The organism is Enterobacter sp. T1-1 (assembly GCF_000710795.1).
GTDB lineage: Bacteria > Pseudomonadota > Gammaproteobacteria > Enterobacterales > Enterobacteriaceae > Enterobacter > Enterobacter cloacae.
Genome location: NZ_JALW01000026.1, coordinates 1 through 47,244 on the forward strand (window position 1 = coordinate 1; position 47,244 = coordinate 47,244).

Genomic DNA, 47,244 nt, shown 5'->3' on the forward strand with positions numbered 1-47,244 from the left:
CTTGGGGGGGGCGTTACCCCCGGTGCTGGCCGCCAGCCTGCGGGCAAACCGCGCCACCTCTGACCGCGACGTCAGCCAGTTAACCCCGCGCGAGCGCGATATTCTGAAGCTGATTGCCCAGGGTCTGCCGAACAAAATGATCGCCCGTCGTCTGGATATCACCGAAAGCACGGTCAAGGTGCATGTGAAACATATGCTGAAGAAGATGAAGTTAAAATCCCGCGTTGAAGCCGCCGTGTGGGTGCATCAGGAACGCATTTTCTGAGGATTATTCATCCGGGAGTAACTTCCAGCGCGGGTCGTCGTCAGGTAACGCGACAAGCGGCTGAATCACGGTAAGCGTGATCTCATTGGATGAGACGCGCTGTCCTTTTTCATCTTCAACCACCGCCGACAGGTGCCAGCGGTTCTTCGCCCCCTCACTGTCATCCCAGGCAGGCATAATCACACTCCAGCCATCGCTGCTGTGCGTGTTGGCCGGTGCGGTCAGGCTCAGTGCCTGGGTATCGCCCTGCCAGTGGATCTGCCGAATACCGTGAGTGCTGCGTACCTGAAGCTTGAGCATCACGGTCTCGCCCCCTTTCAGATCCCACGGCGGGGTCGCCAGCCAGACGGAGAGCGTTTTGCGCTGGCGGAACTCCATTACCGGCAGGTTATCCCGCTCCGGTGAATCATAGCGACTGCCGCGCAGGGAGCGCGTGGCGGCAACTTCGCTGGCGGAAAGCTGCTTGGCAAGGGGCACACCAAAGCGATAGTTGAGCTTAAGCCCGAGGTTGTTCTGACTCGCACCGCTCTCCCCCTGCTTATGCGCCGCCGTCAGGGTGACCAGCGGAACAGGCGTATAGTTAAGCCCCAGGTTGACCGCCACCGGGTTGTGATAGCCGGTTCCACTGTTGAACAGGTCAACGTTGTCACCAAAGTACTGCTCAAAGCTGACGCTGGTGTTGAAATGATGAAACCACGGCAGCCAGGCTTTAGCGGTCACGTCATAGCCACGCGCCATGCGCTGCTCCTGCACGTCCGAACTCTCGCGCCAGCTGGCCAGCGGTTGATAGTAATTGGCAGACAGACGCAGATTCTCGCCCCACGCCTCCGCGCCCAACCCGGCACGCTGCAGGTTTTCATCAAGCAGGTTATCGTAAAAGGTGTTGTAGCCGAGCAGCCATTTTCCGGCAACCCAGCGCTGACCGATGCCGGCATTGCTCACCAGGCCGTCACTCTGCTGCGTCAGCCCCAGCTGGCTCCAGCTCAGGTAACGGTTGTTATCATTCCAGGGGATGAACCAGCTCCCGCTGCTGCCGTTAAAGTTCCCCTCGTCATCCACCAGTAAATTGACGCTGGCGTTGCCCCAGGGCGAGAGCCAGGACTCAATCTGCTGATTCACCTCGCCGCTCACCGCGTCACGCACCTTACCAAACGCGAACTGACGCGCCTGCTCGCCGGTGGTGAGGCCGTTATCGGTCATACTGGCTTCGCCAAAGGCTTTTGCCATTTCGGCCAGGTGCTTTTCCCCCTCGTCTGTTGGCGTCGCCATGCCGAGATCGGGCAAACTGTCCCCGTTGTTATCAAAGGGGTTTTCTGCCTGATGCATAAAGGAATTCGGGGCACCGTGAACGGCACCCGCCGTAAGAAGTGGGAGTAATAACAGAAAGCGAATGCGGGACGATACAGCCATCAACGTCGTAAATAAGAACCTGTGTTTATGAGGCAACGCTTTTAATGTTAACGCGATAAGCTGTGAAATGCAGTCTTAGCGCAAATTTCAGGAATATCCTGAACATTATTGTCGCTTTACCCGACACTATTAGACCATTATCCAAACAGCCCTTTCAGCTCCGGCACGCAGGAGCCGCAGTTGGTGCCACACCGTAGTTTCGCCCCCAGCGCTGCAACGGAATCGCACCCGCCGACAATCGCCTCCCGTATCGCATTTTCCCCGACGCAGTAACAGCTGCAGATTATACGTCCCGGATCAACACACTCCCCCGCGCCCGCGCCGTTCAGGAGCGCATGCCGCTCCGCAAGCGTCTCTGGAGCCTGACGGAAAGCCTCTTCAATAGTCGCATGCGCCAGCGCTGGCAACGTAGTCCCTTCCCAGAATCCGAGCATCAGCTCGCCGTTATGCCATGCCAGTAGGCTGCTGCGCGCATCCGTTCGGGCAAGTTGCAGTTGCCAGCCGTGCTGTTCAGCATACTCTTTCACCCACGGCATCAACGGTTCGTCAGCCGCCACCGTCAGGCGTGAGGCTTTGCGCCACCAGTGTACCGAAGGCGGCAGTTCCGGCAGCACACGGGCATACAGCTCTCCCTGCCATTCAGGCTGCCATGGCATGATCCTGACGGCGGTCTGTTTACTCTCCGGCTGGCCAGACTGCGGATCGCAGCGCCCCTCCACCAGCGTATTGACCTTTCCCTGACGGGCAAACTGCGCATTCCAGTGCATGGGCGCGAATACTTCACCCTCCCTTTGTCCATCGTTGATACGTACTTTTGCCACCATCACTCCACGCGGAGAACTGATCCGTGCCAGTTGCCCGTCGCAAAGGGCGAAACGCGCGGCATCTGCAGCGCAGATCTCAACGCAGGGCTCAGAGATATGCTGCATCAGCCCGGGAACATATCCCGTACGGGTCATGGTATGCCATTGATCGCGGATGCGTCCGGTATTCAGCAGCAACGGATATAACGCATCTGGCGCCGCGCCGTGCGGACGCGGGTCAACGGGCACCACATTCCGGTGGGGAAAATCGCCCGCCGCCCACTGATAAGGCTCAAGCTGACCCCAGTCCTCACGGGTAAGCCCCGCCAGCGCATGCAGATTAAACGCCCGTGCCCCGTCATTCTCAAACGCCGACAGCGCCGCATGTTCACAAAAAATCTCCTGCGGATGTTCCCAGGCAAAGGCCTCACCATAGCCGAGCTGTTTCGCCACCTGGGCAACAATCCACCAGTCCGGTTTTGCCTGGCCCGGGGCAGCCAGAAAGGCGCGCTGGCGCGAGATCCGCCGTTCGGAGTTAGTGACCGTGCCATTTTTCTCTCCCCAGCCCAGCGCCGGGAAACGAATATGGGCGTAGCGGCTGGTGTCGGTCTCCTGCATCACCTCAGAAACAATGACCAGCGGACAGTTCGCCAGCGCCTGGCATACCGCGTGACTGTCCGGCAGCGAGACAGCCGGATTGGTGCCCATGACCCATACCGCCTTTACCTCACCGCGGGCAATGGCGTCAAACAGCTCAACGGCCATCAGGCCCGGCGTTTGCGCCAGCCGTTCTGTTCCCCAGAAACGCGCCACCCGCGAGAGATCGTCCGGCTCGAAGTTCATATGCGCCGCCAGCTGATTCGCGAGGCCACCCACTTCCCGTCCCCCCATCGCGTTTGGCTGGCCGGTCAGCGAAAACGGCCCGCAGCCCTGACGGGCAAATTTCCCGCTCGCAAGATGAACGTTAATGATGGCGTTGCACTTGTCGCTGCCGCTGGAAGACTGGTTGATCCCCATGGTGTAGAGCGTAATGGCACGCGGCGCCGTGAGGAACCAGTCGTAAAACGTGGCAATCTCCTGTGCATCAAGACCACAAAAACCGGCCACGCGGGCAATCGGCCAGTCGTCGGTACCCTGGATCAGATTGAGCAAACCGACAAACAGCCCGGCGTCACTGCCGGGCGCGAGTGCCAGATGCAGGTCGGCGATATCACAGGTGGCGGTTTTACGCGGATCGATCACCACCACTTTCATTTGCGGATTGTTTTGCCGCGCCTGAACCAGCCGCTGATAAAGCACCGGATGCGTCCATGCCGCGTTTGAACCCACCAGCACCACCAGATCGCTGTTCTCCACGTCCTCATAGCTGCACGGCACCACATCTTCGCCAAATGCGCGCTTATAGCCTGCTACTGCCGACGACATGCAGAGCCGCGAGTTGGTATCGATGTTCGCCGCGCCGATAAACCCTTTCATCAGCTTATTGGCAGCGTAGTAATCCTCGGTGAGTAGCTGGCCGGAGGCGTAAAACGCCACCGCCTGCGGCCCCCAGGTGTCGATAATCGCCCGCAGCCGCTCGCCGGCCGTGCTTAACGCCTGCGGCCAGTCCACCTCCAGCCCGTCCAGCACCGGGTGCAACAGCCGCCCCTGCAGGCCAGTGGTTTCACCTAACGCCGCACCTTTGACGCACAGCCGTCCAAAACTGGCGGGATGGTGTTCATCGCCGCGCACCGTGACCTTGTCGCCCTCAACCCGGGCCACCACGCCGCAACCGACGCCGCAGTACGGGCACGTTGTTCGGGTTTCATTCATGATGCCTCCGCACGCACCAGCAACGCGTCGTTCCCCACCCACACCTTGCCGTTTTCGATTTTCACCGGCCAGGCGCGCACCGCAGGCTCACCGTTATCCACCTGGCAGCCGTCGCGCAGGCGAATACGCTGTTTATAGAGCGGCGAGATAACCACCGGCTCACCCGCCGCATCGCCAAGAATACCGCGTGACAGCACGTTCGCATCGCTGCCTGGCTCCTGATCGTCAAGGGCATAGACCGATTTGCCAAAACGGAACAGCGCGATCGGCTTACGCCCCAGCCGGGCGCCGATCCCCGCCTGCTCCGGGATCTCATCCAGACCGCAAATTTCCTGCCAGCGTTTGCTCTCTTCCGTCGCCGGACCGTTCACCGCCGTGCGGAACAGCGCCAGACGGTTCGGATCGTTAAGCGTGGTCTGCCATTCACACTGATACGTTTCCACCACACGGGCCATCTCCTGCTCCAGCTCGTGCGCAATACCGAGGCTATCGTCGAGGATCACCTCCCGCAGATAGTCGAGACCGCCTTCAAGGTTGTCCATCCAGGTGCTGGTCCGCTGCAGGCGATCCGCCGTGCGAATGTAGAACATCAGAAAACGGTCGACGGTACGGATCAGCGTCTCTTCATCCAGATCGCTGGCGAAGAGATCCGCGTGTCGCGGCTTCATGCCGCCGTTGCCACAGAGATAGAGATTCCAGCCCTTGTCCGTGGCGATCACGCCAACATCCTTGCTTTGCGCTTCGGCACACTCGCGGGTACAGCCGGACACCGCCATTTTGATTTTGTGCGGCGCGCGCAGCCCCTTGTAACGGTGCTCCAGTTTGACCGCAAGGCCGGTGGAGTCCTGCACGCCATAGCGACACCAGGTTGACCCGACGCAGGATTTCACGGTACGCAGGGATTTACCGTACGCATGCCCGGTTTCAAATCCGGCCTCCACCAGCGCCTGCCAGATCTCCGGCAACTGCTCCAGCGTGGCACCAAACAGGTCAATACGCTGGCCGCCCGTGATCTTGCTGTACAGCCCGTAGCGCTTTGCGATCTGCCCGATAGCAATCAGCCCGTCGGCCGTTACTTCCCCGGCGGGCATGCGCGGCACGATGGAGTACGTTCCGTCCTTCTGAATATTGGCAAAGTAGCGGTCGTTGGTGTCCTGCAGCGGCAGATGCGCCGGTTTCAGCAGGTATTCGTTCCAGCAGGAGGCCAGCACTGACCCCACCAGCGGTTTACAGATCTCACAGCCGTGCCCTTGCCCGTAGCGGCTAATCAGCTGGTCGAAGGTACGAATATGGTTGACCCGCACCAGGTGATATATCTCCTGACGCGAGTACGGGAAGTGCTCACAGATATCTTTTTTCACCTCCACGCCCAGCTCAGCCAGCTGGAACTCCATCACCTGTTTCACCAGCGCGCTGCACCCACCGCAGCCGGTCGCCGCTTTGGTGCACTGCTTGATGGCACCGATCTCCGTCGCACCGGCGCTCACTGCCTGGCAGATATCGCCTTTGCTGACGTTATGACAGGAGCAGATCTGCGCGCTGTCCGGCAGCGCCGCCACCCCCAGCGCTTTTGGCGCGCTACCGGAGAAGGCTGGCAAGATGAGCGTTTCAGGCTCTTTTGGCAGGCTGATTCCGTTAAGCATCATCTGCACCAGCGTGGCGTATTCGCTGGCATCCCCCACCAGCACGCCGCCGAGCAGGGTTTTGTTGTCATGGCTGACGACAATTTTTTTATAGATTTGCTGCGGGCCGTGGGTCCACTGGTAGCTCAATGCCCCCGGCGTACGGCCATGGGCATCCCCAAACGAGGCCACGTCCACGCCCAGCAGCTTAAGTTTGGTGCTCATATCCGCGCCGGTGAAGGATTTCTCCTCACCCGCCAGCGTGGCCGCCGCCACGCGTGCCATCTGGTAACCCGGCGCCACCAGGCCGAAGATTTTACCTTCCCACAGCGCACATTCCCCGATGGCGAAGATCTCCTTATCTGAGGTCTGGCAGGCGGTATCAATGCAGATCCCGCCGCGCTCGCCGATCGCCAGGCCGCTGCTGCGCGCCAGCGCATCCTGCGGGCGGATCCCGGCAGAGAAGACCACCATATCGGTGTCCAGCTGTTCACCGTCGGCAAAACGCAGGACCAGTCCGTCGTCGGTGGCCGCAATTTCGGTGGTGGCTTTGCTGGTGTGAACCCCGACGCCGAGCGCTTCAATTTTTTTACGCAGCATCGCCGCGCCGTCGTTGTCGAGCTGTACCGCCATCAGGTTGGGGGCGAATTCCACCACGTGGGTTTCAAGCCCCAGCTGTTTGAGGGCGTTGGCCGCTTCCAGCCCGAGCAGGCCACCGCCAATGACTACGCCGCGTCGGGATCCCTTCGCATGCGAGGCAATGTTATCGAGATCGTCCAGCGTACGGTAGACAAAGCAGCCCGGCAGCGTGTTGCCCGGCACCGGCGGCACAAACGGATATGAGCCGGTCGCCAGCACCAGTTTGTCCCAGTGGGTTTCGTGACCGCTGGCGGTACGCACCACATGCGCGTCGCGATCGATGGCGACAATTTGCTGCGACAAACGCAACTCTATGCCGTGTCTGGCAAAGAAATCGCCCTCCACCAGCGAGAGGGACTCCGCGCTGCGGCCGCCAAAATACTCTGAGAGATGGACGCGGTCGTAAGCGGCATAACGCTCTTCGCCAAAGACGACAATCTGGTATTGCTGATGCAGATTGCGGTTTACGCAGTCTTCAAGAAAATGGTGGCCGACCATACCGTGCCCAACCACCACCAGAGTAGGTTTTGTCATAGCGTTCTGTCCTGCAACCTGCGGTTGCGTCGTAGTGAATCGATCGAACAGCCAGTCCACGTGTGCGGGCGCAGCCGTTGCCAGTAAATCGGTAAATGTTGCCGCGCTGCGGCAATCTCCCATCAGCAGTACGCCAGCCAGCGCACCGCGATGAATCAGTAAGCGACGGTAGTGACGGGTCAGCGGATCCCACGCGTCCCAGACCGTATCCTCCGGTTGCGCCGTTACGCGCCCGGCGCTGAAGAGCTCAACACCGGTGACCTTCAGGCGCATCCCGCTGTCGGTATGGGCAAAAGGCACAGGGGCGTCCCCTGCCAGCCGGGCGGCGAGAATGTCCGCCTGTGCCAGGCAGGGGGCAACCAGGCCAAACGTCTGACCGTCGATTTCGCAGCACTCCCCAATGGCGCTAATAGCCGGGACGGAGGTCTGCATCTGCTGGTCGACCACAATGCCACGGGCGCAGTGAATACCGCTGGCGCTTGCCAGGGCGATGTTGGGCAGTACGCCGGTAGCCAGCACCACGCGCGCGGCGCTAACCTGGCGTCCGTTGAGCAGCGTCACTGAATCCGGCGCGATTGCCGCGATCCCTGACGACAGCTCGCAGCGCACGCCGCGCTCCGCCAGCGCAGCCTCCAGCAGCAGCCCCGCCTGCCGATCCAGCTGTTGTTCCATCAACCACGGTCCGCGATGCACCAGCGTGACGTTGTCACAAGTTTGTGCCAGCGCCGCTGCCGTCTCAACGCCCAGCACGCCACCGCCCAACACCACCGCTGGCCCCGGGATCTGCGCAATGGCTCGCGTATCCTCAAGGCCGCGGAAGGTAAAGACGTGTGGCGCATCGCCCCCGGGGATCGGCGGCACGAACGGTATCGACCCGGTGGCGAAGACCAGTTCATCCCACGCCAGCGTGGTCTGCGCGGTACGGATTTCCCGTTTCGCCACGTCCACGGCGAGCACCTTTTGCCCCCTGAGCACCGTGACGCCGCGCTCGCGGTACCAGTCATCGTCCTGCAGGCGGATCTGTTCCGGACGTTTTTCCCCACCCAACACCGGCGAAAGCTGGATGCGGTTGTACGCATGCTCAGGCTCCTCACCCAACACGGTGATCGCGAAGCGGCCAGGCGCACGCCCGGTCAGCGAGGCAATCAGCCGTGTTGCTGCCATTCCATTGCCGATAATGACCAGTCGCATCGTGGTGCCCCCACTACGCCGCTTTGGGCTGTTTTTCATAGAGGAAATGGAGGATCTGCTGGCGCATGTGGTGGTAGCGGCTGTCGTCCGCCAGCTGCACCCGGTTACGCGGACGCGGCAGGTCAACCTCCAGGATTTCGCCGACGGTCGCCGCCGGGCCGTTGGTCATCATCAGCACGCGGTCAGAGAGCAGCACCGCTTCGTCCACGTCGTGGGTGATGAGCACAATGGTGGTGTTGAGCGCCTGCTGGATTTGCATCACCGAATCCTGCAGATGGGCACGCGTCAGGGCATCCAGCGCGCCAAACGGTTCATCCATCAGCAACACTTTCGGCTTCATCGCCAGCGCACGAGCAATGCCCACGCGCTGCTTCATGCCGCCTGAGATCTCCCCCGGGCGTTTATGCAGGGCGTGCCCCATCTGCACGCGATCGAGGTTGTGTTCAATCCACTCCCGACGCTCCGCCTTGCTCATGGTGTGGCGGAACACCTGATCGACCGCCAGCGCAACGTTGTCGAAACAGGTCAGCCACGGCAGCAGGGAGTGGTTCTGAAAGACCACCGCACGCTCCGGTCCCGGCCCCGCAATTTCACGGTTGTCGCAAATCAGTCCCCCTTCCGTCGGCAGGGTGATCCCGGCGATCAAGTTCAGCAGCGTTGATTTGCCGCAGCCGGAGTGGCCAATCAGGCTCACGGTTTCCCCTTCGTGGATATCAAACGAGACGTTCTGCAGCGCCAGAAATTCTCCGCTGGCGGTAGAAAAACGCTGGCTTACGGCCTGGACCTGAATGATTGGTTTCATGTTCGCTCCTTATTTTTCCTGCCAGCTAAAGCGACGGGCGATCAGCATCAGCCCCTGCTCCAGCAGTAACCCGACCACGCCAATGATGACGATGGCGATGAGAATGTTTTCGACGTTGAGGTTGTTCCACTCATTCCAGATCCAGAAACCGATCCCTAAGCCGCCTGTCAGCATTTCGGCGGCGACAATCACCAGCCAGGCGATACCGATGGAAAGACGTACCCCGGTCAACACCGCCGGCAGCACCGCCGGGAAGAGGATCCGACGCAGAATGGTCCACTCAGAAAGCTGCAGCACGCGGGCGACATTGAGGTAATCCTGCGGAATACGGCGTACCCCTTCGGCGGTGTTAATCACCATTGGCCAGATCGAACAGATAAAAATGGTCCAGCTGGAAGCCGGCTCTGCTTTCTGGAACAGCAGCAGGCCGATAGGCAGCCAGGCCAATGGGCTGACCGGGCGCAGCAGCGCAATCAGCGGGCTGAACATGCGTGAGAAAAAGGTGAAACGGCCAATCAGAAAACCGAGCGGGATACCGACTAACGCGGCCAGGCCAAAGCCCACCGCCACGCGCTGCAGGGAGGCAAGCACGTTCCAGCCGATCCCCATGTCGTTTGGCCCGTCGCGATAAAACGGATCGGCGAACAGGGTGATGGCAGAATCCAGCGTGCTCAGCGGCGTCGGGAAGCCTTTGCTGTTGATTGCCGCCAGTTGCCAGAGCACCACCAGCAGCCCCAGCCCCAGCAGCGCCGGAATGATACGCTGGAGCACGTCGTTAATCCGGCGGGCAATCGCCGGAGGACGACGGCGAACCTGAACCGGTGGCAGGGTAATCACCTCGCCACTCACCGGCGTCTCGTGTTTTGCTTTCGTGCTGTGCAGATGCTGCATAATCAGGCCCCTTTACGGTGAATAGCGAAGCGGTTGGCATAGCCTTCAGGATCGGTACCGTTCCAGACGGTGCCGTCCATCAGGGTGCTACTGCGTAGTGGTGAAGTCGGTGTGGTAATGCCCCCTACCGCGGTGGCGGCATCCTGCCAGACCGCCGTCTGGTTAATGCGCTGCGCGATGCCCGCGTAGTCCGGCGCGGCTTTGAGCAAACCCCAGCGGCGGAACTGGGTTAAGAACCACATGCCGTCGGAGAGATACGGGTAGCTCACAGCCCCCTCGTTGAAGAAACGAATCGGATGCGCGTCCTGCCAGCGCGTGCCCACCCCGTTGTCGTACTCACCCAGCATCCGTCCGGTGAGGTACTGCTCTTTGGTGTTCAGCCATGCGCGACGCGAGAGGATCTGCGCCGTTTCACGTTTGTTTTCCGGTGAAGCGTCGATCCAGCGCGCGGCTTCCAGTACTGCGCTCACCAGCGCCCGCGCGGTGTGCGGATTTTTCTCCACCCAGTCGCGACGGGTACCGAGGATTTTTTCCGGGTGGTCAGCCCAGATAGACTGCGACGTTGCAGCGGTAAAACCGATGCGATCGTTAATGGCCCGGGCATTCCACGGCTCGCCGACGCAAAAGCCGACCATATTGCCAATGCGCATGTTCATCACCATCTGCGGCGGCGGTACCACCACGGTGCGAACATCGTCAAACGGGTTAATGCCCGCACTGGCCAGCCAGTAGTAGAGCCACATGGCGTGCGTGCCCGTCGGGAAGGTATGCGCGAAGGTGTACGTGCCCGGTGCCTGCTGACCAATCAGTTTCTTCAACCCGTCGAGATCGCGAACGCCCTTCTCTGCCAGATCGGCAGAGAGCGTAATCGCCTGGCCGTTCTGGTTGAGGGTCATCAGATTCGCCATCTGCTGTGGCTTACCGGCGATCCCCAGTTCCAGTCCGTACAGCAGACCGTAAAGAATATGCGCCGCGTCCAGCTCCCCCGCGACTAACTTATCGCGCACGGCCGCCCAGCTCGCCTCTTTGGTGGGCACGATGGTAATGCCATGCTTTTTATCGAACCCTTTCAGCGCCGCGATGACCACCGGAGCACAGTCGGTCAGCGGGATAAACCCGATGCGCACCGTCTCCTGCTCGGGTTTATCCGAGCCTGCCGCCCACGCGGCCTGCATGACACCCGGTAACAACATTGCACTGCTCGCCAGCACGCTGGCCTGCAAAAACCGCCGTCTCGACAAATCCGCCATGACCACTCCTGAAAAAAAGACAAAAAAAAGCGCCCGACGGTGCCGAAGCACCGCTGGACGCCTTTATCCCGAAGACTGATGCACCGCCGTTGGCGCACCGTCAAAATTGGTTACTGAAATAATGCAAAGCTAATGCCAGGTTTTAATACCTTGTTTTTGTGGCTTTTGCCCCACTGGCTCTGCAAAAACGCACCTCAATCAGGCACAACGTGCCCACTGATTGTGCAGCTACTCCTTAGGGGTTAGCTGCCACAATCGCTTCACGGTAAGCAGCGCGCGGGCGATATCCACCATGCGCTGATTCTTATCCATCGCCATTTTGCGCAGCGCCGTCCACGCCTGTTCCTCACTCATGTTGTGGTGGGTCATCAGCACGCTTTTGGCTTTATCAATGGTCTTGCGCTCTTCCAGCGTATCGCGCAGCGTCGCGAGCTGGCGGGAAAGCTGTTCTATTTCACGAGCCTGCTGGCGAACCAGCGGCAGCAAAGGTTTATCCGGATAAAGCGCGAGCGGATCGTCATTCTCATCGGCACTTACCGGATGTTGAGGGTCATGATGGATACGCTCATCAACCGCCAGCATCAGGTCGGCGATAACCATCTCCTCCAGGGTGCGCAGGTGCTCAAGACGCGACGTTTGCAGGGCGAACCAGTTCAGCGCCGTATCGCCATTATCCGCAGCAGGCTGGCGGGTACAGGCCACACGCCGGAGTTGCTCTGTCTCGCGGTCGGGCTGGCAGTCCCGGGAAAAGGTGCTCTGCACATCCGCCGGGCTGTGGCTTAAAAAGATCTCAAAACAGGCCTGCTGCCCGTCAATGCGATCCACCAGCCTCTGACGGGTGACATCATCAAAAAAACCCTGCGTGAAGCCAATGGCCCCCAGCGCCCGCTCTTGTCCCGCCAGCTCTTTGCCCTGCATCAGGCTGTAGAGGGCAACAAAACGCCCCGCCAGTTGCGGATCGTCAATGCTGTCGTTGAGCTGCGGCACGATACTGAGCAGATGGCGAAGCATGCGACAATAATGTTCCATCGCCTGCGGGGCGGTAACGGTTTGTTGATTCACCCCTTCTCGCAGGGCGGGGAGTGATTCAAGGCTCTGCAACGCAGCGGCGATGCGCTCACACACGGCGCTGCCCGGCACTGGGGAGTGTTTATCCAGAATGCCATACAGTATGGTGAGATTTTCATCCACCAGCGCCCGGCTGGCTTTGCATTCGGGGGCATAGAGCTTACCCTGTGAGCAGAGCCAGACGTTTGATGCACCGCGCTCGCACTGTAGCATATGCACCAGTTGGCTAATGCCATTCACCAGTACGCCCAGCTGAGCCAGCTTGCTGAGCTGCTCCTGGCGCAACGCTTTTGCGCGCTGGAGCCATTCGGTTGCACCCGACGAATTGCCAGCCATTAATGTCATGCTTACTCTCCCGGATAACCCTACCTGGGAGAATCAAGCAATATTCGTGCCTTAATATAAACAGGAGTTAACATGCAGAAGATTGTGATCGTCGCCAACGGGGCGGCCTACGGCAGCGAATCCCTTTTTAACAGCCTGCGTCTGGCCATAGCGCTGCGCGATAACGCGAGCGAGCTGGATCTGCGGATCTTTTTGATGTCCGACGCGGTCACCGCCGGTCTGAAAGGCCAAAAACCGGCAGAGGGCTACAACATTCAGCAGATGCTGGAGATCCTGACGGCGCAAAACGTGCCGGTTAAGCTCTGCAAAACCTGCACTGACGGGCGCGGTATCACCGGGCTGCCGCTGATTGACGGCGTGGAAATTGGCACACTTGTCGAGCTGGCCGAATGGACGTTAGACGCCGATAAAGTATTAACTTTTTAATAATAAACCCGTAAAAATATTATTTTCTTATGGACGCGGTTTCAGCATCAAGTTTACCTGCGGGGTTGCCGATAGGCATGGAAACAACACAGCAGGTATTTCACTTATGTTCAGATCGATTCGTGCTCGCATCATTGCCGCGACGACAGGCTGCCTGGTCGTCGCCCTTCTTCTCAATACCGTCATTAATTTCCAGGTCACGCGCCAGGATAATCAGCAGTCGCAGCGTGACATTCTGACCAGCACCAGCGCCAGCCATAACATGGCGATTGCCGACTGGGTGAAAAGCAAAATGACGGTCATTACCTCCGCCCAGAGCGTGGCGCTGAGTGACGACCCGGTACCGGTCTTTAAACAACTCGCCCAGGCGGGAGGCTTCACCAACGTCTATGTGGGCTATGCCACTAAAACGGCGAAATTCTCTGAGCCTGCGGGCGTGCCTGCGGATTATGACCCGACCATTCGCCCCTGGTATCAGCAGGTGGTCAGCCAGGACGGACCGGTGGTGACCGCGCCTTACGTGGACGCCGGAACCGGAAAACTGGTGGTAACTTTTGCGGTACCGGTAAAAGAAAACGGGACCCTGAAAGCGGTGGTGGCGGGCGATGTGGCCATGGATAGCGTGGTGGCTAACGTGCGCGGCATTCACCCGACCCCGGCCAGCAGCGGGTTACTTCTGAACAGCGACGGCAGCGTTATCGCCGCCAACGATCCGGCCCTGACGTTAAAACCGTTTGCTGAGACCATTACCGGCACCGATTTAGCAACCCTGAAAAGCGGTGAACCGGTTGATGGCACATTTGACGGCGGTGATAAAACCCTCGTGGCCACGGCCGTTCCGGGAACAAACTGGATGCTGGTGGTCGCGCTCGACAATAACGACGCCACCTCCGGCATGCACTCGCTGCTGAAAGCCTCGGCACTCTCGCTGGTGATCCTCGCCCTGCTGAGCGGCGCGCTTGTCCACATCCTGATTGCCCGCCTGCTCAAGCGGTTGTCCGATATCCGCGACGCGATGCATAACATCGCCAACGGTACCAACGACCTCTCCCAGCGCCTGCCGGAGAGCGGTAACGACGAAGTGGCGCAAATCGCCCAGGCGTTTAACGCCTTTAGCGATAAGCTCTCGGTGGTGATGATCCAGCTGCGTGACGCCAGCGCCTCGGTGAAAAATGCCGCCCAGGAGATTGCGGCTGGCAACCAGGACCTCTCCGGGCGTACCGAGCAGGCAGCCTCCAGCCTGCGTGAAACCGCCAGCGCCGTAGAGCAGATCACCGCGTCGGTGACTCAGTCAAATGAGTCCGCGGCAGAAGCGAATGAACAGGCCAGTAAAGCCTCCGCTGCGGCCTCACGCGGCGGTGAGGTCGTCTCTCAGGCCATCAGCACCATGCAATCCATTGAAGTGGCTTCGGCAAAAATTGGCGATATCACCAGCGTGATTGATGGCATCGCCTTCCAGACCAATATCCTGGCGCTGAACGCCTCGGTGGAAGCGGCGCGCGCCGGTGAGCAGGGCCGCGGGTTTGCCGTGGTGGCAGGCGAAGTGCGTAACCTGGCGAGCCGCAGCGCCCAGGCGGCGAAGGAGATCAAATCGCTTATCGACTCCACCACCGACAGCGTGGCAACCGGCTCCCGCTATGTACACCTGGCCGGGGAAAGCATGGATGAGATCCGCGCCAGCATCGGCAGTGTCTCGGCTATCATGCGTGAAATTTCCATCGCCACCAGCGAGCAGATGAAAGGCATCCATGAGATCAACCATGCTGTCACGCACCTCGACAGAATGGTGCAGCAGAACGCTGAACTGGTGGTGCAATCCGCCGCAGCCGCCAGCGCACTGCAGAGCCAGGCGGGCGACCTTGCTGAAACTGCCGGGCATTTCCGCATTTAATTTTCTTCTGGCGCGCCTTCACCGTGTAAATGCGCGCCAGCTGAATGCTTTCAGGTATTTTGTCATTTTTGTTTAAACGTTATGCCATTTTTTGATCAAAATCAGCATCCCGACGCTCCCCCTTTGGTGTTATGCCATGAGTGAATTGTGAACAACATCACGCTCGGAAATGGCAGCAGGGAGAGCGTTGTTTAAGACTACGGGGTAAATAAATGGCACTGGTAAAAACAAGTTTGAAACTGTTTGGCGGGGATACGGTAGTGGTGCGTTGTTCAGAGCGCTGCCGTATTCATTTGATGAGTGCGAAGGCACAAAAACAATCGCAGGCAGATATCCTGACCGTGCAGGATGATAAGGCGTGGCTAACCGTCCCATATACCGGCACATGGGATGTCCTGATTGACAGCCATAGTCAGTCACTCGAACACTCAGTCAGCTACGTGGCCGCTTAAAAACAGACGCCCGGTCTGCACTCTCGCAGCCGGGCGTATTATCAGGCAAAACCCGGACGCAGCGGGTTATTCAGCGGATTTCCTTCCAGCAGTGCTTTCACCTTCGCTACAAGCTCATTCAGACACTCGTCCTGCATGCCGAGGCGCGTCAGTTCCTGATCGAGTGAAAACAGATACTGCGCGTTTGTGCCGAGCGGTCCACTGGCCGCCGCAATCAACGGCGCGATCACCTGCGTGCGGGTATCCGCTTCATACAGAGGATGGCGCGGATCCATAATAAACACCAGCGCGTTGACGGTGCGTCCGTCATCAAGTTCCAGCTTGCACCAGCTTGGCATATAGCAGCCGGTGATCATCTCGCGCTTCCAGAGCAGCGTCAGCTCCTCTTCGAGGGTGGCATCCGGCAGGCGATACGCCACCCCCGTGGTGCGTCCGCCCTCTTTCAGTGCAAGCATACGTCCCGGCTGACAGGCACTTCCGCGTCCGGCGGTTAATCGCAGACAAAATGCGCGATGCCACCCCGGGAGCGTACCTGTCGCCGATTCGACAAATTCCAGAGCCGGGTTCCACATCAGCGAACCGTAGCCAAAAATCCATACCGGGCCATCATCCGGGCGGCAGGCAAGCGTGGCAGCGAGCGACGCCGCACGTTGTTCAGCTGACCAGAGAAGCGATTCCTCAATAGCACCAAATGCCGTCTTACAATCTGCCTTCATTAAGAAATCACGCGTTAACACTTTACACCTCCGCCACTGCATGCTTCCTTGCGACATCTGTAATTCACCTTCCCGGCATTATCTACTGGTCATTTTGCCAGCAGTTGAATAACGATAAGCAATTCGCGGGCCAGTTGCAATACAACGGCAGTTCAACTGCCTGAAAAGTCAAAATGAAGGCAGCTTATTATTTTACGGCTATTTCTTTTTATGCCATTTATCATCGTCTCCTTTCTCGTAGTCATGTTTTACTGCCGCCCAAGCCACTTTATGCGCCGTCTCTTCCCGGCTGGCATTGTCCCGACGATCGTCTTTATCTTTGTATTGATCCCAGGCGCTGTTAAACGCCTCTTTATAGATATCCTGCGCATGTGCGGGCAGTACGTTTTGCACGTTATCGGGTAAATCGCGTTTCGTTTTATATGGCATCACTAACCTCTCTTTTGCTTAAAAAGATAAGTGTGGACGACGATGCTGCAAGCTGCCAGTCGCGGATCAATTTTGAAGAATTAATGAAGTTAATTACATGTTATTTAATATGTATTAATCAAAAATATGACATTATGGATATCAGGAGACTTAAAACAGGATTAGGGTAAAATTAAGTAAAAGATAAAGGGTATTTAACAGAGATCTGTTAATTTAATGACCTCAAAATTCTATCTATAATTACAAGCACCTGCATTGATGGAGAAGCGCATGACAGCAGCACACGAGGCGGTAAAAACCCGCCACAAGGAGACGTCGCTCATTTTCCCGGTTCTGGCACTGGCTGTGCTGCTCTTCTGGGGAAGCAGTCAGTCACTGCCAGTGGTGGTTGGTATCAATATTCTTGCGCTGGTAGGGATTTTAACCAGTGCCTTTAGCGTGGTTCGCCATGCCGATGTCCTGGCCCACCGTCTGGGCGAGCCATATGGATCGTTAATTCTCAGCCTTTCCGTTGTGATTCTTGAGGTCAGCCTCATTTCCGCGCTGATGGCGACCGGCGACGCCGCGCCAACCCTGATGCGCGATACGCTCTATTCCATCATTATGATTGTGACCGGCGGTCTGGTGGGCTTTTCACTGTTGCTGGGCGGCCGTAAGTTCGCCACCCAGTATATGAACCTGTTTGGCATTAAACAGTATTTGATTGCCCTGTTCCCGCTGGCGATTATCGTGCTGGTCTTCCCGATGGCGCTGCCGGGAGCAAACTTCTCTACCGGTCAGGCGCTGCTGGTCGCATTGATTTCCGCCGCCATGTACGGCGTGTTCCTGTTGATTCAGACCAAAACGCACCAGAGTCTGTTTGTGTATGAGCATGAAGATGACAGCGACGACGATGACCCGCACCATGGCAAACCATCTGCCCACAGCAGCGCGTGGCACACGGTTTGGCTGATCGTACATCTGATTGCGGTTATCGCCGTCACCAAGATGAACGCCAACCCGCTGGAGACACTGTTAACCGAGATGAATGCCCCGGTGGCGTTTACCGGCTTCCTGGTGGCGCTGCTGATCCTCTCGCCGGAAGGGCTGGGCGCGCTGAAAGCGGTGCTGAACAATCAGGTACAGCGCGCCATGAACCTGTTCTTCGGCTCGGTACTGGCGACCATTTCGCTTACCGTTCCGGTGGTGACGCTGATTGCCTTTATGACCGGTAACGAGCTGCAGTTTGCGCTGGGCGCGCCGGAGATGATTGTGATGATGGCGTCACTGCTGCTGTGTCAGATTTCGTTCTCAACCGGGCGCACCAATGTACTCAACGGCGCGGCGCATATGGCGCTGTTTGTGGCGTACTTAATGACAATTTTTGCGTAGCCTTTTTGCCCAGCGGCGCTTCGCTTGCAGGGCCTACGGGTTTTGTAGGCCGGGTAAGCGCAGCGCCACCCGGCAATATGTCCCATAAAAAAACCCGCCGAAGCGGGTTTTTTTATTAGTTGCTGGTATCCAGCTCGTCGAAGCTCTTCACCAGATCGTCAATCGCTTTGATCTGTTTCAGGAACGGCTCCAGTTTGTCCAGCGGCAGCGCGGATGGACCGTCGCATTTCGCATTCGCCGGATCCGGGTGCGCTTCAATGAACAGACCCGCCAGGCCGGTCGCCATACCGGCGCGCGCCAGTTCGGTCACCTGCGCACGACGGCCACCAGACGCGGCGCCAAACGGGTCGCGGCACTGCAGAGAGTGGGTCACGTCAAAGATCACCGGGGACTGGTTAGAGACGTTTTTCATCACGGTGAAGCCCAGCATATCCACAACCAGGTTGTCGTAACCGAAGTTGGAACCACGGTCGCACAGGATCACCTTGTCGTTACCGCCTTCGATAAACTTATCGACGATGTTCCCCATCTGGCCTGGGCTCACGAACTGCGGCTTCTTCACGTTGATGACCGCACCGGTTTTGGCCATCGCTTCCACCAGGTCAGTCTGACGAGCCAGGAACGCTGGCAGCTGAATAACGTCAACCACGTCCGCCACAGGCTGCGCCTGAGACGCCTCGTGAACGTCGGTGATCACTTTCACGCCAAAGGTCTGCTTCAGTTCCTGGAAAATTTTCATCCCCTCTTCCAGGCCCGGGCCACGGTAGGAGTGAATGGAAGAGCGGTTGGCTTTGTCAAAAGAGGCTTTAAACACGTACGGGATGCCCAGCTTCTGGGTCACGGTCACGTAGTGCTCGCAGATACGCATGGCGAGATCGCGGGATTCCAGCACGTTCATACCGCCAAACAGCACGAACGGCAGGTCGTTTGCCACGTTGATATCACCAATGCTAACCACTTTTTGTTTCATAGGATCGCCTTATTCAGGTGTGAATCGGAATTAAGATTAATGCAGTGTAATTTGTTTGTGCGAGATCGCGTTGATCTGCGCGCGAATCATTTCGCTGATCGGATCTTCCGGGCATTGCTCGACGAAATAGCTTAAATCGTTCAGCGCCACATGCTCGCAGTCGAGCTGGGCATAAATCAGCCCGCGGTCGCGAATTTCGTACGGGTCTTCCGGATTAAATTGCAGCAGCACTTCGCTGGCGCGCAAGGCCAGCTCCATCTGCCGCTCTTCCATCAGTGCAGATTTCAGCGTATCCAGCAGCTTGCGGATCACTTCGGCGTTATCGGCTTCGTCGAGATCTTCGTTAAAGAGCTCGGCCACCGGGCTGATATTACCTTTCAGCCAGACATCCAGCGTATGTTCATCCAGCGTATCGCCGTTAAACGGATTGATTAACCACATCTCCCCGTCCAGCCACTCGGCACGCAGGATCATCTGCGTCGGGAAAATGACCGGCACCAGTGGAATATCCAGACGGTGCGCGATCCACAGCAAAATAGAGCCCAGCGCAACGGCGCTGCCCTGACGATTTTTTAAGACCTGGTCCAGCCATAATGCGTCAGACAGGCGATACACGCCACGCGTGTCGCAGAAACCCCACTCGCCGTAGAAAAGCTCCAGCAGCTTTTCCAGTTGCCAGTCCTGCGGACGCGCCTGATTGATCTCTTCGCGCGCCAGGCTGACCAGACTCTCCAGCTCATCGTAGACATACTGCGACGTAAAATCGTCGCGAATCATCTCCGAAATCAGGATCATGCCATCGCAGAGCGGCACTTTATTAAATTCGAAATCGGCTAAGGACCTCATGACTTACCCCAGTAACGGTATTCTTGTGGTGGCGAGTTTAATGATGATGTACAGCACCACCAGACCCAGCAGAAAGGCGATAAACCCGACCTGCTGGCTGCGCGGACGACGACGTCCAGGCGCGATAAAACCCAAAACGATATATACCCATCATACTTCAAGCTGCATGCGCGTTGGCTGCGCTCGCTCACCTCAGTCACATAGTTAACTATGCTCCTGAGGACTCGCTCTCTTGCCGCCTTCATGCAACTCGAATTATTTTGGGTATAGATGATAACGCCAAACAGCTTTTCAGTCAGCCATGCGCCTTTATCAGTAAATGGCAGATAACCTGTTTTCACTGCCACTGCCCCAGCGTCAGACGCTCGTTACCGCCGTAGTCGCGGCAGGTCTCGACAGCAGCATAACCCGTCTGCCTGAAGAGCCCACGCACCGCCTCCCCCTGCGTCCAGCCATGCTCCACCAGCAGCCAGCCGCCGGGCAGGAGATGTTGTCGTGACGTTGTCACAATGTCTTCCAGATCGGCCAGCCCTGCATTACCTGCGACCAGCGCCGTCAGCGGTTCAAAGCGCACATCCCCCTGCGCCAGGTGTGGGTCGTGTTCGTCAATATAGGGCGGATTACTGACAATCATCCCGAACGTCTGTTTCTCCAGCGCACTGAACCAGCTGCTTTGCTGCACGGTCACATTAGTCACGCCCAGTCGCTCAACGTTACGCTGCGCCAGCGCCACCGCGTCGGGCATCACATCGACCGCCGTTACCGCGCAATCGGGCCGCTCGGTGGCGAGCGCCAGCGCGATTGCGCCAGTGCCCGTTCCGAGATCGAGAATGCGGCTGGCCACTGCGGGTAACCGCGCCAGCGCCTGCTCCACCAGACATTCGGTGTCGGGACGCGGGATCAGCGTCGCCGCTGAGACGAACAAGGGTAACGACCAGAACTCGCGCTCCCCGACCAGATGTGCCACCGGCTCGCCGGTTTTACGGCGGGCAAGCAGCGCGGCCAGCTGCGCTTCCTGCTCTACGGTCAGTTCGGTTTCACCGAAGGCCAACAGATACGTGCGGGCTTTTCCCGTCACATATTCCAGCAAAATTTCGGCGTCGCGCTTCGGGCTTTCACTGTCAGAGAGCGCGCCGGTGGCCTGGCGTAACCAGCTCTGAAAATCCATTATTCCTGCTCGGACAATGCCGCCAGCTGGTCGGCCTGGTATTCCTGCACGATAGGCTCAATCAGCATATCGAGCTTGCCTTCCATCACCTCATCCAGACGGTATAACGTCAGGTTGATGCGGTGGTCGGTCACGCGGCCCTGCGGGAAGTTGTAGGTACGGTTACGGTCGCTACGATCGCCGCTGCCCAGCAGGTTACGACGGGTAGAAGCTTCCGCCTGTTGCCGTTTTGCCATTTCCGCCGCGTGAATACGCGCACCCAGTACGGACAGCGCTTTGGCTTTGTTTTTGTGCTGAGAACGCTCGTCCTGACACTCCACCACAATGCCGGTTGGCAGGTGGGTAATACGGATGGCGGAGTCGGTGGTGTTAACGTGCTGACCACCCGCCCCGGAAGAACGGAAGGTATCAATACGCAGATCGGCCGGGTTAATGTCCGGCAGTTCCGCTTCCGGCAGCTCTGGCATCACCGCAACCGTGCAGGCTGAAGTGTGAATACGGCCCTGCGACTCGGTCGCCGGTACACGCTGCACGCGATGGCCGCCGGACTCAAACTTGAGACGGCCGTACACGCCGTCACCGCTGATTTTGGCGATCACCTCTTTAAAACCGCCGTGCTCGCCTTCGTTGGCGCTCATGATCTCCACGCGCCAGCGACGCGATTCGGCGTAACGGCTGTACATGCGGAACAGGTCTCCGGCGAACAGTGCCGCCTCATCACCGCCCGTTCCGGCACGGACTTCCACAAACGCGTTACGCTCGTCGTCTGGATCTTTCGGCAGCAGAAGCACCTGCAGCTGTTGCTCCATCTCTTCTGAGCGCGCTTTGGCATCCTGCAGCTCTTCCTGCGCCATTTCGCGCATTTCAGGATCGTCGAGCATCATCTGCGCGGTTTCGATATCTTCCTGAACCTGTTGCCAGTCGGTAAAGCATTTTGAAACATCACTTAACTGCGCATATTCACGCGACAGTGCGCGAAAACGTTCCTGGTCCGCAATGGTCCCGGCATCGCCGAGCAGCGCCTGGACTTCTTCATGGCGCTCGTGCAGAGCTTCCAGTTTAGCGACGATAGAAGGCTTCATAGGCGTAAGTGCACCTTGTAATAGAAAATGGGTATAGGGCGCTATTCCAGCCCGAGGCTGTTGCGCAGAATAGTCAGGCGTTCATCGTCCCCGTCACGGGCAGCCTGCTGGAGTGATTTGGTTGGTGCATGGATCAAGCGATTGGTTAGTTTCCAGGCCAGATCCTGCATAATAGCGTGTGCGTCGCCGCCCTGTTCCAGAGCCGCTAACGCTTTGGCAGTCAGGTCATCACGCACCTGCTCCGCCTGACCGCGATATTCGCGGATGGTCTCGCTGACGCTTTGCGCGCGCAGCCAGGCCATAAATTCACTGGCTTCCTGCTCGACAATGGTTTCCGCCTGCACCGCTGCCGCTTTACGCTGGGCAAGGTTGTGCGAAATGATGCTTTGCAGGTCATCCACGCTGTAGAGATAGGCGTTGGCCAGTTTGCCAACCTCCGGTTCGACATCACGCGGTACGGCGATATCCACCAGAAGCATTGGCTGATTACGACGGGATTTCAGCGCGCGCTCTACCATCCCTTTACCGATAATCGGCAGCGGGCTGGCCGTCGAGCTAATGATGATGTCCGCCTCTTTCAGACGTTCGTCGATCTCGCTCAGCGCAATCACCTCGGCCCCGACTTCGTCTGCCAGCACCTGCGCACGCTCGCGGGTGCGGTTAGCGATAACCATCTTTTTCACTTTATGCTCGCGCAGATGGCGCGCCACAAGCTCAATGGTTTCGCCCGCGCCGACCAGCATCACGGTGACGGTCGACAGGGATTCGAAGATTTGACGTGCAAGGGTACAGGCCGCGAACGCAACAGAAACCGCACTGGCACCAATGTCGGTTTCGGTTCGCACACGCTTCGCCACGGAGAATGACTTCTGGAACATACGCTCCAGCTCGCTGGCTTTCAGATGCCCTTTTTGCGAATCCGCAAACGCTTTTTTTACCTGACCGAGAATTTGCGGCTCGCCCAGCACCAGCGAATCCAGACCACTCGCGACACGCATAAGATGGCTCACCGCATCGTTATCCTGATGCCAGTACAGGCTCTTACGCAGCTCGTCTTCGTTGAGATTGTGGTAGTCGCATAACCAGCGGATCAGCGCTTCATGCAGGTTATCCTGCTCTTCCACGCTTAAGTAAAGCTCGGTACGGTTGCACGTCGAGAGCACCACCCCGCCCTGCACCATCGGTTGTGCAAGCAGGCTATCCAGCGCCAGGTCAAGCGTATCCGGCGAAAACGTGACGCGTTCTCGCAGCGAAACCGGGGCGGTTTTGTGGTTGATGCCGAGTGCTAATAGGGTCATGTTGAGCGGGAGTAGTACCAGCGTTAATAAGGTTAGCAAGACGCATCATACAGGATGCGCGAGATCAATAAAAGAGACTGCCCCCTTTCGGAGTAATAGGTTACTCAACGCTTTGAGATAATTTGAACGTAGACGGTGACACCCTTCAACGCTAGCATTAACAGTTATAACTGCAACGTATCTCAAGGATTTGTCCTCATTATGACCCGACTGATTCGCCTGCTGCCGCTGGCAGCACTGGTTCTGACCGCATGTTCTGTCACTCAACCAAAAGGCCCGGGCAAAAGCCCTGACTCACCACAGTGGCGTCAGCACCAGCAGGACGTACGTAATTTAAGTCAGTACCAGACCCGCGGCGCGTTTGCTTATCTCTCTGACGAACAAAAGGTTTATGCCCGCTTCTTCTGGCAGCAAACGGGGCAAGATAACTACCGCCTGCTGCTGCTGAACCCGTTGGGCAGTACCGAGCTGGAGCTTAACGCTAAGCCGGGTGAAGCGCAGATCACGGATAACAAAGGCCAGCACTACACCGCCACCGACGCGGAAGAGATGATTGGCAAACTGACCGGAATGCCTATCCCGCTGAACAGCCTGCGCCAGTGGATCCTGGGCCTGCCGGGTGACGCCACCGACTACACCCTGGACGATCAGTACCGTCTGAGCCAGGTGAACTACACGCAGAACGGTAAAACCTGGAAGGTGGTGTACAGCGCCTATGACAGCAACAGTAAACCGTCGCTGCCATCGAATATGGAGCTGACGCAGGGTAACCAGCGCATCAAGCTGAAAATGGACAACTGGATCGTTAAATGATGACCCACTGGCCCTCTCCGGCAAAACTTAACCTGTTTTTATATATCACCGGCCAACGTGCTGACGGGTATCACACCCTGCAGACGCTGTTTCAGTTTATCGATTATGGCGACACGCTCTCGATTGAGCTGCGTCAGGACGGGCAGATCTGTCTGCTGACGCCGGTGGAAGGCGTAGCGCATGAGGATAACCTGATCGTGCGCGCCGCGCGTCTGCTGATGAACGCAGCGGCTGACACCGGGCGCTTGCCCGCCGGGAGCGGTGCGGATATTCGCATTGAGAAGCGTCTGCCGATGGGCGGTGGGCTGGGTGGCGGTTCATCCAATGCCGCGACCGTCCTGGTCGCCCTGAATCATCTCTGGGGCTGCGGATTGTCAACGGATGAACTGGCCGCGTTAGGGTTAACGCTGGGGGCGGATGTCCCGGTGTTTGTGCGCGGTCATGCAGCATTTGCTGAAGGGGTGGGTGAAATCCTCTCCCCGGTTGAACCGCCGGAAAAATGGTACCTCGTAGCCCATCCAGGCGTCAGCATTCCGACTCCGGTCATCTTCAAAGATCCTGAGCTGCCACGCAATACCCCGGCGCGGTCAATAGAAACGTTATTAAATTGTGAATTCAGCAACGATTGCGAGGTTATCGCAAGAAAACGTTTTCGCGAGGTTGATGCGGCGCTTTCCTGGCTGTTAGAATACGCGCCGTCGCGCCTGACTGGTACAGGGGCCTGTGTCTTTGCTGAATTTGACACCGAATCCGCCGCTCGTCAGGTGCTTGAGCAAGCGCCGGATTGGCTGCATGGTTTTGTAGCGCGCGGGATGAACACCTCCCCCCTACAGCAGGCCATTCTGGCGCAGACTGAGTTTCGGTGACAACGTCACCCTGTTCCAGACGTTGCATCGCGCTCTTTAATACACCGCCTGGATAGCATTTCGCCTGGCCCCGCACAGTTTGCGGCGAACGCTATCCACCACTGGACGCATGCCTGAGGTTCTTCTCGTGCCTGATATGAAGCTTTTTGCTGGTAACGCCACCCCGGAACTAGCACAACGTATTGCCAACCGCCTGTACACTTCCCTCGGCGACGCCGCTGTAGGTCGCTTTAGCGACGGCGAAGTCAGCGTACAAATTAACGAAAATGTACGCGGTGGTGATATTTTCATCATCCAGTCCACCTGTGCTCCAACGAATGACAACCTGATGGAATTGGTTGTTATGGTCGATGCCCTGCGTCGCGCTTCTGCAGGCCGTATCACTGCTGTAATCCCTTACTTTGGCTATGCCCGCCAGGACCGTCGCGTCCGTTCCGCGCGTGTGCCAATCACCGCTAAAGTTGTCGCGGACTTCCTGTCCAGCGTTGGCGTTGACCGCGTACTGACCGTTGACCTGCACGCAGAGCAGATTCAGGGCTTCTTCGACGTCCCGGTTGATAACGTATTCGGCAGCCCAATCCTGCTGGAAGATATGCTGCAGCTGAACCTGGACAACCCGATTGTGGTTTCTCCGGACATCGGCGGCGTGGTACGTGCCCGTGCTATCGCTAAGCTGCTGAACGATACCGACATGGCAATCATCGACAAACGCCGTCCGCGCGCTAACGTTTCTCAGGTGATGCACATCATCGGTGACGTTGCTGGCCGTGACTGCGTGCTGGTTGACGACATGATCGATACCGGCGGTACGCTGTGTAAAGCCGCTGAAGCGCTGAAAGAGCGTGGTGCCAAGCGCGTGTTCGCGTACGCGACTCACCCGATCTTCTCCGGTAACGCGGTAAACAACCTCCGTAACTCCGTCATTGACGAAGTTGTGGTATGCGATACCATCCCACTGAGTGACGAGATCAAGGCACTGCCAAACGTGCGTACCCTGACCCTGTCCGGGATGCTGGCCGAAGCGATTCGTCGTATCAGCAACGAAGAATCCATCTCTGCAATGTTCGAACACTAATCGAACACGGCCGAAAAACCCGCTGCGGCGGGTTTTTTTGTTTCTGATATTTATTAATGCTCTAAATAATTCGGGTTGCAGGAAGGCGGCAAGTGAATGAATCCCAGTCACTTACTTAAGTAAGTGACTGGGATGAATGAGCGCAGCCAACGCATCTGCAGCGCGAAGTATGACGAGCAATGATTAATGCCTCCTTCACCTGCCATTGATATGACAGATGATGCGCATACGGATGATAGATAATTGTGAAAAACATCACTTCCTCACATGTTCTGCCCTTTCGCGCCCTCATCGACGCATGCTGGAAAGAGAAATACACCTCGTCACGCTTTATCCGTGACCTGATTGCCGGGATCACCGTTGGTATTATCGCCATTCCGCTGGCCATGGCGCTGGCGATTGGCAGCGGCGTGGCTCCACAGTATGGCCTGTATACCTCGGCCGTCGCCGGGATCGTGATTGCCCTCACGGGCGGTTCGCGTTTCAGTGTGTCCGGCCCTACCGCTGCTTTTGTGGTGATCCTCTATCCGGTATCACAGCAGTTTGGTCTGGCAGGCCTGCTGGTTGCCACGCTCATGTCTGGCCTCTTTTTGATTCTCTTTGGCCTGGCCCGCTTTGGCCGGCTGATTGAATATATTCCCCTTTCCGTAACGCTGGGATTCACCTCCGGGATCGGCATCACCATCGGAACGATGCAAATTAAAGATTTCCTGGGGCTGCAGATGCCTCACGTTCCTGAGCACTATCTGCAGAAAGTGGGAGCGCTGCTTATGGCTTTGCCCACGGCCAACCTGGGCGATGCCGCCATCGGGATCGTTACGCTGGGTACGCTCATCGTCTGGCCGCGCTTAGGCATTCGTCTGCCTGGCCACCTGCCCGCGTTGCTGCTGGGCTGCGCGGTGATGGCCATCGTCAACATGTTTGGTGGTCATGTCGCCACCATCGGCTCACAGTTCCACTATGTTCTGGCGGACGGTTCTCAGGGCAGCGGTATTCCTCAACTGTTACCACAGCTGGTTCTTCCCTGGGATATGCCCGGCTCCAGCTTTACCTTAAGCTGGGATTCGCTGCGCGCACTGCTGCCCGCCGCCTTTTCAATGGCGATGCTGGGGGCGATTGAATCTCTGCTCTGCGCCGTGGTGCTTGATGGCATGACCGGTACCAAGCACAAAGCCAACAGCGAGCTGGTCGGCCAGGGCTTAGGTAACCTCATCGCTCCGTTCTTCGGCGGTATTACAGCCACCGCAGCTATCGCCCGTTCTGCGGCCAACGTGCGCGCGGGTGCAACCTCACCGGTTTCGGCGGTTATCCACTCCCTGCTGGTGATCCTCGCGTTGCTGATCCTCGCGCCGCTGCTCTCCTGGCTGCCGCTATCTGCCATGGCCGCCCTGCTGCTGATGGTGGCCTGGAACATGAGCGAAGCGCATAAGGTGGTGAACCTGCTGCGTCGCGCACCGAAAGACGACATCATCGTCATGCTGATCTGTATGTCGCTGACCGTGCTCTTCGATATGGTGATCGCCATCAGCGTCGGCATCGTGCTGGCTTCCCTGCTGTTTATGCGCCGGATCGCGCAGATGACGCGCCTTTCCCCGGTAAACGTGGAGGTGCCTGATGATGTGCTGGTGCTGCGGGTAATCGGTCCGCTGTTCTTCGCTGCGGCGGAAGGCCTGTTCAGCGATCTGGAATCCCGCATTGCGGGCAAACGGATTGTGGTGCTGAAATGGGATGCCGTACCGGTGCTGGACGCCGGTGGGCTGGACGCCTTCCAGCGCTTTGTAAAACGTCTGCCGGAAGGCTGTGAGCTGCGGGTGAGTAATCTGGAATTTCAGCCGCTGCGCACTATGGCGCGCGCTGGCGTGCAGCCGATCCCTGGCCGCCTTGCCTTCTATCCCAACCGCGACGCCGCGTTAGCGGATCTGTGATTCATCTGATGCGGAGAAACGTCTCTGCATCATTATCCCTATCGCCTGCTGGAGCCATTCAAGCACAGCAGGCGTCATCCACGTCCCTTTCATCAGATACGGCTCCTGCTGCATAGCAGCGCGAAACTTTTGCTGCGTCTCAGGGTTTGTTCCTGCGTATGACTGGAACAACGCCAGCCAGGTTTCAGCCAGCTTTTGCGCCTCGTCAGAGGCGGGGTCGAGATTTTCCCGCTGCGCCTGGTGCAGCTTCGCCACCAGCGGCGGCCACTCCATCATGCGGTCAAAGTAGTGTTTCCGTGTAAAAGCCATCTCATCGGCAGAGAGATACTTTTCCCAGATGGCCAGCTTCGATTCGGCAAACGCCCGCGTGATGTAGTCGGTCATCTCGGCGGTGATGCCCGTTTGCTCACGCATTTGCGGCTCGACGCTGTGCATCTCGTTCAGCCGGGTGAGAAACTCCGGCTTGCCGGCAGTGTCCTGCTCCAGGCGCTCCATCCAGCGCGTCGCAAGATCCATCGCCCGCGGGTCAGAAACGGGTATGTGCTGTTCCAGCAGCGTGTTGGCCTCGGTAACCAGCCCTGACCAGACAGCCGCCAGCGCATCTTTCTGCACCGCAAACGGCAGTTGCTGTAGCTCTTCTTTGCTAAACCAGCGATCGTACATATTCATTAACTCCAGAGTCTGTAGCCAGGATTCCAGATCGGGCGTTTCATCGCCGGTAAGCCCGGTGCGCAAGTCCACCAGCCTGTCACGCAGCGTGTTAATGCTGCGCAGCTGTTTATCCAGCAAACTGATTTGCGCATCGAGGAGTTCCGTTAACGAAAGCGACTCCTGCTCCAGAAAATCCCTGATTTCAGCAAGCTCCAGCCCCGCTTTTGCCAGTGCCTGAATCATATGCAAGCGCTGTACATCCGCCAGATTATAAAGCCGGTAGCCTGCCGCGCTTCTGGCAGAAGGTAGCAATAACCCTGTTTGCTCATAGTGATGCAATGTGCGCACGGTGATCCCAGCGCGTTTTGCCAGTTCACCCACCTGAATCAACATAACTGCTCCTTTTATTTTGCCAGTGACGCCACTCTGGTGCCTTACGTTACGTGAGGGTCAACCCCTCAGGCAAAAAAAAACGACCCCATCTGGAGTCGTTTCAGTGTTCTTTATTCTATGCGCACTAGCTGTGCTTATGCTGGTCGCGGCGGCAGCGTTTGTCGTAATGGCGCACCCACCAGTATTTATCACACACTTCCTCATGACCGCTCACACGCGCCCCGGCGAGCCACAGTACCGCCCCCAGGAAGATGCTCAATACCGCACCATGCGCGAAGTATTGTGGGAGATCAAGCTGCGGCAATTGGTTTAAAATTGAATAACCCACACCGGCTACCATCACGAACAGCCCCAACCCCATCAGCACGTTACCGAGTAACGAAGCGTTTTTGCGTTTCATATGTCACCTCCGGAACTTTGGGTTGTAGGGAATAAGTCCCTATTCCTTGTGTGTAAAGTATAGACAACGCCCCTTTTATGAGTTGCGTCAATGATCACAATTACAGATTACTCCCAAACAAAAATTTACAAATAACGCATTGAACAGCTTGAAATTCTAATTGTTCAAATAAGTAATTATTCGTATTTCGCTGTTAAGGTCGCAGAATTTTGTCAAGCGGCGCGCCAGACAGTAAACTACGCGCCAGATCTGGAACCCATTAGGAATTGAATCGTGACGATTAAACTGATTGTCGGCCTCGCCAACCCAGGCGCAGAATACGCTGCAACCCGCCACAATGCCGGGGCCTGGTACGTTGATCTGCTGGCCGAACGGTTACGTGCTCCCCTGCGTGAAGAACCAAAATTCTACGGGTATACCTCACGTATCAATCTCGCCGGTGCGGATGTGCGCCTGCTGGTGCCTACCACCTTTATGAACCTGAGCGGCAAAGCCGTGGCGGCAATGGCAACGTTTTATCGCATCAATCCGGATGAGATTCTGGTTGCTCACGATGAGCTGGACCTGCCGCCAGGGGTGGCAAAGTTTAAACTGGGCGGCGGCCATGGCGGACACAACGGTCTGAAAGATATCATCAGTAAGCTGGGTAATAACCCGAATTTTCACCGTTTGCGCGTAGGAATCGGCCATCCGGGCGATAAAAACAAAGTTGTTGGTTTTGTGCTGGGTAAGCCCCCGGTTTCTGAGCAGAAACTGATTGATGAGGCGGTAGACGAAGCGGCGCGCTGCACTGAAATCTGGCTCAAAGATGGGTTAACCAAAGCGACAAACCGCTTACATGCTTTCAAAGCGCAATAATCTGCCCGATACGGCATTTTTACCGCGCGGTAGGCGGGTTACGTGTATAATAGGCGTAGTTATTTACTTTTCATCAGTCGGTTATCGTTAACGGATTGATTATCAAGATATTAAGGTGATTTAGAAATGGGATTCAAATGCGGTATCGTCGGTCTGCCAAACGTGGGCAAATCCACCCTGTTTAACGCGCTTACCAAAGCGGGTATCGAAGCGGCGAACTTCCCGTTCTGTACCATCGAGCCTAACACCGGCGTTGTACCAATGCCCGACCCACGTCTGGACCAGCTCGCGGAAATCGTGAAGCCGCAGCGCATTCTGCCAACCACCATGGAGTTCGTGGACATCGCGGGCCTGGTGAAAGGTGCATCCAAAGGTGAAGGTCTGGGTAACCAGTTCCTGACCAACATCCGTGAAACCGAAGCGATCGGTCACGTGGTGCGTTGCTTCGAGAACGACAACATTATCCACGTAGCAGGTAAAGTAAACCCGGCGGAAGATATTGATGTAATCAATACCGAGCTGGCGCTGTCGGATCTGGATACCTGCGAACGTGCGATCCACCGTATCTCCAAGAAAGCCAAAGGTGGCGATAAAGACGCCAAAGCCGAATTAGCGGTGCTGGAAAAATGTCTGCCACAGCTGGAAAACGCAGGTATGCTGCGCTCTCTTGACCTGAGCAAAGACGAGAAAGAGCTTATCCGCTACCTGAGCTTCCTGACGCTTAAGCCAACCATGTACATTGCCAACGTGAACGAAGACGGTTTTGAAAATAACCCGTACCTCGATCAGGTTCGTGCTATCGCCGAGAAAGAAGGTTCTGTCGTTGTTCCGGTTTGCGCCGCTGTAGAAGCCGATATCGCCGAGCTGGATGACGAAGAGCGAGACGAGTTCATGGCCGAGCTGGGTCTGGAAGAGCCAGGTCTGAACCGCGTTATCCGTGCAGGTTATGCCCTGCTCAACCTGCAGACCTACTTCACCGCTGGGGTGAAAGAAGTGCGTGCGTGGACTATCCCTGTTGGCGCAACGGCTCCACAGGCTGCGGGCAAGATCCACACCGATTTCGAGAAAGGCTTCATCCGTGCGCAGACTATCGCGTTTGAAGACTTCATCACCTACAAGGGTGAGCAAGGCGCGAAAGAAGCCGGCAAGATGCGTGCTGAAGGGAAAGACTACATCGTTAAAGATGGCGATGTGATGAACTTCCTGTTTAACGTCTGAGTCGATATGAATGAAAAAAATCCACGCTTTGGCGTGGATTTTTTTATTGCGCGGTCAAAACACATTGGCTAAGCGTTCTGTTTTCATGCTGGGTTCAAAAGGAATGATGTCAGCCGTCGCAAGCTTTAACCTCTGAAACGGATCTTCGCGTAGTCGCTCTTCAAGTGAGGCAAGACTCTCACATTTAGCGAGAATGACACCACCATTTCTTGGGACCCGTCTTCCGGATGCGAGGAAAATCCCCTCTGCATACCCCTTTTTCAGCCACTCTATATGTGCTGGTATCGCTGCATCAATCTCTTCGAGTGGTCTGATATAGGTTAAAATGACAATGTAAACCGTGCTCATCCTTTGCCTCTCAGTTGTGTTTTAGCCGCTTGTTGAAATTGCTTATGCAGTCCCTCTTTTGCCACCCGGTTATGGTTATCATTTTGGGCACATTTGATCTTAATATGCAGGGCCTGAGCAAGACAACGCGTTACGCGTCATATCCCAGGAGTAAAACCAATCATGCCAGCCGTTTTTTTTTGCTGGATAGCTACTGACAACGACCACTTCCTTTGACAGGTTGAATGTTAAGTAATAGAAAGTCGCGCCTTCAGGAGGTGCAGAAAAAAATAGTTTTTCGCCCTGAGCATTGAAGATGGTTAAAATGGTTGGTAATGGCTTTGGTTCGCTTAACGCAAAAACTAACTGGCGTGTTGAGTCGACCATTGCATAGTCTAAAAATGGTATATTAACCAGTATGTTACTTTCACCACATACCCATTGAAGCAGGTCATTCTCTTTACTACAACTGAGATTTTCAATCATTGGCAAACCTCAACTTTTAAAGTTTGAACTGTTTCAAATCACCTTCAAAAAGCCCCACAAGATAAACCCGGTATCGGGCTGGCTGCACTTCTTTATACGTTAATACAGTAGAAAACTCTTTTAAACACTTTGAACATGTGTTTTGCGAAACATTTAGTTGGCTGTCATCGTAAATATATATATTATTGTCACTGACGAGCTTCACACCTCTCATTTTCTTAACCAGGAAGTATTTTACCTCTTCAGAAAGCAAGTCAAACTCATATGAGTTCACGATGGAATAGGTTATTGCACCCTCGCATTCAGGGCATGCTATTTCTGTGCCATAATCTATAAAGTCATTATCTATGCCATCCAGGACTAATATTTTCTTTTTCAGTCGATTAGTTATTTTCATTTCCTTTAAACTTTTGAATTTATTAATAGACAAGTAAAGTGAGAAGAAAACGGGGCGATTTATTAATCACTAACGTTATTTAATCAAACATTCCATTCGATATAAATACCACAATCGAAGCTTTTTTCATTAGACTGTACAATAATTCTTCCCCATTCATGATCCCATTGAATTCCATATGGGGGAGTGATAATTTTAAGTTTGTGGTGTGAGGTTATTTCACTCTCAATCCATGCTGTCAAGCGTTGTTCTTCTTCAGATAAATTACTCAAATTGGCTCTTTTATTCCAATCTCCTAAAGTTTTATAAAAATTTCCATTCTTACTTGTAAGGAATATTGAAGGGGAAAAAGAAAACACTGAAGGCCTCAGTTCGAAAATGAAAGTTTGATCTTTCCAGTCTATATTATCAATAGAGAAGTAATAATGGCCTATTGTCGTAAATGGCGAGAATAACTTGTAAAACTCCGAATTTTTAAACGTCTCTAAATCCTTTAATTCAAGGGGGTGGTTATCAATGGCCACTAAGCCACTATTAACATCAAAATGCATTTCTAACATATCTAAACCACCTTATCTGAAAGTGACTATGTTATATTCCAAACTATATATATCCCATGATTAAATGATTTTATCTCATATGAGACGGAAACCCGTCCCCATTCAAAGCGCCATCTCATCATGTCTGTTTCCGTGGTATCAGGCGTTTCCAGGTTTAATGATTCTTTCAGCCAATCAGACAAGCTTTTCACTGAGTCATTAAGCATATGAATATTAGTTCGCGCATTCCAGTCATTTAATGCGTTATAGTATTGACTATTTTTATCAACAAGATGAAGCATAAAAGGAAATCCATAGCACACTGGACGTATAGTAACTTGAAATTCTTTGTCGAAAAACGCTACTGAGTCAACAAGGTAGTGATTCGGCATGATTTTATTTACAGCTTTGCGCTTGATTAATTCGTGGTATAAACCACTCTTACAAAAGCCTTCTTCAGTATCCATTCCCAAAGGCAGATCATCAAATTTCAGATCACCGGTAATCGGATTTAAATTTAATGCAATCATGTTCCCCTGCTTTACTTTTGACTGTCTAACAAGATCTTAATGATATATTCGACTTAACATGATAACAACCATATGACGAGAATTTTCCGTGTACAAATCAAATTTGTTATAACATTTATAATTACATGCGCATAACAATAAAGTCTTATTGCCAATGGTGCAATAAGTCAATCCACATTTCTTTTTCCCCTGCGCTAACTTTTATGCCATCTCTATTTTGTTTTACATACTGCATGTATGTTTCATAAATAGCTCTTATCATCACCGTTTTTTCAGAGCGAGATCCTTCAATCAAAGTCATTAGTTTTTCCAAATAAATTGATGAATTCACTCTTTCGTTGAAAAAAACATTGAGGTAATCTAGTACTTCATTATATGAATCGTAATTCATGACCGGCTTCTCTGATTTCTTATTCCGATTTATTTTAGCATATCCAATTTCTGGTATGCGCCTAAAACTGTGTTTCCATTTTCCAAAGGAGCCATGTATGCAAGTGTAAATTCATACCGGAACGCTACGCATGGAGATTCTGGTTGGTCTGTACACCAGTTTAAGCAATAAAGACTAATCATTTTCTATGTCAGGAGGAGGAGTCGTAATGCCAAGAACATCTCGCCCAAATCGAATATCTTCGTCGGTTTTCTTTTTTAACTTAAGGATTATAACACCCAGTGGAGCATTATTTTTATCTGAATAAATTTTAAAGGAAAATAACTTAGTTCGGATATTAATTACTAAGACAGTTTCTTCATCAAAATTTTCAAGAGCAATAATTAATTCATCAAGACCTTCTACCTTCAACCCTGTAAGTTTTTTATTATTTTTATGCGCTTTCATTATTCGCAACTCATCTTGAGTATTGTTTATAAATGATGCACATTGAACATTATTATTTTTATTTAAAGAAGAATTATATTCATTCGGTATTTTTTCTCGCGCATAATCAATAAGTTTATTATCATTTATCATGGTAACATCACCTCAATGTAGGCTCTTAAAAGTCCTTTCAGAAAGATTTCACGTTCCTTAATGCATCAAACCACCACGAATCACCTTGTGAAGGAGTCTATTGAAAGTGCAGTGTCTATATCCGATCCATGCAACCGCGCTGTCATCTCTCTTCATTTCTGTACCTCAGAGTAATCGGCCAGGTCAAAAAATACCGAAACTGATTATCGTGCAACCCTGTCTCACGATGCAGGAGTTCCCCCTGCATCCGCATGTTCTGGGAATATCCTGATCCCTGCGTCTCGCTCTCGCGCAGCAGCTTGCCCCAGGCACTGTTCCCCCCTTCCCAGCGCACCTGCCCTTCAATATCCACTATCCGCTCCGACATGCCGTTGGGCTGGCAGTGGAACCAGAAGATCGCCGGTGCATCATCGCCGTCAATACGCGCCAGCGGATCGTAGCTGTCCTGGTCGCTGTAGACTCAAACCATCGGTACGTTCCCGTGCATCTCGTGCAGCAGGCGGTAATGGGTTATTTTCTCAATCGCCCCTTAGAGTGGATTATCATCAGCGGCGAACAGTTAGTGAATAAAATAAAAAGAAAGACATCAAGCGTAATGCGTGATATATAAATTAAAAGCTGTAATTAATCTTTGTACTATCCTTCACAGATAAGGATTGGGACGAGTCAAGAGTCATTTATCCTGTCCGAGGCATCAACCTGTTCATCGTCCAAAAAAATGTCACAAACCACCTAACTAAAGTAATTTTCCATTTAAATGTTAGTCAACAAAAATAAAAGTAAATATCACGTATCAAAACTCCATCCGCTTCATCAACAGTTCTTGTTTTGACTTTATTAAATTCAGCTAAAATACCTTTTACTGGCACTTCAGGCATTGATATGTCTTCATAAAAAGCTTCCTGTTGGCTTTCCCGAACATATTTTTTCATTAAATAAACAAGATTCTCTCGTAATTCTTTTTCTGTCATCACTTTTACTCCGGATTTATACTATCTTACAAAAAAAAGAGATTACCTCCTGATGTCGATGGTAATAGCATAACCTAAGTAAAACAATACAGGATATTAATTTAAATAACAATCTTGCCAGTTTTGCTTATAAAAATTTATTGCCATACATTGAACAACTGCCTCCATATCTCCTGTTCCTCATGAGTAAGGACTCTATAAGTTAGTGAACTTTTCTCTTCAAACTCCTCCGTATCCTGTATTGATAAAATGCAGAAACCTATTGCTTGCTTAAACTTTTGCTTTGGAGCAAAAACAACCTGGCAAAGCGCATACTTCCCATTACTCATTGGAATGACAAAGATGTCACCCTCTTTATATTTTACTTTCATAAGCCATTCCCTTTCCGAATTGATAACGCATCTTTCAATACTTCCCCACCCCAATCACTACCATAACCTGCAATATCATATTTGCTTCGTGTGGTAAGCAGCCCCTGCGTGCTGCTTGTTTCACGGTGGAGTTAGTCGCGGGTATAAGGACAGCTTATTGAGGGTAAGATTCAGCAAGGAGCGTAAGAGGCAGCCAGAATGTGTACTGAAGGTAAAGATTACATCGTTAATAATGGCGATGTGATGAACTTCTTGTTTAACGTTTGATTTGTTTTGAATGAAAAAATCCACGCCAAGGCGTGGATGTAACTCAGAGATAAACTCCTTCTTCTAATGAGTTTTCAGTAAATGTTGCTTTTGTAAAGGAAATTAGAACATCTGAGCCTTGCTTTTTATATTTAACTTCGTAACTACCAGGATCTAAAGTTATAAACTCACCTGATATAACATCTGAATCATCAGGCTCAAGATCTCCGCCCGTGATATCCTCTCCAGCCCCAACGAAAACCTTTCCAGAAGGTGCTTTTAAAAATAGCGACCCGGTATATTCATCAACATCATGCTTAATAAGTATTTTATAGACACCATCATCTCCAAGATTGAGAAATAATACATTCCCTTTATTTATTTCTTCAACTTCATCTTCTGAAAGACTCCACCAATCTGCATCATCATTAATTCTATGTTTTAATGACATCAAATCATAAATAACTAATGTTGCAGTATTTGTTTGTATGTTTAAAATTTTTGTCATTGCATAATAAAAAAGTGTTAATTTTAATAATGGGCACAATGAAAATCACCATCCGATGCCCAGATTGTCTAAGAGCATTATATAATGAGTTAATCATCACAAACTGCAATAAAATAAAAATACCATCACTCACAGCCAAAAAACTAAAGGGCCAGAAATCGGTTGGCTGTCCACCCAGCATCTGCTGGCGCGTTTTGCTGATGCAGCGTCCGAGTCGCGGGTCGTACCGATAGTGTCAGCGCGTCTGGCCGTTATCCTTCTCCACGGTGTGGCCGTGGATGTCATAACGCCAGCGGCGGGACCAGCGGTGCGGCAAAGGACATTGCCGGTAAAGACGTTCCGGCGATGCAGGCGACCAGGCGGTTGTACTCGCTGCGGGTGGTAAGCAGTTCCTGCGTGCGGAAGGGAAAGATTACATTGTTAAAGATATCAATGTGATGAACTTTTTTTAACGTTTGATTTGTTTTAAATAAAAAAAATACTAGTTTCTTTTAAATTTAAAAATACCTTCCTTGAGTGGACGATCTTTTATTCCCCCCCAAGGATCATCCAGCAAAAACTTCGCAGCAATTGCTTCTTTTGTCGGTACAAGAGTGAAATTATAGTAAATTTCATCCCCTTCACAAATCTCATAAAAGAGTGAATAAATTTTATCGGTTAAATCCAAACTTAAATCAAACTTCTCAGTTGCTGAAGCGACTTGCAGTTTATGTTGATCAGTAACGGTAAAGGGCACAACAATGCAGCGTTGAGCATTTTCATCCAATTTGAAAACGTTCTCTAGTTTGATGTTGACGTTTGCTCCAAACGCATCCTCTGGCAATGGATCGAATATAACATAATCGTTATGAAGAACCGCACCTTGAGAAACATTACCTTTTCCCCACTGGCTCATTTTTTCATCATAATCTCGGGAGCGTAACAATATTTGACTATTTGAGATCAGAAGATCAACAGAATTGATATATCCAAGACTCATTACACAAAACCCTCTTTTTCAATTCTTTTATGAATGTTAACATGTATATACTTTCACCTTGAACATTAATTTATTAAAAAAAGATAGCTAGTAATGCTTCGTGATGATAAATTCATGATGATATTTGACAATTTTTAGTCATTGTGAAGGATATGTTGTGTGTATGATTATTTTACAAAAAACTAATTATCTCAATTCATAACAGACCATGCCGATGTCGATTAAAGGTGCTGTGGTAAATATCCGTTCCACGTATGAGTAGTGTCGTCTCTTCCCATTTCTTTGCCTCAGCGTAGTCGGTGAGATCAAAATAAATACTATACATGCGCGCAGAGATCTAATTGGCAAACTCCCTTCGAATTTTGGCTAAAAGAGAGCTTGCCAGTTTCTTTGGTATTGCTCTATCGCTTCGGCATATTTTTGTCATGATGCAACTTGCTTCATTTTTCAATGATTTTAGTTGTAGATACTTGTATCTTCAAATATTGAGCATTATAAAAATTCATATGATGTTTTTTGTTAAGGAAATAATCCATAATATTAATAGAAGCATGCATTAAAGCACTGAATGAGGTATACACATTTTTTATTGGCAACGTGCGCACCGTAAAATTCTTAACCGGCCATAAGTTGGCCTTTGAGAATCGAGGGCTATTCTTCGGGTTCATTATTTGAACCCTAAAACCCTCAATTGTGGTCGAACATTAACATATTAAATCGAATATATTAAATTAAATAACTTCCTATCTTCACTTTCAAGTCCAGATTTATATTCATCACCAACTACCTTGAGTACTTTTTCTTCATCCACAAAAAAACCTCTGTATAATATAGCAGAAATTATTTTTCCAAATACTTCTGAAGAAATATATTTTTTTAAAGTTTTAAGATCTGCCAAATTACCTCTAACAATGTAATAAGAGTAATTCATTAGGATGAAATTTGATATTAGTAGATTCTTTGTAGATTGATACTTGTCAAAACACTGCTCCAAAGCTTTATATATTGTTTTTTTGGATTTTATATATGTATTAATAAAATTTTCAGGATCGCTAAGATAGCAATTCGCATCATTAAAAAACAGATGGTAATTGCTGTCATCGTGAGTAAATAGGAAATTCAATACCGATGATTGATAATGCTTTATAGACTTAATGTCTTCAAGGTTTTTCTTGTTTTCAAATTGTGCATAAAATTTCTCAAGCAATGACAATACTGATACAGCACCATGCTGAGTAGTATTTATACACAACCCATCATTAGTAATGCAAAGCAATTTATATGAGTCATCATCCATACCCATTTCAAAACACAAAAATTTTAAAAAGTAGTTTTTTGCTTTTATTGAGTAATCTTTCTTGTTATTTTTTAAAGAAACGAGCTGATATACATAAAACAATATAAAGATATCTTTATCTATACGCTGTCGGTTATCTATTTGAAACAGATAACCTAATCGAGAAAGGAGAACTTCAAATGCATATTTCTCACCATCACTTAAGTCTAACTTATTCAATGCACGCTGTAACGTAGCTTTAGGGAAACAATTTTGCCAACGACTTAATTCTGCATGCTTTCCATTTTCTTTTTTAAAACAAACGGGGAAAAGGTCCGGTTCATCCTGAATATAGATATATTTCCCAAAACTTTCAATCTCTGCTCTCGCATTAGTGAAGTGTTCAATTTTATGTAGAAACATTTCAAAAATCATTAAGTAATCCTCTTGCCACATTTCTTCCAATTACCTTTAGCATCTTTCTTTTCAATCTGGAATGAGGTAATTTTATCATTAAAACGAGCCAGGATATTTTTACCGATACCCTTTGCTCCTGGTTCATTTCTTTTTGAAAGAACGCCATCCATTAGGCCGGTCTCTTTATAATCAACCTTTGATATATCACTGTGTTGATTAAGAAGCTCAACCCCAGAATCATTTACAGTCATAACTGCACGATACTTTTCATTACCAGGGTTAAATCCTGGTCGACTATCATGATTAACCCATATGGCTTTATCGCCACGATTATTAGGAACCAATCCGCCTTTACCACCGCGTTCAGCAGCTGATGCAATCGCTTCATCTTTACTCATATAGCGTATAACTTCCTCTTGTTTTAATCCCAGAGGGTCTATTCGGGTTAGACTATTAGCACCATACTGGTAAAGATTTATCCCTCCCGCCAGCCCTATCGGGTCCTGCTGCGTAAACCGCCCGCAGTCCGGGTCGTAATACCGGAACAGATTGTAGTGCAGCCCTGTCTCACGGTCCAGGTATTGCCCCTGCATCCGCAGGTTCTGGGAATATCCTGATAGCTGCGTCTCGCTTTCCCGTAGCAGCTTGCCCCAGGCGCTGTTAACGCCTTCCCAGCGCACCTGCCCTTCGATATCCGTCATCAGTTCCGGCGTACCGTTCGGCTGGCAGTGGAACCAGAAAATCTCCGGGACATCAACGCCGTCAATACGTGCCAGCGGGTCGTAGCTGTCCTGATCGCTGTAGACATAGGTCAGCGGTACATCTCCGTGCAGCTCCTGCAGCAGGCGGAACCCTTCCCAGACAAACCGGGTGGTGACGGGCTTACCGGTTGGCTGTCCGCCCAGCATCTGCTGGCGCGTTTTGCTGATGCGGCGCCCAAGCAGATCGTAACGGAAGCTGACCTGCGTCTGCGGCCTGTTACGATCCCGCGGCTGGCTGATCACTTCCGTCAGGCGGTGTTCACCGTCGTACCGGTAGTGCCAGCGGGTCTGGCCGTTATCCTTTTCCACGGTGCGGCCGTGGATGTCATAACGCCAGCGAATGCCGTTCAGCTGCGTCAGACGGTTGTGCGTGATCTTTTCAGCAGATCCGTCGAGCGGGTTACCGGCCGCATCCCAGCGCCACTGCTCCTGCCCGGGCAGCGTGCCGTCCTGAACGAGCAGGCGCCCGGCGCTGTCGTACTGCCAGCGGTACCAGCTGAACGGATTATCATCCCGTTCTTCCCGTACCAGATTATTGCGGTAGTCATAATCCCAGCGGCGGGACCAGCGGCGTGGTGACGGGCGCTGGGCGTTACCGGTGAAGACATCCCGGCGATGCAGGCGGCCGAGACGGTCGTATTCGCTGCGGGTGGTGAGCAGCCCCTGCGTGCGGCTGGTCTCCCGGTGGAGTTCGTCGCGGGTAAAGTCGGATACCGACAACTTATCAAGGGCAATGCTGAGCAGATGCCCGCTGCCGTAGTAGAACTGTTTGAGTTCGCGGCCATCCGGCAGCGTAACGGAGGTGCGGTTGCCAAGGGCATCATACTGCCACGCCAGCTCACCGTGCTCGCCCGCTTCGCGGGTCACGCGACCAAGTGCGTCATACTCAAAGGAAAGCTCCTGCTCAGCCTCGGTACTCCACGCGTCGGCTGAAAGCGCCGGGTGCAGCCCAATCCGGGTCAACAGCCCTGACGGGGTGTAGTGGTAGCGGGTCTGCCCTTCCGGCGTAGTGCGGGCGACCAATTGCCCGCTCGCGCTCCAGGCAAAGGCGTGGGTGATGGCCTCCGGATGACTGGCAGCAAAGGTGCGCGCTATCGTGCGCCCACAGGCGTCGTAGCGATACTGCGAGGCCACACCATCGAGCCCCACCTCCTCCAGCAAGAGCGAGTCAGGCCCCCAGCGGAACTGATACACTTCGCCGTTTTCATTTTCAAGGGCAATCAGACGCCCTCTGCTGTCCCAGCGGCGGCGGACCTCTTCACCCTGGGTATTACGCGTGGCGGTTAAGCGTCCGGCCTCATCGTATCTGAACTCGCTTTCTTTCCCGTCGGCGCCAGCATGCTTCACCGGCAGGCCACGTTTGTTCCATTTTAGCGACTCTGTCCAGCCTTCCGGGCGATCGAGCTGTACCGGGCGCCCGGCAGCGTCGTAGCGATAACGCGTCTCTTCGCCGTCGGCGCCCGTCTCGGTCATCAACCAGCCCAGCGGATGATATTGGTAGCGGGTGGTGTGGCCAGAGCAGTCTGTCGCACGCACCACTTGTCCTGCTTCGTTGTACTCCTGATGGCGGCTGTTTCCGGCGGCATCCACCTCTTCAACGACCTGACCAAACTCATCCCGGCGCAGCAGCGTGGTCTGCCCCATTGGGTCCACCACGCGGTTCAGGCCGTGATGTTCGTCGTACCAGAACCGGGTAGCGCTGCCGTCGGCTTCAATGATGGCCGTCGGTAGCGCGCGGTGTTCAAGCCAGGTCGTGGTGCGGGCATTGCCGTCAGGGTCGATCTCCTGCACCCGGTTGCCCATCTCGTCGTAAACGAAGGTGACGGTGTTCCCGAGCGGATCAATGCGTTGCGTGAGGAGCTCGTTCTCATCCCACGTGTAGCGCCAGTTCTCGCCGCGCTCGTCAACGTAGCGGACGATCAGATTTTGCGCGTTCCAGTAGTGCTGACGTTTCTGACCATCGTAGTGTTCGACGGTGGTCAACCCGGCGTCAAGATCGTAGGTGAAGCGACAGCCATCCCCGGTGCTGGTGCGGTTTTCAACCACGCGCCAGTGGTCAAATTTTTTCCAGCGGTATTCACTTTCCAGCCCCCCCGGCAGACGATGCCAGACCATCAGGCCATGGTCGTTATAGCGGTATTCGCGGGTAACTACACCAGAGGCATCCGTCGCGCTCGCCAGCTGGCCACGCGCATCGTAACCCCATTGCATCAGCGGCCAGCTACGGCTGCCGTCAAAATGGCTGGCAGCGGTTACGCGCTGTGGGAACCGTTCGTCCTCATAGCGCAGGGTGACGTCTATTGCCCGCGGCTCATCGTGCAGACCGACCAGCCTGCCGTGCTCATCCCACTCTGTCAGCAGTGCGTTGCCGTATTCGTCGCTAAGGGAGGCCAGACGCAGAACGGATGGATTCACGCGTGTCGGTTTATACAGGCGCCACACCGCGCCGTCATCATCGGCTATCGCCACATCACCGCTCTCGTTGCAGCGGATGATGATACCCTCGCTGATGCTGTAGAATGCGCGGTCGACGGGTGGCAGTTCAAAGCTCAGCTCACGCCCGGTTTCGTCGAACCAGGTGGCATTGTTCTCTTCAAGCGTCAGATAACTGTCAAAGGTTGTTGCCCAGCCCAGGCCAAACAACCCTTCGCGGGTGGTCAGGCTGTTATAACTGCGCTGCCAGCGAAGCGGAAAACGCCCGGGCAGCGAGAAATCGAGCTCATCATCGTCATTCAGCACCTTCACGCCGGTGGCGGCATGAACCGGGTGCGAGGAACCAAATACGGCATTGACGGCCATATCGGCCAGCATCCCGCCCCCGGCTGCTGCCAGGGCACAGGGCATGTTTTTTAAAATCTTGCCCGGACGGCCGCGCAGCAGGGAGAGCGCAATCATCCCCAGTGCCAGCCCCGGCGTTTTGCCGCTCTTGATATCGCGAACCGTCAGCGTCTCGCCGCCGATGATCACATTCGGGGAAACGTCATCGGAAACGGTGCCTTCGCAGGTGGTGCGATCTTTGGCACGTACTGCCGGTTGTTCATTGATAAAGACGCTTTTAGAGCCTTCCGCCAGATACTGTGGTCCGGAGTGTTTTTCACACGCGACCTTATCCTCTTCCAGCGGCGATGTACCCGCCGCAGCGGAGGCCACGCTCGGCTGCCACATTTCGCTGCCGAACTGTCCGGCAGCAGAGAGCAACATGCCGGCGTAATCGGCAAAACTACCCGGTGACTGTGGCTCTGGGGGTGGCGTATCTGCGGGGGTCAGCGTTCCGGCCGCGCGTGCAGCGGGAAGGCTATTGGTGAGCACGTTGCTGGAGCCGGTGGTGATTTTACCTGCGGGTGACGGCGGGAACAGCGCATCACCCAGTCCCTCCGCGATATTACTGATATCGTCAGTAACACCCGCCAGGTTAGCCAGTACGCCGCCAACGATCCCGCTTAACAGGCAGCTGGATCCAATCGCCGCCACGCCCGCAGCGGCTGCCCCGGCCCCCAGCAGTGGTGCGGCGGCAGTTGCTGCCAGCCCTACCGCCGCGCCGATCACCGCGTAGGCGGCACCTTCCGCCACAATGCTGGTGATATCCGCGAAAATGCTGGAGTGAATAATCTCGTCACCCTTGCGGGCCGCGTTGTTATCGCTCATGCCTTACACATTCCGGTTGTCGTTAAGCGTCAAACTTTGCTTAAGCGCGCTCCAGCGCGCCTCGTCTTCTTCATTGAATGCTCTGAGTGCCGAGAGAGTAAAAATCATCAGGACCGGTTTACCCGGGGTCTGCACCGCCAGCTGTTTTTGCCACAGGCGCTGGCCGTTACGGTCAAACGAGGTTTCAACTTCCAGACCGTTGATTTTTCCGTCAGGACCGGCTTTTACGCGCTGAAATTCACTCTGGACGATCTCCCCCATCTGTGGGCGCAGCAGCTCCCACTGGCGGTGGAACTCTTTCTCATGATCGCTGCCATCCGGGATAACCCCGCGACTGACAACCACAGACAGCCCGCTTTCGTCATCGCGAATGATGTTCATCGTGTTATCCTGCCAGGCAGCAGGAAAAAGGGAAAACGAACCTTCCTGGAGGGTGTATTTCATAGGTGGACTCGGGATGATTAATATTGAAAGAAATAAAGTGTCCGGTTTGATTTGGCCTTTTGAACGGCTGTTTCGTTATTCAAGCCAGTGGCCCGACTGCTCAACCAAAATATGGCCGCCTTTGCTGACAACCAGTTTCAGTGGTGCATAGGTCACGGTATAGGTAACGTCCCCATTCTTATAGGTTGAGCCGGTTATTTTACCTGTGGGATCCTGAAGCGTTTTCCCCTTTAAGGAGGTCGTACTGTTATCACTTTTGCGAACGCCAAGATAATACATCTGGCCACACTCACTCTCGAAACGCCCGCAGTTATTTACCAGAGATATACTGAACTTATCGGTATCCAGCTTTCTGGTTTCAACGTTATGAACGGGAGCCGCTTTATTTAACGTATAACGCAGCGGAGCATAATAACGACCTTTTTGAGGAGGCGTGACTAAACGCCACGCCATTTTGCTTCCGTTAATTTCCAGAACGGCTCGTCCATCCACACCGCCAAACGAGGAGTCAAACTTAACGTTCGCACGATTGCCCGTGATAGCACCGCTTAGATTGTGTTCATCCTCTGCGGGACAATCGATGCGGTTTCCTCTCTGAGAGATATAGCAATATGACCCGGAGATACGGTCGCCTGATTCCGTTAAACGCAGGGTTAGCGTCGAGTCAGTGCCGAACGTGCCTGCCCACACCCCGTCAAACGTTAATTTTGCCTGGCTGTTCGTTGCAAAATGCATCGCTTTGAATCTGGCAGCCCATTGCTGAATATAAGCATTCACCACCTGACTATGATCAGATGACTGATAATGAATAACGTCTGACTCAGGAACGACCCAGGCCGTATAGATTTTGCCGTCAGGTTCAACGACCAAAGCTGACGCATTCTCCAGATAAAGATCGTTACGCCAGCCTTCAACAAACAGGCCTTCGCCTGAGGTTGAATGGGGTTCGCCAAAGACATCAAAATTGCTAATAAACGTCTCGTAATCGCTGCCCAGCGTCTTCCTGAGCGTCTCATTCACTTCGCTGTCGTTAACGATGTGGCCTACAGTATCGAGCCTATTGTATTGCGATAGATCAAGCTCGGCTGAAGTTTCAACTGAGCCCAGTAATAGCGCGGTGAACAATGCGCATGCTAAATTTTTCCTGGCCATAAATTACTCTTGGGCGCCATTATCGTAATTCATTGTTATTGTCACAACCTTGCTGTCTTTAATCCCGAACGAGAGAAGCTTGTTACCCAACTGATAAAAACACCATTGTTCCCCGGCATCATTTTCCATCTGACCCTTGCCATATGCATTACTGAGTTCCCTGGCTGTTGACCCTACATGAATACCGCGCGGTGTTTTGCCCTCCCCGGCGGTAAGGGTAATTTGCGATACGATATAATCGTCAACATTGCGTTCGACCTTATCCCACCAGAGATTGGAAACATAAATGTCAAGCCCCGTCTTTTGATGCTGGTAGAATTTATAGTGGGTTCCGTCAAAAGGAACCTCACCGACAAAATTACCTTCTATCGGCACCTCAATTTTACGCGCAACATCATCTGTCCATCTTTCGCCCAATTTGACAGTCTCATCTTCCATCTGCACAGTAAAATCCTAGTTAACTAAAACCGGCGGCATATTATGTGCATACACCACATAGCAGTTCAGAGAGGAAAATATCGCGGTAAAACGAAGAAATATTAAAATGTAATTTTTCACGTTAATCACTGCCCGCACTAATGACAACCGAGTCCAGACAATCAGGTTTATTTACGGAGAAACTGAAACTAGCCTTTTGTCCATTCATATCTTCTGACGCGGTATAGCTGGTCACTTCATTTCCGGAGCGGCCTCGGGGATAATCCGTTAACACCAGCTCCGGATAATGCTTTTTAACGGCATCGAGTGTGATGCACTGACCTGACGGGGAAAAATTCAATAACGGTGCCATGCCGTCGCGCTCTTTGCTTACCCGTAAATCAATCCCGGTAATGCGCATATCCTCTGCCAGCCTGACATCATCGGCATGATAGAAGTGAATGTATTCATTATCTTTCGTCAGCGTAAACTGCAACGGCAGATCATTAACACTGGTGTTGGATAGCGTTCTAAGTGAAGCACTCATCTCTGCAATCAACATCCAGAGATCTTTTTTCGTTGCGTGTCCTTCTGGCATGCCCATCGCTAATAACGCGACAAGCACCGCTCCAGCCTTAATCACCCTTGGTCGTGAATTTCGCCTGAACCGCCGCATCAATGTCTCCTTTGTGCCCCGCGCCCGGCGCCGTTGTGCCTGGCTTAGCGCCTGACGTATTGAGATGCAGCTTACCCCCCGTGGTGATATGACCATCCCCTTCAACGAAGAAGTTAAACTCTTTACCGATCAGGCTAATTTTGCCGTTAGCGTTAAGTTCAATCGCACTTTCACCTGACACCAGCCGCAGTTTGGTGCCGGAGGCAAGGACATACTGCTCCACCGCCGCATCCAGCTTTCCTTTGCCGGTCAGGATCTCGGTTCCGCCTTTTACCGCCTGGATCTGATTCGCTTCCACGCGATGCAGTTCGTTTTTCTTTACGTAATGGCTACGCTCGCCGCCAACGCTATGTGTTTCGTCATTCTTGATGCTGGTATCCATATTTCGCTCGGCCTGGATCCACACCTGCTCCGCCCCCGCCTTGTCCTCAAACCGCAGGGCGTTGGCGTTATCCACGGAGCCATCTTTCGTGCGGCTCATAAAGCCCATCTGCGTCGCCGCTGCCGGCAGCGCCCACGGTGGCATGCTGGCATCGTTGTACACGCGCCCGGTGATAATCGGACGGTCCGGGTCACCGTTGATAAAGTCCACCACCACCTCATCGCCCACGCGCGGGATCTGCACCCCGCCGTAACCCTGGCCCGCCCAGGC

At 53.6% G+C, this 47,244-nt stretch carries 45 protein-coding genes and 5 pseudogenes; 12 read left to right on the forward strand and 38 right to left on the reverse strand.

Annotated elements, in window-relative coordinates; genetic code table 11:
* On the forward strand, window positions 1-265 hold a 265-nt coding region (locus AK59_RS0110645; RefSeq protein WP_029882722.1), incomplete at its 5' end, for a LuxR C-terminal-related transcriptional regulator.
* 3 nt (window positions 266-268) lie between these two features.
* Here AK59_RS0110645 and AK59_RS0110650 read toward each other — a convergent pair.
* From AK59_RS0110650 to nasR, 7 genes are all read right to left on the reverse strand, one after another.
* Window positions 269-1,675, reverse strand: coding sequence for a YchO/YchP family invasin (locus AK59_RS0110650; protein WP_029882723.1), 1,407 nt, complete (start codon window positions 1,673-1,675; stop codon window positions 269-271).
* Between the two features lie 137 nt (window positions 1,676-1,812).
* Window positions 1,813-4,290, reverse strand: coding sequence for a nitrate reductase (locus tag AK59_RS0110655; protein WP_029882724.1), 2,478 nt, complete (start codon window positions 4,288-4,290; stop codon window positions 1,813-1,815).
* On the reverse strand, window positions 4,287-8,276 hold the full coding sequence (nirB, locus tag AK59_RS0110660; RefSeq protein WP_081852446.1) for a nitrite reductase large subunit NirB: 3,990 nt from the start codon (window positions 8,274-8,276) through the stop codon (window positions 4,287-4,289). The genes AK59_RS0110655 and nirB overlap by 4 nt, the downstream gene beginning before the upstream one ends.
* Window positions 8,277-8,289: 13 nt before the next feature.
* On the reverse strand, window positions 8,290-9,078 hold the full coding sequence (locus AK59_RS0110665; protein WP_013096250.1) for an ABC transporter ATP-binding protein: 789 nt from the start codon (window positions 9,076-9,078) through the stop codon (window positions 8,290-8,292).
* Window positions 9,079-9,087: 9 nt separating this feature from the next.
* Window positions 9,088-9,969 carry a nitrate ABC transporter permease gene (gene ntrB, locus AK59_RS0110670; RefSeq protein ID WP_013096249.1) on the reverse strand — a complete coding sequence of 294 codons (882 nt, stop codon included), beginning with the start codon at window positions 9,967-9,969 and terminating at the stop codon, window positions 9,088-9,090.
* Window positions 9,970-9,971: 2 nt separating this feature from the next.
* A complete protein-coding gene (locus AK59_RS0110675; protein WP_029882726.1) occupies window positions 9,972-11,219 on the reverse strand; it encodes a CmpA/NrtA family ABC transporter substrate-binding protein in 1,248 nt (415 codons plus the stop codon).
* A 228-nt stretch (window positions 11,220-11,447) separates the two neighbouring features.
* Window positions 11,448-12,632 (reverse strand): nitrate regulatory protein NasR, encoded by a 1,185-nt coding sequence (nasR, locus tag AK59_RS0110680; protein ID WP_029882727.1) that lies wholly within the window; start codon window positions 12,630-12,632, stop codon window positions 11,448-11,450.
* Between the two features lie 72 nt (window positions 12,633-12,704).
* Between nasR and AK59_RS0110685 the strand changes: the two genes are divergently transcribed.
* The 3 genes from AK59_RS0110685 (at window position 12,705) to AK59_RS0110695 (ending at window position 15,401) form a co-directional block, all read left to right on the forward strand.
* Complete coding sequence (locus tag AK59_RS0110685) at window positions 12,705-13,058, forward strand: DsrE/DsrF/TusD sulfur relay family protein (RefSeq protein WP_029882728.1); 354 nt, start codon at window positions 12,705-12,707, stop codon at window positions 13,056-13,058.
* Window positions 13,059-13,164: 106 nt separating this feature from the next.
* Entirely contained in the window at window positions 13,165-14,949 is a 1,785-nt protein-coding gene (locus AK59_RS0110690) for a methyl-accepting chemotaxis protein (protein ID WP_029882729.1), read from the forward strand.
* Window positions 14,950-15,161: 212 nt separating this feature from the next.
* On the forward strand, window positions 15,162-15,401 hold the full coding sequence (locus tag AK59_RS0110695) for a DUF1883 domain-containing protein (RefSeq protein WP_013096243.1): 240 nt from the start codon (window positions 15,162-15,164) through the stop codon (window positions 15,399-15,401).
* Between the two features lie 41 nt (window positions 15,402-15,442).
* On the opposite strand, the gene AK59_RS0110700 is transcribed toward AK59_RS0110695, so the two are convergent.
* Both AK59_RS0110700 and chaB read right to left on the reverse strand, forming a co-directional pair.
* On the reverse strand, window positions 15,443-16,138 hold the full coding sequence (locus tag AK59_RS0110700; RefSeq protein ID WP_013096242.1) for a gamma-glutamylcyclotransferase: 696 nt from the start codon (window positions 16,136-16,138) through the stop codon (window positions 15,443-15,445).
* Window positions 16,139-16,315: 177 nt separating this feature from the next.
* Window positions 16,316-16,546, reverse strand: coding sequence for a putative cation transport regulator ChaB (gene chaB / locus AK59_RS0110705; RefSeq protein ID WP_029882730.1), 231 nt, complete (start codon window positions 16,544-16,546; stop codon window positions 16,316-16,318).
* A gap of 270 nt (window positions 16,547-16,816) precedes the next feature.
* Here chaB and chaA point away from each other — a divergent pair, with 270 nt between their 5' ends.
* Window positions 16,817-17,917, forward strand: coding sequence for a sodium-potassium/proton antiporter ChaA (chaA, locus tag AK59_RS0110710; RefSeq protein WP_029882731.1), 1,101 nt, complete (start codon window positions 16,817-16,819; stop codon window positions 17,915-17,917).
* 115 nt (window positions 17,918-18,032) lie between these two features.
* Here the strand turns inward: chaA and kdsA are convergent, their stop codons facing one another.
* The 7 genes and pseudogenes from kdsA to hemA all read right to left on the reverse strand — a co-directional run bounded on the left by kdsA (window position 18,033) and on the right by hemA (window position 23,281).
* Complete coding sequence (gene kdsA / locus AK59_RS0110715; protein WP_013096237.1) at window positions 18,033-18,887, reverse strand: 3-deoxy-8-phosphooctulonate synthase; 855 nt, start codon at window positions 18,885-18,887, stop codon at window positions 18,033-18,035.
* A 36-nt stretch (window positions 18,888-18,923) separates the two neighbouring features.
* A complete protein-coding gene (gene sirB1, locus AK59_RS0110720) occupies window positions 18,924-19,733 on the reverse strand; it encodes an invasion regulator SirB1 (RefSeq protein WP_013096236.1) in 810 nt (269 codons plus the stop codon).
* Between the two features lie 3 nt (window positions 19,734-19,736).
* Window positions 19,737-19,879, reverse strand: a pseudogene (locus AK59_RS0110725) (siroheme synthase); the annotation flags it as partial.
* Between the two features lie 123 nt (window positions 19,880-20,002).
* Window positions 20,003-20,095: pseudogene (locus AK59_RS1000000124405) on the reverse strand (siroheme synthase); the annotation flags it as partial.
* The gene (gene prmC / locus AK59_RS0110730; RefSeq protein WP_029882733.1) at window positions 20,071-20,901 is read right to left on the reverse strand and encodes a peptide chain release factor N(5)-glutamine methyltransferase; all 831 of its coding nucleotides are present in this window, start codon (window positions 20,899-20,901) and stop codon (window positions 20,071-20,073) included. The pseudogene AK59_RS1000000124405 and the gene prmC, both read right to left, overlap by 25 nt.
* A complete protein-coding gene (prfA, locus tag AK59_RS0110735) occupies window positions 20,901-21,983 on the reverse strand; it encodes a peptide chain release factor 1 (RefSeq protein WP_013096233.1) in 1,083 nt (360 codons plus the stop codon). Before prfA ends, prmC begins: the two co-directional genes overlap by 1 nt.
* Before the next feature lie 41 nt (window positions 21,984-22,024).
* Window positions 22,025-23,281, reverse strand: coding sequence for a glutamyl-tRNA reductase (hemA, locus tag AK59_RS0110740; protein WP_013096232.1), 1,257 nt, complete (start codon window positions 23,279-23,281; stop codon window positions 22,025-22,027).
* Window positions 23,282-23,482: 201 nt separating this feature from the next.
* Between hemA and lolB the strand changes: the two genes are divergently transcribed.
* The 4 genes from lolB (at window position 23,483) to dauA (ending at window position 27,960) form a co-directional block, all read left to right on the forward strand.
* Window positions 23,483-24,094, forward strand: a complete 612-nt coding sequence (lolB, locus tag AK59_RS0110745; protein WP_029882734.1) for a lipoprotein insertase outer membrane protein LolB — start codon at window positions 23,483-23,485, stop codon at window positions 24,092-24,094.
* Window positions 24,091-24,960 (forward strand): 4-(cytidine 5'-diphospho)-2-C-methyl-D-erythritol kinase, encoded by an 870-nt coding sequence (gene ispE, locus AK59_RS0110750; RefSeq protein WP_020690900.1) that lies wholly within the window; start codon window positions 24,091-24,093, stop codon window positions 24,958-24,960. Before lolB ends, ispE begins: the two co-directional genes overlap by 4 nt.
* A gap of 127 nt (window positions 24,961-25,087) precedes the next feature.
* Window positions 25,088-26,035, forward strand: a complete 948-nt coding sequence (prs, locus tag AK59_RS0110755) for a ribose-phosphate diphosphokinase (RefSeq protein WP_003856663.1) — start codon at window positions 25,088-25,090, stop codon at window positions 26,033-26,035.
* Window positions 26,036-26,280: 245 nt separating this feature from the next.
* Window positions 26,281-27,960 (forward strand): C4-dicarboxylic acid transporter DauA, encoded by a 1,680-nt coding sequence (gene dauA / locus AK59_RS0110760; protein ID WP_029882736.1) that lies wholly within the window; start codon window positions 26,281-26,283, stop codon window positions 27,958-27,960.
* Here dauA and AK59_RS0110765 read toward each other — a convergent pair.
* Both AK59_RS0110765 and ychH read right to left on the reverse strand, forming a co-directional pair.
* Complete coding sequence (locus AK59_RS0110765; protein WP_029882737.1) at window positions 27,946-29,004, reverse strand: MerR family transcriptional regulator; 1,059 nt, start codon at window positions 29,002-29,004, stop codon at window positions 27,946-27,948. The two genes, dauA and AK59_RS0110765, sit on opposite strands and share 15 nt — an antisense overlap.
* Before the next feature lie 124 nt (window positions 29,005-29,128).
* A complete protein-coding gene (ychH, locus tag AK59_RS0110770) occupies window positions 29,129-29,404 on the reverse strand; it encodes a stress-induced protein YchH (RefSeq protein WP_013096227.1) in 276 nt (91 codons plus the stop codon).
* A 273-nt stretch (window positions 29,405-29,677) separates the two neighbouring features.
* Here ychH and pth point away from each other — a divergent pair, with 273 nt between their 5' ends.
* A complete protein-coding gene (pth, locus tag AK59_RS0110775) occupies window positions 29,678-30,262 on the forward strand; it encodes an aminoacyl-tRNA hydrolase (RefSeq protein ID WP_013096226.1) in 585 nt (194 codons plus the stop codon).
* Window positions 30,263-30,388: 126 nt separating this feature from the next.
* The gene (gene ychF / locus AK59_RS0110780; protein WP_013096225.1) at window positions 30,389-31,480 is read left to right on the forward strand and encodes a redox-regulated ATPase YchF; all 1,092 of its coding nucleotides are present in this window, start codon (window positions 30,389-30,391) and stop codon (window positions 31,478-31,480) included.
* Between the two features lie 54 nt (window positions 31,481-31,534).
* Here ychF and AK59_RS0110785 read toward each other — a convergent pair whose 3' ends face one another.
* The 10 genes and pseudogenes from AK59_RS0110785 to AK59_RS01000000123680 all read right to left on the reverse strand — a co-directional run bounded on the left by AK59_RS0110785 (window position 31,535) and on the right by AK59_RS01000000123680 (window position 36,071).
* Window positions 31,535-31,828 carry a YciI family protein gene (locus tag AK59_RS0110785; RefSeq protein ID WP_029882738.1) on the reverse strand — a complete coding sequence of 98 codons (294 nt, stop codon included), beginning with the start codon at window positions 31,826-31,828 and terminating at the stop codon, window positions 31,535-31,537.
* A 99-nt stretch (window positions 31,829-31,927) separates the two neighbouring features.
* Window positions 31,928-32,293 carry a hypothetical protein gene (locus tag AK59_RS1000000124415; protein ID WP_072007028.1) on the reverse strand — a complete coding sequence of 122 codons (366 nt, stop codon included), beginning with the start codon at window positions 32,291-32,293 and terminating at the stop codon, window positions 31,928-31,930.
* Between the two features lie 16 nt (window positions 32,294-32,309).
* Complete coding sequence (locus AK59_RS0110790) at window positions 32,310-32,690, reverse strand: hypothetical protein (RefSeq protein WP_029882739.1); 381 nt, start codon at window positions 32,688-32,690, stop codon at window positions 32,310-32,312.
* Window positions 32,691-32,773: 83 nt separating this feature from the next.
* Window positions 32,774-33,250 carry a hypothetical protein gene (locus AK59_RS0110795; protein WP_029882740.1) on the reverse strand — a complete coding sequence of 159 codons (477 nt, stop codon included), beginning with the start codon at window positions 33,248-33,250 and terminating at the stop codon, window positions 32,774-32,776.
* Between the two features lie 26 nt (window positions 33,251-33,276).
* Complete coding sequence (locus tag AK59_RS0110800) at window positions 33,277-33,759, reverse strand: hypothetical protein (protein WP_029882741.1); 483 nt, start codon at window positions 33,757-33,759, stop codon at window positions 33,277-33,279.
* Between the two features lie 145 nt (window positions 33,760-33,904).
* Window positions 33,905-34,150: a hypothetical protein gene (locus AK59_RS0110805; RefSeq protein WP_014832286.1), complete on the reverse strand. Its 246-nt coding sequence runs from the start codon at window positions 34,148-34,150 to the stop codon at window positions 33,905-33,907.
* A 174-nt stretch (window positions 34,151-34,324) separates the two neighbouring features.
* Entirely contained in the window at window positions 34,325-34,729 is a 405-nt protein-coding gene (locus AK59_RS0110810) for a hypothetical protein (RefSeq protein WP_029882742.1), read from the reverse strand.
* A gap of 187 nt (window positions 34,730-34,916) precedes the next feature.
* Window positions 34,917-35,234 (reverse strand): annotated as a pseudogene (locus tag AK59_RS1000000125375) (RHS domain-containing protein); the annotation flags it as partial.
* A 259-nt stretch (window positions 35,235-35,493) separates the two neighbouring features.
* Window positions 35,494-35,700: a hypothetical protein gene (locus tag AK59_RS0110820; protein WP_029882743.1), complete on the reverse strand. Its 207-nt coding sequence runs from the start codon at window positions 35,698-35,700 to the stop codon at window positions 35,494-35,496.
* Between the two features lie 137 nt (window positions 35,701-35,837).
* The gene (locus AK59_RS01000000123680) at window positions 35,838-36,071 is read right to left on the reverse strand and encodes an Imm26 family immunity protein (protein ID WP_231501493.1); all 234 of its coding nucleotides are present in this window, start codon (window positions 36,069-36,071) and stop codon (window positions 35,838-35,840) included.
* 186 nt (window positions 36,072-36,257) lie between these two features.
* Between AK59_RS01000000123680 and AK59_RS1000000125455 the strand changes: the two are divergent.
* Window positions 36,258-36,338: pseudogene (locus AK59_RS1000000125455) on the forward strand (hypothetical protein); the annotation flags it as partial.
* A gap of 43 nt (window positions 36,339-36,381) precedes the next feature.
* Here AK59_RS1000000125455 and AK59_RS0110830 read toward each other — a convergent pair.
* The 10 genes and pseudogenes from AK59_RS0110830 to AK59_RS0110870 all read right to left on the reverse strand — a co-directional run.
* On the reverse strand, window positions 36,382-36,825 hold the full coding sequence (locus AK59_RS0110830) for a DUF6386 family protein (protein WP_029882745.1): 444 nt from the start codon (window positions 36,823-36,825) through the stop codon (window positions 36,382-36,384).
* 160 nt (window positions 36,826-36,985) lie between these two features.
* A pseudogene (locus AK59_RS1000000125460) lies at window positions 36,986-37,226 on the reverse strand (RHS repeat domain-containing protein); the annotation flags it as partial.
* A gap of 80 nt (window positions 37,227-37,306) precedes the next feature.
* Complete coding sequence (gene comJ / locus AK59_RS0110835; RefSeq protein ID WP_029882746.1) at window positions 37,307-37,804, reverse strand: competence protein ComJ; 498 nt, start codon at window positions 37,802-37,804, stop codon at window positions 37,307-37,309.
* A gap of 712 nt (window positions 37,805-38,516) precedes the next feature.
* A complete protein-coding gene (locus AK59_RS0110840) occupies window positions 38,517-39,515 on the reverse strand; it encodes a hypothetical protein (RefSeq protein WP_013096206.1) in 999 nt (332 codons plus the stop codon).
* Window positions 39,515-43,903 carry an RHS repeat-associated core domain-containing protein gene (locus AK59_RS0110845; protein WP_029882747.1) on the reverse strand — a complete coding sequence of 1,463 codons (4,389 nt, stop codon included), beginning with the start codon at window positions 43,901-43,903 and terminating at the stop codon, window positions 39,515-39,517. The genes AK59_RS0110840 and AK59_RS0110845 overlap by 1 nt, the downstream gene beginning before the upstream one ends.
* A 3-nt stretch (window positions 43,904-43,906) precedes the next feature.
* Window positions 43,907-44,347, reverse strand: coding sequence for a DcrB-related protein (locus AK59_RS0110850; protein ID WP_029882748.1), 441 nt, complete (start codon window positions 44,345-44,347; stop codon window positions 43,907-43,909).
* Window positions 44,348-44,422: 75 nt separating this feature from the next.
* Window positions 44,423-45,499, reverse strand: a complete 1,077-nt coding sequence (locus tag AK59_RS0110855; RefSeq protein WP_029882749.1) for a hypothetical protein — start codon at window positions 45,497-45,499, stop codon at window positions 44,423-44,425.
* A gap of 3 nt (window positions 45,500-45,502) precedes the next feature.
* Complete coding sequence (locus AK59_RS01000000123685) at window positions 45,503-45,943, reverse strand: hypothetical protein (RefSeq protein ID WP_231501494.1); 441 nt, start codon at window positions 45,941-45,943, stop codon at window positions 45,503-45,505.
* Between the two features lie 115 nt (window positions 45,944-46,058).
* A complete protein-coding gene (locus AK59_RS0110865; protein WP_029882750.1) occupies window positions 46,059-46,541 on the reverse strand; it encodes a hypothetical protein in 483 nt (160 codons plus the stop codon).
* A gap of 10 nt (window positions 46,542-46,551) precedes the next feature.
* Window positions 46,552-47,244 (reverse strand): type VI secretion system Vgr family protein (locus AK59_RS0110870; protein ID WP_029882751.1); only part of this gene is annotated, 693 nt, incomplete at its 5' end.

What these genes read in the sequence shown, in the direction of transcription:
- AK59_RS0110650 (WP_029882723.1), bottom strand. Translation starts at nt 1,675, where the DNA reads ATGGCTGTATCGTCCCGCATTCGCTTTCTGTTATTACTCCCACTTCTT.
- AK59_RS0110655 (WP_029882724.1), bottom strand. Translation starts at nt 4,290, where the DNA reads ATGAATGAAACCCGAACAACGTGCCCGTACTGCGGCGTCGGTTGCGGC.
- nirB (WP_081852446.1), bottom strand. Translation starts at nt 8,276, where the DNA reads ATGCGACTGGTCATTATCGGCAATGGAATGGCAGCAACACGGCTGATT.
- AK59_RS0110665 (WP_013096250.1), bottom strand. Translation starts at nt 9,078, where the DNA reads ATGAAACCAATCATTCAGGTCCAGGCCGTAAGCCAGCGTTTTTCTACC.
- ntrB (WP_013096249.1), bottom strand. Translation starts at nt 9,969, where the DNA reads ATGCAGCATCTGCACAGCACGAAAGCAAAACACGAGACGCCGGTGAGT.
- AK59_RS0110675 (WP_029882726.1), bottom strand. Translation starts at nt 11,219, where the DNA reads ATGGCGGATTTGTCGAGACGGCGGTTTTTGCAGGCCAGCGTGCTGGCG.
- nasR (WP_029882727.1), bottom strand. Translation starts at nt 12,632, where the DNA reads ATGACATTAATGGCTGGCAATTCGTCGGGTGCAACCGAATGGCTCCAG.
- AK59_RS0110685 (WP_029882728.1), top strand. Translation starts at nt 12,705, where the DNA reads ATGCAGAAGATTGTGATCGTCGCCAACGGGGCGGCCTACGGCAGCGAA.
- AK59_RS0110690 (WP_029882729.1), top strand. Translation starts at nt 13,165, where the DNA reads ATGTTCAGATCGATTCGTGCTCGCATCATTGCCGCGACGACAGGCTGC.
- AK59_RS0110695 (WP_013096243.1), top strand. Translation starts at nt 15,162, where the DNA reads ATGGCACTGGTAAAAACAAGTTTGAAACTGTTTGGCGGGGATACGGTA.
- chaB (WP_029882730.1), bottom strand. Translation starts at nt 16,546, where the DNA reads ATGCCATATAAAACGAAACGCGATTTACCCGATAACGTGCAAAACGTA.
- chaA (WP_029882731.1), top strand. Translation starts at nt 16,817, where the DNA reads ATGACAGCAGCACACGAGGCGGTAAAAACCCGCCACAAGGAGACGTCG.
- kdsA (WP_013096237.1), bottom strand. Translation starts at nt 18,887, where the DNA reads ATGAAACAAAAAGTGGTTAGCATTGGTGATATCAACGTGGCAAACGAC.
- sirB1 (WP_013096236.1), bottom strand. Translation starts at nt 19,733, where the DNA reads ATGAGGTCCTTAGCCGATTTCGAATTTAATAAAGTGCCGCTCTGCGAT.
- prmC (WP_029882733.1), bottom strand. Translation starts at nt 20,901, where the DNA reads ATGGATTTTCAGAGCTGGTTACGCCAGGCCACCGGCGCGCTCTCTGAC.
- prfA (WP_013096233.1), bottom strand. Translation starts at nt 21,983, where the DNA reads ATGAAGCCTTCTATCGTCGCTAAACTGGAAGCTCTGCACGAGCGCCAT.
- hemA (WP_013096232.1), bottom strand. Translation starts at nt 23,281, where the DNA reads ATGACCCTATTAGCACTCGGCATCAACCACAAAACCGCCCCGGTTTCG.
- lolB (WP_029882734.1), top strand. Translation starts at nt 23,483, where the DNA reads ATGACCCGACTGATTCGCCTGCTGCCGCTGGCAGCACTGGTTCTGACC.
- ispE (WP_020690900.1), top strand. Translation starts at nt 24,091, where the DNA reads ATGATGACCCACTGGCCCTCTCCGGCAAAACTTAACCTGTTTTTATAT.
- AK59_RS0110765 (WP_029882737.1), bottom strand. Translation starts at nt 29,004, where the DNA reads ATGTTGATTCAGGTGGGTGAACTGGCAAAACGCGCTGGGATCACCGTG.
- ychH (WP_013096227.1), bottom strand. Translation starts at nt 29,404, where the DNA reads ATGAAACGCAAAAACGCTTCGTTACTCGGTAACGTGCTGATGGGGTTG.
- ychF (WP_013096225.1), top strand. Translation starts at nt 30,389, where the DNA reads ATGGGATTCAAATGCGGTATCGTCGGTCTGCCAAACGTGGGCAAATCC.
- AK59_RS0110785 (WP_029882738.1), bottom strand. Translation starts at nt 31,828, where the DNA reads ATGAGCACGGTTTACATTGTCATTTTAACCTATATCAGACCACTCGAA.
- AK59_RS1000000124415 (WP_072007028.1), bottom strand. Translation starts at nt 32,293, where the DNA reads ATGATTGAAAATCTCAGTTGTAGTAAAGAGAATGACCTGCTTCAATGG.
- AK59_RS0110790 (WP_029882739.1), bottom strand. Translation starts at nt 32,690, where the DNA reads ATGAAAATAACTAATCGACTGAAAAAGAAAATATTAGTCCTGGATGGC.
- AK59_RS0110795 (WP_029882740.1), bottom strand. Translation starts at nt 33,250, where the DNA reads ATGTTAGAAATGCATTTTGATGTTAATAGTGGCTTAGTGGCCATTGAT.
- AK59_RS0110800 (WP_029882741.1), bottom strand. Translation starts at nt 33,759, where the DNA reads ATGATTGCATTAAATTTAAATCCGATTACCGGTGATCTGAAATTTGAT.
- AK59_RS0110805 (WP_014832286.1), bottom strand. Translation starts at nt 34,150, where the DNA reads ATGAATTACGATTCATATAATGAAGTACTAGATTACCTCAATGTTTTT.
- AK59_RS0110810 (WP_029882742.1), bottom strand. Translation starts at nt 34,729, where the DNA reads ATGATAAATGATAATAAACTTATTGATTATGCGCGAGAAAAAATACCG.
- AK59_RS0110820 (WP_029882743.1), bottom strand. Translation starts at nt 35,700, where the DNA reads ATGACAGAAAAAGAATTACGAGAGAATCTTGTTTATTTAATGAAAAAA.
- AK59_RS01000000123680 (WP_231501493.1), bottom strand. Translation starts at nt 36,071, where the DNA reads ATGAAAGTAAAATATAAAGAGGGTGACATCTTTGTCATTCCAATGAGT.
- AK59_RS0110830 (WP_029882745.1), bottom strand. Translation starts at nt 36,825, where the DNA reads ATGACAAAAATTTTAAACATACAAACAAATACTGCAACATTAGTTATT.
- comJ (WP_029882746.1), bottom strand. Translation starts at nt 37,804, where the DNA reads ATGAGTCTTGGATATATCAATTCTGTTGATCTTCTGATCTCAAATAGT.
- AK59_RS0110840 (WP_013096206.1), bottom strand. Translation starts at nt 39,515, where the DNA reads ATGATTTTTGAAATGTTTCTACATAAAATTGAACACTTCACTAATGCG.
- AK59_RS0110845 (WP_029882747.1), bottom strand. Translation starts at nt 43,903, where the DNA reads ATGAGCGATAACAACGCGGCCCGCAAGGGTGACGAGATTATTCACTCC.
- AK59_RS0110850 (WP_029882748.1), bottom strand. Translation starts at nt 44,347, where the DNA reads ATGAAATACACCCTCCAGGAAGGTTCGTTTTCCCTTTTTCCTGCTGCC.
- AK59_RS0110855 (WP_029882749.1), bottom strand. Translation starts at nt 45,499, where the DNA reads ATGGCCAGGAAAAATTTAGCATGCGCATTGTTCACCGCGCTATTACTG.